This is a genomic window from Desulfomicrobium norvegicum (genome assembly GCF_900114595.1).
Lineage (GTDB): Bacteria > Desulfobacterota > Desulfovibrionia > Desulfovibrionales > Desulfomicrobiaceae > Desulfomicrobium > Desulfomicrobium macestii.
The window spans coordinates 57,672-111,546 of the sequence record NZ_FOTO01000006.1; the positions used below are offsets into that span (position 1 = coordinate 57,672).

Genomic DNA, 53,875 nt, shown 5'->3' on the forward strand with positions numbered 1-53,875 from the left:
GCCCGTGGTCCGTCGGCACAGCAGATAACCCGGAGGAACGTCGTCCCATGAGCGATTACAAGAAAACCCTGAACCTTCCCGCCACCACCTTTCCCATGAAGGGCAGCCTGACCCAGAACGAGCCCAAAATTCTGGACGGCTGGTACCAGACTGACGCCTACGGGGCCATGATCGGCGCCAATGAGGGCTGCACGCCCTACGTCCTCCACGACGGACCTCCGTACGCCAACGGCCATATCCATATCGGCCACGCCATGAACAAGATTTTAAAGGACGTCATCGTCAAGCACCGCAACCTGACCGGCCGCCAGGCCCAGTACGTGCCCGGCTGGGACTGTCACGGCCTGCCCATCGAGCTTAAAGTCGAGCAGGAGCTGGGCGGCAAGAACAAGTTCTCCATCCTCGAGATCCGCAAGAAATGCCGCGAGTACGCCCTCAAGTACTTGGACATCCAGCGCGAGGAATTCAAGCGGCTTGGCGTGCTCGGAACCTGGGACAAGCCCTATCTGACCATGACCCCGGATTACGAGACGGCCACGGCCCGCGAACTGGCTAATTTCTACAAGCTCGGCTCGGTGCAGCGCAACAAGAAGCCCATCTATTGGTGCGGCTCCTGCGAGACGGCCCTGGCCGAGGCCGAGGTCGAGTACGACGACCACTCCTCGCCTTCCATCTATGTACGCTTCCCCCTGCAGGCCGAGGAGCTGGCCCGGGTCTTCCCCCAGGCCCCGGCAGACGACAGTTTCATCGTCATCTGGACGACCACTCCCTGGACCATTCCGGACAACCTGGCCGTGGCCGTGCATCCGGATTTCGAATACGACCTCGTCCAGGTCGGCGGAACTTTCTACATCCTGGCCAAGGAACTGGTGGCCGGATGCGCCGAACGCTTCGGCTGGGGCGAGTGGTCCGTGCGGGCCACGGTTCCTGGCAGCGCGCTGGAAGGGCTCATCGCCCGCCATCCCTTCTATGACCGCCCCTCTCCCGTGGTCACCGCCGACTACGTGACCCTCGACGCGGGCACGGGCTGCGTTCACACCGCCCCCGGCCACGGCCGCGAAGACTACGAGACCGGCCTGCGTCATGGCCTTGAGATCCTCTCGCCCCTTGACGACGAGGCCAGATTTCTGCCCAGCGTGGAATTTTTCGGCGGCAAGAACGTGTTCGAGGCCAACCCCCTGGTCATCGCCAAGCTGACCGAGGTCGGGCACCTGCTGGGCAGCGAGAAGATCAGGCACTCCTACCCGCATTGCTGGCGCTGCAAGAAGCCTGTCATCTTCCGGGCCACGACCCAATGGTTCATCGACATGGAGCACGACAACCTGCGTGGCAAGACGCTTGGCGCCATCGACAACGACGTTCGCTGGATCCCGTCCTGGGGCAAGGAGCGCATCCACAGCATGATCAAATTCCGCCCCGACTGGTGCATCTCGCGCCAGCGCATGTGGGGAGTGCCGATCATCGCCCTCCTCTGCAAGGACTGCGGGGACGCCTATTTCGACGGCGACTGGGCCCACGGCATCGTGGACCGCTTCGCCACGCATCCCACCGGCGCGGACTACTGGTTCGAGGCCCCGCTGACCGAGGTCGTGCCCGAGGGGCTGACCTGCCCCAAATGCGGCGGCACGCACTGGGAAAAAGAGGACGACATCCTGGACGTCTGGTTCGACTCCGGCACCAGCTTCGCCGCCGTGGTCGAAGGGCGGCCCGAGTGTTCCTTTCCGGCGGACCTGTACCTTGAAGGCACCGACCAGCATCGCGGCTGGTTCCACTCCTCGCTCCTGGCCTCCATGGGCACGCGCGGCGTGCCCCCCTACAAGACCGTGCTGACCCACGGCTTCGTGCTCGACGGACAGGGCCGCAAGATGTCCAAGTCCATCGGCAACGTGGTCGCCCCGCAGGAGATCATCGAAAAGCACGGCGCCGAAGTGCTGCGCCTTTGGGTGGCCTCGGAGAACTACCAGGAAGACCTGCGCATCTCCGACGAGATCCTGCGCCGCCTGGTCGACGCCTATCGCAAGATCCGCAACACCTGCCGCTTCATCCTCGGCAACCTGAGCGACTTCAACCCGGCCACGGACCTGATCGGCACGGCCGACATGCTGGCCCTCGACCGCTACGCCCTGAACATGGTCCGCGCCAAGCACCAGACCATCCAGGCGGCCTACGAAAACTTCGAATTCCACAAGGTCTACCACACCCTGCACAACCTGTGCACCACGGACCTCAGCTCCTACTATCTCGACATCATAAAGGACCGCGTCTACGTCAACGGCGCCACCAGCCTTGAGCGCCGCTCGGCCCAGACCGCCCTCTACCACATGCTGCTCATGATCGTGGGCGACATGGCTCCGATCCTGAGCTTCACCTCCGAGGAGATCTTCCAGCACCTGCCCGAGGCCATGCGTCCGGCAGGCAGCACGGTCTTCGCCATGCGCGTGCCCGAGATCGAAGGAGCGCTCCTGACCGAAGAGGAAGCAGCCATCTGGAACCTGGTCTTTGCCGTGCGCGGCGACGTGACCCGGGCCATCGAGCCCCTGCGCCAGTCCAAGGAGCTCGGACATTCCCTTGATGCCAAGGTGATCATCCACGCCTCGGGTGAGGCTTTTGCCGCGCTGTCCGGCGTAGCCTCCGACCTGCGCGACGTGTTCATCGTCAGCCAGGCGCAGGTCACGGACCAGCCCGCACCGGCCGAAGCCATCCAGGGAGAGGTCGAGGGCGTGGCCGTGGTCATCGCCAGGGCCCTGGGTGAAAAATGCGCCCGCTGCTGGATCCACGACGAAAACCTGGGCACTGATCCCGAGCATCCCTCGGCCTGCCCGCGCTGCACGAAAGTGCTCAAGGAATACCATGCCTAAGGTCGGTCGCGTTCCCTGCAAGCCCGACATGGGGCGACGCTACCGGACCATCGGTCTGATGGCGGTCGTCATCCTTGTCCTGGACCAGCTGAGCAAGCTCTGGATTCAGCAGACCATTCCGGTCTGGGAAAAAGGCTTCACGGTCATCCCCGGTTTTTTCGACATCGTGCACATCCTGAACCGGGGAGCGGCCTTTGGTTTCCTGAACCGTCACGACATCGACTGGCAGCGGCCCTTCTTCATCGTGGTCTCGATCCTGGCCTTGGGACTCATCTGGGTCCTGGCCAGGAGCCAGGAGGACGACGGCCCTTTCTATGTCTATGGACTGGGCCTGATCCTGGGCGGGGCCCTGGGCAACCTGCTGGACCGCGCACGGCTCGGAGTGGTGGTGGATTTTCTGGATTTCTACGTGGGCGACATGCACTGGCCGGCCTTCAACGTGGCCGACATGGGCATCTGCGTCGGCGCGGCCGCGCTGCTCGTTTCCTTTTACCAGCAGAGGCGACGCTGTGTTCCCGACAATAATTGAGATTGCGCCCTTCATGCTCTTCGGGTTCAAGCTTGGCCCTTTCGCGCTGCACACCTACGGCCTCTTTGTCGCGGCGGGATTCTTGCTCGGCATCGCCTGGTCCATGCGCGAAGCACGGGCGCGAGGCCTGAACCCCGACACCGTCTCCGACCTTGGCTTCTACATCATCCTTGGCGCCATCCTCGGTGCGCGCCTCCTGTACGTGCTCATCAACCCGGTCTATTTCTGGAACAATCCACTTGAAATACTGATGTTCTGGAAGGGAGGCCTGGTCTTTTCCGGCGGGGCCATCCTGGCCACCGTTTTTGCCCTGGCCTTCATGCGGGCCAGAAAAGAGGACCCCTGGCTGTGGATGGATGTCCTGGCTCCGGGCATAGGCCTTGGCGAGGCCGTGGGCCGCATCGGCTGTCTGGCCGCCGGATGCTGCTACGGGGCGGTCTGCGATCTGCCCTGGGCCATCACCTTCTTCGACCCCGAATCCCTGGCTCCCCTGCACGTGCCGCTGCATCCAACCCAGCTCTACCACAGCCTGGCGGGGCTGATCTGTTTTGCCGTGACCCTGGCGCTCAAATCCAGGACACGGAACACGGGCCAGCTCATGGGCATCTTTCTGGCTCTTTTCGGATCGTTCCGGTTCGTCATCGAGCTTTTCCGCGCAGACTATCGCGGAGATTTTGGACCCGTCAGCGTGACCCAGGTCATCGCCCTTGGGGCGGTGTGCCTTGGGCTTTTCATCATCCAGTACAGGAGACGCAATGTTTAACATTCCCCCTGACAAACTTGTTTACGCGATACCGCTCCTCATCTTGCCCATACTGCCCAACTTCTGGTCCATCTGGCATCTGTACACGAACGAGTTTCCGACGCATCAGGAACGGGCGGCCTGGATTGTGGCCCAAGTCGTATTGCCGGTCGTCGGCGGAGTGGGTTATATCCTCTTCGGCAGAAAGCGGGCCATAAAAAAACAATGACAACCCGGCCTCATCCGCTCGCGGTCGAGGCCAATCAGACGAAAACAGCACCCACAGAGAGGTTCGCATGTCTTCTTTTCCCCTTGGCAGGAAAATCCTGGTCACCGGAGCCCTGGCCGCTCTGCTGGGCACAATTCCGGCCTGTGTCACCACCTCGGATTTCGACCGCCTGCGCAGTCAGGTCTATTCGCAGGAACAGGAGCGCATCAAGCAGCAGGACCGCATCGCCCAGCTTGAAGCGGAACTGGCGCGCAGCCAGCCCGCCCAGGCCAACAACTGGGCGGAAGTGAACGCCCTGCGCAGCCAGCTCGCGGCCCTGACCGGCCAGGTCGACGACTTGCACCGGACCCAGCAAATGCAGCAGGAGGCAGCCGGTGGACTGGTGACCGTTGATTCGCTCAACTCCAGGGTCGTCGATCTTGAACGCAAGACGCTCTTCATGGCCACCCAGCTTGGCATCGTCTTCGACGAGATGCCCCCCCTGCCCCCGGCCCAGTCCACGCCCGCAGGCAGTTTTCCTGGCACCATGACGCCCGTCGATCCCGGTACGCCCGAAGTTCCCGGCAACGCTTCCCAACCCGTGACGCAGCCTGCGACACAACCTGCGGCCCCGGTCATCGGAACCCCGGAGACCAGGCCCGAAACGCAACCCGAAACCCAGCCGCAGGCCGAGGTCCCGGGACAGGAGCTTTACCAGCAGGCCCTGGAGAGCTTTTATGCAATGAAGTACAAGCAGGCCCAGACCACATGGGCCGAGTTCGTCAAGGGATTCCCCAAGGACCCCCTCGTACCCAACGCCATCTTCTGGCAGGGAGAATGTTTCTTCCAGATGCAGGACTACGCCAACGCGGTCCTAACTTACCAGAAGGTCATCGAGGATCACAGCAAGTCCAACAAGTACACGGCCGCCCTCCTCAAGCAGGGCATCTCCTTCTTCAAGCTCAAAAAGGACCAGGCCGGCAAACTGGTGCTTGAAGACCTGATCAAGAAACATCCCCAGTCCGCCGAGGCCAAGCGCGCCCAGGCATATCTGAAGGGCAGCAACTAGGTCCGCGCAAGGAAACCCATGTCCACTCAAGAATACAGCCGCATCGTCAGCCTGCGTTTCCCCCCGGAGTCCTCGGGCCAGCCCATGATGTACAATCTGGCCAAACACTTCGACCTGACCTTCAACATTCTGCAGGCGAACATCAACCCACGCCGCGAAGGGCACATGATCCTGGAGCTTTCCGGTACCCGGGAACACTACCGCCAGGGCGTGACCTATCTGCAGGAACAGGGCATCAAGGTCACGCCGGTGGCCCATGAAATCTCGCGCAACGAGGAGTCGTGCATGCACTGCGGTCTGTGCACGGCCCTGTGCCCTTCAAAGGCGCTGCACCTCAATCTTGAAACCCGACTGGTTGATTTCGACCAGGACAAGTGCACCGCCTGCAACATGTGCGTCACCGTGTGTCCCGTTCGGGCCATGATCATGGAGGTCGACCCGGATACGTGGTAAAGGAGGAGTCATGAACGTTCCAGAGCGCACTTACGCCCGAGTCGACACGGCCCTGAAAGGATATCTGCGCATCCTGCCCACGGGCCGACTCACCTCCCTTTTCGCCTGCACCCAGTCGGAAGCCATGCCGCGACTCTCCGAGACCGCGCAGTCCGCCCTGCCCGACGGCCTGGCGCACTACCTGCGTGCCATGAACGAAAAACTGAGCGCCATCCTCTCCATCCTGACCCAGCAGACGCTGCAGGAAGACTTCCCCGTGCCCGTGCTCATCCATGACATCAGCGGCGCGGGCATCAGATTCTCCGCCGATCAGGAGTTTGAACTGGGACAAGGCGTGGAAGTGGTCATCGCGCTCAACAACCAGCCCCAGAACCTGGCCGGTACCATAGGCACAATCCTCAGGGCCGAAGAGAACAAGGGAGAGCGGGTCTGGGCCATGGAATTCAAGAACATGCGCGACTGTGAGCGCGAAAAGATCATTCAATACGTAGTGGCCAAGCAACGCGAACAACTGCTGGAGCGTCACCTCGCCCCCTCATCCTAACCCGGGAAAAAAGGCATGCACAAAGAACAGCTGAGTCAGGAACTGCTGGACAGGATCACGACCAAGGCCGAAAGCACCATCCGGGAGGTCATCTCGGCGGCTCTGACTGAAGAGATCAACCGCGCCCTGACCATGGCCCTGACCGAAGGCGAATTCTACCGTTCCATAAGCACGGACCTGCAGGAAGGACTCAAATCCATCTATCTGGAGATCAATTCCGCGGCGACCGGCACGGCCGAATTGCCGATGGCCGCCCAGGCGGCCGCCTCCCCGGTGGCCGACGAAATGTTTTCCGAAGCATCGACCCAGCTTGGCGCCATCCTGCAGACCACGGAAAAAGCCACCGACAGCATCATGGAGCTGGTGGAAAAACATCTGGACATGAACGACCGCGCCATGCAGCTCCTCGCTTCCCTTGAGAACGGAACCGCCAGGCCGGAAATCGCGGAACTGCGCGCCGGCAACGAGGCCCTGGGCGCGGACCTGATGGAAATCATGACCACGCTCAGCTTTCAGGATCTGACCGGCCAGCGCATCAAGCGCATCGTCGCCGCCCTGCAGCAGATCGAGAAGGTGGTCTTTGAACTCTACATGGCCACGGGTCTGTCCATGAAAGCCATGGAACAAAACCCGGAGCAATCCGTCGAGGAGATCCGCCAGATGTCCAAGGCCCGGGCCACGGAGCTCAAGGGCCCCCAGGACGCCAGTACCCAGACGGATGTGGACGATCTTTTGAGTCAGCTCGGTTTGTAATTCATTTTCACCACAACATTACAAGCCGGTTACGGAATTCTCCGCGACCGGCTCTTTTCATGGAGACACAACATGCCTCAGCTTGCCGACATCACCCTTTTCTCCCTGACCCGCACCATGAGCGTGCTCGACCAGCTCTTTCAGGAAGAACCCGACCTCTACGAGGATTTCGTGCGCGAGATCTGCGCCGAATTCACCCTCGCCAAGGAATACATGCTTGCCATCCAGGAGATGGCAAGCCGCGAAGCGGACCGGGAAGCCATCGCCCAGGCCGACCTGACCCTGCGCCATATGCTGGCGCTGTGGGTTCTGAGCAACGATTTGACCGTGCCCGTGACCGGGCTTGAGCAGATGCAATAAATCGGAGCAGGAAATGGAACCCTCAGTTTTTCATGAAGTGCGCACATCCGCCGAGGAGGCCTTCGCCTCGGGCTATTACTGCGCGGAAAGCGTTGTCCTGGCCGTTGCAAGGTTTCAGGGCGTCGAATCCGACCTTCCGGCCAAGATGGCTACCGCCTTGTGCAGCGGTCTGTCACGGACATGCGGGCCGTGCGGCGCGCTGACCGGGGCCATTCTGGCCGTAAGCCTTGTACTCGGACGGACCTCGAAGACCGACTCGGTCGAGCCTGCCTACGCGGCAACCCGTCGTCTTGTGGACGAATTCGAGAAGGAGTTCGGCGGCCGGGACTGCAGAACCCTTCTGGATGGCTGCGACCTGGGCACGCCTGAGGGACAGGCCATGTTCACGAAGCAGGGCTTCGTCCTGCGCTGCACCCGATTCACCGGAAAAGCGGCGGAGATGGCGGCGAGAATCATCGCGCAGTCCCGAGGCTGAAGTTCTTCCGGGACACGATGGCCGCCGTCCGCTCCATCCGCGAGAAGCCGTCACGAATCGGGGATTTCGTCCTTCTTCGCGGCCAGGGGGTGGGAAGCGTCGTAGACGCGCATGACCTGGGCAAGATCGAGGTGAGTGTAGCGCTGGGTGGTGGAGATGCGGGAATGGCCGAGGAGTTCCTGCACGCTGCGCAGATCGGCTCCGGCCTGGAGCATGTGCGAAGCGAAGCTGTGGCGCAGGGTGTGGGGGCTTATCGAGCAGGGGGCCCCGCTGCGCACGGCCATCGCCTTGACGATGCGATCCGCCTGCTTGCGCGTCAGCCGCCCGCCCCGCTTGCCCAGAAAGATGGCCTGCTCCCGGGGCGCCGGGCCAAAGGCCCCGCGCTGCTCGATGTATCGCCCCAGCCGCTCCGCCGCCGGGCCGGTCAGAGGCACGATGCGCTCCTTCCTGCCCTTGCCCAGCACCCGCACCAGCTTCTGATCCAGATCCACATGGGCGAAATCAAGTCCGAGAGCCTCGCTGACGCGCAGCCCCGAACCGTAGAGCACCTCAAGCAGGGCGAGATCGCGCAGGCTTTCGGGATCAAGGGTGGTTTCGGTCTCGACCAGATGAATGGCCTGATCGACATTGAGGACCTTGGGGTGGACCTTGGGCAGCTTGGGATTGGCCAGGGCGGCGCAGGGATCTTCCACGACCATCTTGCGCTGGCGCAAAAAACGGTAAAAGGCCCGCAGGGCCGAGAGCTTGCGACAGACGCTCGACTTGGCGAGACCACGCCGGTGCAGATCGGCCAGATATGCGGTGATGTCCGCCTTGGTCACCGCTGCCGGGGCATCGAAGCCCTTGCTCCGGCGCGCCAGGAAGAGGTGCGCGCCCTCAAGATCGGTCCCGTAGGCGGCCACGGTGGCCTGGGAGTATCCGCGCTGGGCGTCCAGATGCAGCAGAAAAAGGGCGACAGGATCAGGCGCTGGCCCGTTTGTCCATGACATAGCAACTCTTGGGGTTCTTTTTGGCTTCCTTCTTCAGGTTCATGGCGATCTGGGAAGCCTCGCCAAAGTGCTTGAGCTTGCCGCCGCGATTCAGGACCACGGCGATGGAGATGGCCATAAGCGGGAAAACCTGTTCCTTGCCCTTGCGGTCGAGAGAATGGATGGCCCCGCGCGCGCGGTCCTCCTGGTCGTAGAAATGGGGCACGATGGAATCGAAATTGTCGATAACCTGCTGGCAGGCACTCTCGGCCTTTTCCCGCGGCACGATGAAGACGAAGTCATCCCCGCCCACATGACCCACGAACGTGTTCGCCCCCATGAAGCCCCGGATGGAATTGACGATGACCCGCGCGGTCATGAGCAGGACCTCGTCGCCCCGTGAAAAGCCGTACTTGTCGTTGAAGGACTTGAAGTGATCCAGGTCGATGTAGGCCAGGGCGAAGTCCTCCTGCCGGTCGATGAGATCCTGGATTCTGTGGATTATGGACGTGTTTCCGGGCAGCTTGGTCAGCGGGCTGGCGTCGAGTTCCCGGGTGGAGCGGTGGTAGGCCAGGATGAGACGGCCCTTGGCGATGGGCGGCGAAAACGGCTTGACCAGAAAATCGTCGATCTCCAGCGTACTGAAATCCTGAAGTTCGGCCAGATCCTCGCTGGCCAGGCAAAGCACCACCGGCAGCTGACGATAGACGTTCTCGCCCTTGATCAGCCGGACCAGATCCACTCCGGCAAGGTCCGGCAACTGCTCGTCCACGACCAAAAGATCCGGCGGCTCGCTGAAAAGAAATTCCAGCGCCGACGAGCCCCGGGCAAAACAGGTCCACTTGACCTCCTCCTCGGGCCAAAGGGCTCGCAGGCTGCCTTCGAGCTTGGCGTCGGAGGTGACCAGAAAAAAATGCTTGCCGTCCTTCATGATGCGGGACTCCTACGCCAAATCCACGAATTCGCGTTCCAGGCCGTCCATGATCTTGAAAAGCACCTCCGGAGTGATCTCAAGAGCCTCAAGCACCCCCTCGTCGAGGGCGCTGACCTGATTGTCGCCCCCGTTGCCAACACCAAAGAGCCGCGCCAGAAAATTCCCCACATGCACCACCTGCGCAATCTTCGGGTAGAGCGTGGCCGACATGGGCCGGTGATGATAGGAGAGCCCCTCCTTCAGGTTCGCGGGCAGATTCCAGTAGTTGCACAGCCACAGATTGATGCGGTCGTGGGCGAACCCCAGCACCTCGCTCTCGGCCTGGCGATAGGAGATGTCCTTCTCAAGGACAAGCGCGTCGATGGCCGCCCGGCTTTCCGGGAGCTGCACCGCGGCCACGACCTTGCCGATGTCGTGCAGCAGGCCGGCCACCGCGTATTCCTCCGGGTCCTTGCAGCCGATGGCGCGGGCGATGGCCGAACTTGCCAGGGCGCAGCCGAGGCTGTGCTCCCAGAGGCCCTTCATGTTCTCGTTCATGACGTCGAAGACCGAGGTCGAGATGATGATGCCCTTGATGACATTGAAACCGAGCAGGACCAGGGCGTGCTGGATGGAACCGATGCGTCCGGGGAAGCCGTAGATGGGCGAATTGACCATTTTCAGAACCTTGGCCGAGAGGACCTGGTCCTTGGAAATGGCCTTGCTTATCTGGTCCGTGGACGAATTGGGGTTCTCGACCAGGACCGCCACCTCCTGCAGCACTCCGGGCAGGGTCGGCAGATCCTTGACGGCCAGAATGGCGCCCTTTTGTTTGGTACGCAGATCTTCTTCCATATTATTGTCCCTCTTCCCTTGCCGCCTGGGCCGCCGCGGCCAGGGCGCACTGACGTGCATAATAGTCGGAAATGACCTGCTTGACCTGCTGCATGTACTTGTCGTCCGTAAACTTCCGAAAAAGATGGTCAAGCCTTTCGCGCTTTTTGGCGAGCACTTCCTCGCTGCACCCGCCGCCCATTTCCAGGGTCTCGCCCTCGACCACGAGCAGTTCCACGCCCATGTTGTCCAGCTTGGTGATCAGCCCCGCCGTCAAAACCGTACCTGCGGCGATGAGCACCATCCCGTTTTCCCGGGTCACGGGCTTGGCCAGAACCATTTCCGGTTTGGCCAGCTGCAGGGGTATTTTTTGCATATTCTTCTCCAGATGATCTTTGCGGTCACGTTGCAAGGGCATAGTACATGCCCGGAAGCTGCTTCACAATCCCTTGAAGTTCCATGAAAAGGAGCGTGGAACTGACCTTGCCGGCCGCCCAGCCCGTCCGGCGAACCAGTGTGTCGACATGCAGGGGTTCGCCACCTTCAAGAAGACGATGCACGACTCGCTGCTCCGGATCTTCCGGTACACGAGGCCGGGGCCCGGGGACAGGTGCATCCGGCACTGCAAGAGCTCCCAGCCGAGGCTGCAATTCCCGCAGGATGTCCTCCCCGCTCTGCACGAGGCAGGCGCCCTGGCGGATGAGCTGATGGCAGCCCTGATGGGTTTTCAGGTTGGCCGGACCTGGCAGGGCGAAAACATCGCGATTCTGGGCCACGGCCAGTTCGGCGGTGATCAGGCTGCCACTGCCAAGCGCGCCTTCGACCACCAATACACCCAGGGAAAGGCCGCTGACAATGCGATTGCGGTGCGGAAAATTCATGCCCTCGGGTCTGGTCCCCGGTGCGAACTCGCTGACGATGAGCCCGTGAGCGGAGACCTGTTTCCACAAATCGGTGTTGGAGGCCGGATACACGAGATCAAGCCCCGTGCCCAATACGGCGATGGTCCCGCCCACTCCGCGCAGCGCGCCCTGATGTGCGGCGCGGTCGATGCCCTGGGCAAAGCCCGATACCACGCAAATCCCGGCCGCGCTCAAGGATGCCGAAATGCTCTCGGCCATGTCCAGGCCATAACGCGAGGCGGCCCGGGAACCGACCACGGCCACGCAAGGGCGGTTCAGCAGGGTCGGGTCGCCGAGATAATACAGAAAAAGAGGCGGATCGGGGATCTCGCGGAGCAGCTCGGGATAGGCACCGTGGCCAAGGAAAACAGTTGAAAAACCGAAGCTTTCCACCCTGCGTCGCTCGGCCTCGGCCTTCTCGCGCCAGCTGCCCCGGGCAAACTCGGCCTGCACCCGGGCCGAAACCAGACCGCGCGCCGTCCAGGATGAAAAATCCGAAACGGCGGCGAGGGCGTCGCCGTAATGCACCAAAAGGCGTTTCCAGGTGCGCGGCCCAAGACCGCTGGTGTGGCGCAGGGCCAGGCTGGCGCCGAATTCATCCACGGGCCAGCGCCACCGCGTTGGGCTCGTTGCAGCCCTGAATCCTGCCCCGCGCCTGCCTGCCAAGGCGGGATGCCGGGGAATCGGGATAACGGGACTCCAGCTGCTGCAGATAAGCTCCGGCCTGTGCGGGACGGCCTTGGCGCAGCTCCGAATAGGCCAGTTTGAGCAGCGCGTCCGCGCTTTTGGCATGACGGGGGTGGTCCCGCACGACCCGCGCGAAGAATTCCATGGCGCGATCGTAGCGGCCTTGAGCGTACCACGTCTCACCGGTCCAGTAGAGGGCGTTGGGAATAAGCCTGTGGCTGGGGAACTTCCGCATGAACGCGGCAAACAGCTCCCGCGCCGGGGCATGACGGCCGTTCTGGTAGCTCTTTAAGGCCCGGGCGTAATCCTCGTCGGGCGAAGTTTCCGGCGCGGTCTTCTTTTTCAGGACACTAGGCGAAACGCCAGGTGCCTGCCCGGGGGCGGAGGCACCCGGGTCCGAAACCTTCGCAGGGGAAACATCCGCTGCGGGAACCTCCGGTCCGGAAGCGCCCAGTCCGGAAGCGCCCGGTCCGGGTTGAAAAATGTCCGGCCCTGATACCGATGATTCGTGCGCGCCCCTGGCGACATGAACGGGTCCGGGTCCGGATGCGGCGGAAGAATTTGAATCGCTGTCGGCGGAAGCGTTGATGGCGACTGTAGAGGAGGCCGGGTAAGCGTGCGGCACGACTGAAAATCGCGCGACGGTCGCATTCGAGGGGATGGCGACCTCCCGTCCCAAGATCACGCCTGATCTTGCCATGCGCAGCTTGCGCGTCACCGGTACGCGCAGGACGGATGCGGAAGGCCTGCCGACGGGTGCGCGCCCGTCCTGCATGGTCTTGAGACCGGCGACAATGCTGGCGGGCATATCCGCAAGGTTAAAGCCCGGCCAGTCACGGGCAAAATGCATGAGCACGGGACCGCTTGCCCAGGAAAGCAGAATGCCGACAAGCATTCCGATCACAAAGGCCAGCGTCGATCTCATGGATTAGTCACCGTTGTCTCCCTCATTTCTTCATTGGCATAGGAGAGAACCCGCCAATTTTCAAGGGTGGCGCCGCCTTGCCTCTTGCGCTCTTTTGGGGCAGAAAGCCCCCATTCGACCAGTCCGGTCGGCCCTCAGTCGTACCCATTCCGACGCTTGAACCCGGGGCTCTTGCCCCCATCAACCTGTCGTCTTGCGGCCGAACCCGAGAAAATGACCGGACAACTGCATAAAAAAAACGACACCGCGCACGAGGTCCCCATGGCGCTCATACTCCCCCTGTGGGCATTTGCCCTGCTTCCCTTGCCCCTGCTCCTGGCCGCCCTTTTCTGGGGCGCTCCGCCCATCGCCCTGGTCAGCGAACTCATCGGGCTCGTTTCCGGCAAACCTTTTCCCGCCCGCGCGGCCAGGCAAATGTCGAGACTGGCCCTTGGCGGACATGCACTTTTCTGGGTTGTCGTAGCAGCCTGCTTGGCGCTTCTGTCCTCTCACCCGCTTCGACAATCCGAATTCGTGACAGGCAACAGCCTGCTGCTGATCGCCGCATTGGCCCTGCCTTTCTTCGGAAGCTTGGCCCTGGTCGGCTACGATCTGGGCTGGAAGTTCGCCAGGGAACGCAAGCTCATCCACTTTCTGCTTGGGTGCGTGGCCAATATTCCCATCAAATATGGTTACTGGGCGCTGGCGGGATTGGGACTGCTTTACTTCCGGGGTGTCAACCTTGAATCTCCGGCGTTTCTGCCACCGTGGGGATCGGCGCTGTGGCCGTTGATGGCGCTGTGGCTACCGCTGTCGCTATGCCTGGCGGCGGCCGTTGGCCTGTGCTACCTGCTGCTGCGCCGGGACGCCGACGACTGGGGCCGGGATTATTACCGTTTTGCCGCGCCCTTTCTGGCCAAATGGCATCTGGTCTGCGGCCTCATTGTCCTTGCGGTGATGGTCTGGCTCTATGCAAGCCTCAAAGGGGTCTTCAATCTGCACCTGCCCCAGATCTTCAACGCCGGTCTGGCCAGCGCGGCCTGCCTGGGACTGGCCATGCTCCTCTCGCTCCTTGTCACCGTCAGTGAAAACCCCATGCGCTTCAAGGTTTCGATGGTCGGAGCGGCCGTTCTCTCGCTTGCGCACGCGAGCATGCTGCTGGTCGCGATCCTTGAAACCCTGAACCGCTATGTCCCGGGATGGTCCGTGCCCACGTTCATGCCGGACCTGCTGCGCCTGTTCCGATAACCCGCATTATCACATGACCGATCCTGCCACGAGGCCGGATCGGTCATGCTTCATGCCCGGTCTGCGGCCGCCACCCGGGAACAGATCCGGTTCTTGCCGGTGCGCTTGGCTTCGTAAAGAGCCTCGTCGCTGCGTTTCAAAAGCTCATCCAGACTCTCGCCCGCCGAATATTCCGCCAGCCCGATGCTGACCGTAAGCCGCAGGCGCAGACCCTCATGTTCGAGAACCGAATCGGCAAGGCCTCTGCGCACGCGCTCCGCCGCTACGGCTCCAGCCTCAAGCCCCGCCTCGGGAAACATGATGCAAAATTCCTCTCCCCCGAGGCGCCCGGCCACGTCCACGGCCCTGCGCAGGCCATTGATGGTTTGGGCCACGTGCTTCAAGGCCAGATCCCCGACGCCATGCCCGTGGGTGTCGTTGACCTTCTTGAAATCGTCGATGTCGATCATGGCCACGCACAGGCTTTTCCCAAAACGCCTGGAGCGGATCATCTCTGCACGCACGCACTCCAGGAAGTGCCTGCGATTGGGCAGGCCGGTCAGTTCGTCCGTGTTGGCCAGATGCTCCAGGCGCAGCTCCGCCAGCCGGCGATCGGTCACGTCGGCCATGGCTCCGTGCAAGCGGAACATGCTGCCGTCCTCCAGCAGATCGAAACCGCAGACCAGACTGACGTGCCGTTCCTCGCCCTGAACGGTGCGGATGCGCAGCTCGGTCGTGAATTCATGCCCCGTGGCCTGGGCCTCTTCAAAATTTTCCCGGAAATCGGGTTCGTCGTCGGGATGGAGATGATGCATGAACAGGTTGAAATCCGGATCGACCGCCTCCGGCGAATACCCGAGGATGCGGCAGAACTCATCGGACCAGTTCTTCTTCCCGTGCAGGTAGTCCTTTTCAAAACTGCCGACCTTGGCCAGCCGCTGCGCTTCCGAAAGGCGGCGGGCGCTGTTTGCGATTTCGTCCTGCATCTGCTTGGCTTCGGTGATATCCGTGGCCGTGACCACGGCCCCGGATATGCTTTCGTCTCTTTCGCGGTAGGGATAATATGTCACCGCGTAGCAGCGCCTGTCCGCCCGGTTCGTATCGAACCAGGCCTCGTACTCCACGGTTTCCCCGGCAAAACAGCGCGCGAGCTTCGGTCCGACATACTTGTCGAAAACGTCCTGCCCCACTATTTCGGCAACCTTGCGTCCCTCGATCTCATCGCGCTTTTTCCCATGCACCCTGAGATAGCTGTCGTTGACCAGCCGGTAGACGAAATCAAGATCGATGATGCTTACCAGGGACGAGGAGGATGCAATGGCGCGCTCGTATCGGATCAGCGCGGCTTCGGCCAGCTTGCGGGCCGTGATCTGGATGTGGGAGACAACGGCTCCGTCGATGGAGCCATGGCTGACAAGAGGCGTGACCGTCATCAGAAACCAGCGCTTTTCCGCAGGCGCGTGGCATGGATATTCAAGGCTGAATTCGGGGATTTCCCCGGAAAGCACGCCCCTGATCCCGTCCGCGGCCTGCCGTGCCTCTCTGGCGGCCGCACCCATGGAGGAGTCGCAGACTTCTATGTAATTCTCGCCTTGCAGGCGGCATTTGTCCGGCGTGCTGTTCTCGACCGCGAAACGTTGCCAGCTGCGGTTTGTGTCGACAATGCAGCCGTCACGGTCAAGCACTGCCACGTGTTCGCTCAGGCTGTCGAAAATCTCACGCAAAATTTCGAAACGGCGTGTCTGATCAAAACAAACATCACCCTCATCGGACAGAAATTCCGTACTCATGGCGGCTCCATTTGTGGTCATGACGGATGAACGGGGCGCATGATTCCGCTTCGCGTCCGTCCCGACTGAAAGCGGGATGAATCCCGAGGCAAACGACAACAGCGTGAAGGTACGCAAAAAAACCTGTTCAGGGAAGCACGCCGAATCCGAGCACGCAGGCGCGTGACCGGTCAAGATCGGGGCATATCCAGTTGGTGGGCGTGATTTTTCCAGAGGTTCCACAAAGTGCCCTTGGACCACTGTCCCTGACCGGACAGCGTCGGCTGGCCCTCGGCCTGGAAAATGTCGCAAATCCGGGAAAAAGAGTGGTCCTGCTCGCGCAACTCGCGGATGCGTTCCAAAGCCGCGCGTTTACGGGCGGAAAGAGGACGAGGCAGAGATGGATTGGCGCGGCCCTGCGCATCCGGGTGGGCAAGGACGGCGGTCAGTTCGGAGATCATGCCGGTCAGCCGGGCAAGCTGTTCCTGCTGCCCGGCGACCATGGCCTTGAGTTCGACAAGTTCGGCGCGCACGGCCATGAGCGAAGCCCGGTCACGTTCGGCATGCTTGGCCAGGGCTTCGTCCCGGATATCGCGCGCACGCTTTCTGGCGTCTTCGGCAGCCCGGCTCATCGCGGCCGTCCCGGAACCGACCAGTTCTGCCGCCAATGCGCAGCGGCACTGCAAAAACCTGCTGCACGACTGACCGAAAAGATCACGATGCTCGGCATGGGGGCTCCCGCAAGCCCGCTCGCGTGAGCGGGCACGTCAAAACGCCACGCGCCTCAAGGCTGCGGCGTCCAATGCTGTCCGACCTGGGCAACCCGAATGAGGCTCTCCCGGCCAAGACGCTGTTTCAGAAATTCCTTCAGCAGAACCTTGACCAGCTCCTGCCGGTTCATGTTCTGCAAATACTGACCCGAGGCCAGCAGCTTCTTGAATGACGAGGACAAGGTTCCGGAATCCTCGATGGCGGTCAGATACGGAGCCACCATCTGGCGGAGTGCCTCGACACTGTCGGACTTGAGCTCCCGGTACATGGCGGCCAGCTCCTGCGCGGCGGGCAGCCGGGTGGATTCGAGCACACCTTTGAAATCCGCCGTGAACCGTTTGATGCCGTTGATGATGTGGCTCTGCTTGACCATGTTCATCTTGGCCCAGCCGGCGTTGAGCCATTTGAAAGACCCGACGCGAATGGTTCCGGTGGATGTGTCCGACACGAACACAATGATGGAATGGGCATTGTACATGTAGGAATCGACCCAGCCAAGGCCGGTCTTGTTCAGACCCTTCTCGTTGGAATACAGATAGTTCCAGTCGGAGTCCTCGCCGACCACGCAGCCCTTGCGACCGATCTCGGAAGGTTCGGTCTGGCAGCCCACGGAAATCAGCACGGGCCCGGTGGGGCCTTGAAACACCGCCACGGCGCGGTCCTGATTATAGGAATAATATCCGCCCGTGTTGGCGTCGGGGGTGATGATCTCCCGCTCGGTGCCACGCACAAGCAATGTCTCCCCACGATCGAGCGCCTTGGGAAGCAGCCTCAGGGCATCCTTGGTGGCCGGGTCCAGCCACTCCTGGTCGCGGACGGAAGAAGGCATGGTCACGTAAACAGGAATGTCCGGATTGTAGACATAGTCCACCACGCGGGACAGATCCCCCCGCAGGCTGAAGGCATAAAAGGCCCCCGAGGCCTTTTCCCGGTCCTGCATGGACATGCTGCTCTCCGCCGCGCTGGAGGCGACAAAGGAAATGATCTCGGTCAGCTGATCGGCCTCGATGTCCGAGTTCGATTTGGGGATGGTCAACAAATATTCAAGCCCGGGATACAAAGAATCCGGGATGGATTTCAGGTCGGCGGCCTGAGTCGGAACGGCTGTTCCAAAGACAAGCAGAGCAAGCAGACAAATATAACGCGTAATCATGTACATCTTCCGGTTGTATGTTCACCGCCACGGCGGCTCGGTCAGGACGGGCTTTCCATAATGCCGGAACACCCGCCTGTGAAGCCCTTTGTCACACACCCGTCATCAATTCAAGATCGGGAATTGCGTCACAATGGGCGGCTCGCGCGAGCGCCGTACGGTAGACGCGCCCCCCGGCCATGAGCTAAGAGGCTTGAGATAGCTCATGCACAACGACCACGACACGACACCATCGCCCACGCTCATTGTGGACTCAAAGCCGGAACTTCTGACCCTGGGCCTGCGCGGTATCCTCGACCTGCGCACGACTCCGGGAATCATGGAGAGCCTGGCGCATATCCCCAAACCCCTGCCACGGCTCATCCACGCCGATCTGAGCGGGATCACGCGCATGGACGACTGTGGCGCGCTGGTGATTCTGCAATTGCGGCGCATGGCTGAAAAACATGGCTGCACGCTTGAGATGCTTGGCACCCCGGGCCATGTGCAGGAACTTCTGGATTTCTTGCGGCTGGACGACCCGCCACGATCGGGCGGCGTAAAAAGAGCCAAACCCGGCACCATGGCGCGATTTGGCATCAAGACCATCGAGGTCGCGAGCCAGGCCATGACCCACGTGTCCTTCGTGGGCGAGGTCACCGTGACGCTCCTGTCCCTGCTGCGCCATCCGGGCAGGCTGCGCCTTGGCGACGTGGTCCTCTACATGCAGCGGGTCGGCGTGGACGCGCTGCCCATTGTAGGGCTGATCAGCTTTCTTCTGGGACTTATCATGGCCTTCATGTCCGCGGTGCAGCTCCAGCAGTTCGGGGCCAACATCTACGTGGCGTCTCTGGTGGCATTGGCCATGGTCCGCGAGCTTGGCCCCATCATGACGGCCATCCTCGTCGCGGGGCGCTCGGGCTCGGCATTCGCCGCCGAAATCGGGACCATGAAGGTTTCCGAAGAGGTGGACGCGCTCATAACCATGGGCTTCAAGCCGGCCATGTTCCTGGTGGCGCCCAAGATCATCGCCTCGCTCCTGGTGGTGCCGCTGCTGGCCATGTACTCCAACCTGTTCGCCATCGCCGGCGGCCTACTCATCGGCGTGACCACGCTGGACCTGACGGTGAACGCCTACATGGCCCAGACCATGAACACGCTGACCATCTTCGACATCAACTGGGGCCTCTTCAAGAGCGCCATTTTCGCCGTGCTCATCGCCACGGTGGGCTGCTTCAAGGGCTACCAGGTGCGCGGGGGAGCAGCCAGCGTTGGCCAGGCCACTACCTCGGCCGTGGTCACGGGCATCTTTCTGGTCATCCTGGTCGATTCGGTCCTGGCCGTGATCCTGAGGTACTGGCGGCCATGACCCGAAAACCAGTCATCAGCGTGCGCGGCCTGACCATGGGCTTCGGGGAGTTGGTCATCATGCGCGACCTGGACTTCGACATAGAGGCCGGGGAAATTTTCGTCATTCTGGGCGGCAGCGGTTGCGGAAAATCCACCCTGCTCAAGCATCTGGTCGGGCTCTACAAGCCCATGAGCGGCGCGATCACCATTGCCGGGATGTCGCTTGATCCGGACAACGAGGACAGTTTCAAGAAAATCCTGGCCCGCATCGGGGTCATGTATCAGGGCGGCGCCCTTTTTTCCTCCATGACCCTCGGTGAAAACGTGGCCCTGCCCATCACGGAATATTCGAATCTCAAGGAAGGCGCGGTGGAAGAACTGGTTCGCCTCAAGCTGCGTCAGGTCGGACTTGAAGGCTTCGAGCATCATCTGCCGGAGGAGCTCTCCGGGGGCATGAAAAAACGTGCGGCCATCGCACGGGCGCTGGCTCTCAATCCTGAAATTCTTTTCCTGGACGAACCCTCGGCGGGTCTGGACCCCATCAGCTCGGCCGAACTCGACGCGCTCATCCTGCGCCTGAACCGCACCCTGGGCACGACCTTTGTCGTCGTCACCCACGAGCTTTCCTCCATCTTCACCATTGCGAAAAGGGTCGTCATGCTCGACAAGGAAAGCAAATCCATCATCGCCGATGGCAATCCGCACGAACTCAAAGAAGCAAGCAGGCATCCCTTCGTGCGCCAGTTCTTCAACAGACAGCCGGAAATGGAGAAATAATGGCTTCCGCTCGTGTCAATTTTTCCGTGGGCCTGTTCATGACCGCCGGCCTTGCCCTGGCCACACTGGCCATCATCTGGCTGGGCATGACCTCGTTTCTGCGCCAGGGCGAACTTTTCGTGACCTATTTCGACGAGTCCGTGCAAGGCCTCGGAGTGGACTCTCCGGTCAAGTACCGGGGCGTGCCCGTGGGCCGCGTCCAGGCCATCCGCATCGCTCCCGACTATCATCTCATCGAGGTCGTCATCCTCATCGACGACGAGCACGCGGACGACGAAAACCGTTTTGAGGACAGCGTGGCGGCCATCTCCAACGTCGGCATCACCGGAGCCATGTTCGTGGAGATCGACAAGCGCCAGCCCGCCACGGACGGCCCGTCTCCCAAGCTCGGCTTCACCCCGGAGCATCCCGTCATCGCGTCGAGGCCCTCGGACATCAAAAAACTGTTCCGGGAAATCGACGGAATCGCCATGAAGATCCAATCCATCGACTTCAAGGGCATCTCGGACCAGGCCATGGCCGCCTTTACCACCGTCAACACGGTCATGAACGAGGCTCAGCTCGGAGCCATCTCGGCCGACATACGCACCCTGCTGGCCAGCATCAATGCGGCGGCCAATCCGAAACGGCTTGAATCCATGGCAAAAAACATGGAGCAAACCATCCTCGCGTCGCGTTCGCTGATGAACAAGGCGGCCGAGGAACTGACTCGCATGGACACCATCCTCGTTCAATTCCAGTCCATGCTCGAAGCCAACCGGCCGCATGTCGACACGGCCATGAACGCCCTGGCCTCGACGGCCCTCAAGGCCGATGTGGTCATGACCCAGAGCCACGCCACGGTGTTCCAGATGCAGGCCACCATCAAGGATCTGGAAGAGCGGCTGGCCGTCACCGCCGAGAATCTGGAACAGACGTCCAGCAACCTGAACACCCTGATCGGCAACGTCAAAGATCAGCCGGCGCAGCTCATTTTCGGACAACCAAAGGCCCCCCGCAAGGTGGAGGAGTAGGAAGCCCATGCCCATCCGTTATTTTCTTCCGTTCATCCTGATGCTCGCCCTGGCCGGATGCGGGGCGACCCGGACCACGGCGCCGGACGTGCGCTACTACACCCTGGAATACGAAAGCCCGGCGCTTCCCGGAACACAGGCCAAGGCCATCATCGTGCTGAACCGTTTCGGAGTGGCCCCGGAGTTCAACACCGGCAAGATCGTCTATCGGGATCTGTCCTTTGGTCGGCAGGAATACGCCTATCACCAGTGGCGCGCGACACCGCAGGCCCTGGTGGCCGACTATCTGCGCCGCGACATGCAGCAAAGCGGCCTCTTTCTGGCCGTGAGCCGACCCGGCTCATCCCTGTCCGCCACGCACCAACTCGAAGGAATGATCGAGGAATGGTTGGAGGTGGACGCAGAAGACCACTGGCTGGCCACCGCCAGCCTGACCGTGACCCTGCTCGACCTGCGCGCCCGCGCAATATCGGACCAGGTTCTCTTCCAGCGCACCTACCGCGAGTCCGAGCCCGCCGCCAAAAAAAATCCCGGCTCGGTGGTCGAAGCCATGAGCCGGGTCATGCGCAGACTGTCGGAGAGAGTCATCGCCGACGTGCATGCTGCAGTGAAGTAAAGGAAGATAGACGGTTCAAAAAGGTTCGAGGGCAAGGAGCAAGAAAAAGCCGGGGCCGATGCGTATTCTTCAATACGTGAGGGTCCGGCTTTTTCGCAGCGACGCAGCCATCGGGCCTTTTTCAAAGATAGACGGTTCAAAAAGGTTCGAGGGCAAGGAGCAAGGAAAAGCCGGGGCCGATGCGTATTCTTCAATACGTGAGGGTCCGGATTTTTCGCAGCGACGCAGCCATCGGGCCTTTTTCAAAGGTAGACGGTTCAAAAAGGTTCGAGGGCAAGAAGCAAGAAAAAGCCGGGGCCGATGCGTATTCTTCAATACGTGAGGGTCCGGATTTTTCGCAGCGACGCAGCCATCGGGCCTTTTTCAACCGTCTAGGGTTTGCCGTCCGTGGTCAGGCCATTGCTGGCCTTGATGATATCCCAGGCCTCATCCGCCGTACTGACATACTGAAAGAGGTTCAGATCTTCGGGGTTGATGGTGCCTTCTTCGACCAGGGCCTCGAAGTTGATGACCTTGTGCCAGAAGCGGCGGCCGAAAAGCAGCACCGGGATGGGTTTGACCTTGCGGGTCTGGATCAGGGTCAGGGCCTCGAAGAGTTCGTCCATGGTGCCGAAGCCGCCGGGAAAGGCCACCAGGGCCTTGGCCCGCATGAGCAGGTGCATCTTGCGGATGGCGAAGTAGTGGAACTGAAAGCTCAGTTCCGGGGTGATGTAGGGGTTGGGCTCCTGCTCGAAGGGGAGCACGATGTTCATGCCGATGCTCTTGGCGCCGACGTCGTGCGCGCCCCGGTTGGCCGCGCCCATGATCCCGAAGCCGCCGCCGGTGATGACCACGTGCTTGTACTGCGCCACGTTCTCGGAAATGAGGCGCCCGAGCTTTCGCGCCTCCTCGTAGTAGCGGCTGTTGGCCACGGCCGTGCGGGCCTTGGCCAGTTCGCTGCGCAGCAGGACGTCCTCGGGGTTTTTCTTGAGCCCCTCCAGCACCTTTTCCAGACGGACGGCGGCCGTCTCCGCATCCATGGTACGGGCGCTGCCATAAATGACGACGGTGGATTCGATCTGCTGCTCCTGCAGGGTCAGCTCGGGCTTCAAGAGCTCCAGCTGCAGGCGCACGGGCCGAAGCTCTTCGCGCAGCAGAAAATCCTGATCCTGAAAGGCCAGGCGATAGGACGCGGACTGGCACTGGGGAGTGTCGACATGACGCTTGGCGGCCTGGGCGTCTTCATTGGCCGAGGGAAAAACACCGAAACGGCGGGTTCGCTTGTTGGTCATGAAAATTCCTTATTGGCGGGCAAGGGCCACGCACTTTACTTCAACAACTCCGCCCAGCGGCAGACCCGAGACCTGCACGGCGGCGCGGGCAGGCCGGTGTCCGGCCATGAATCCGTCGTAGATGCCGTTGAAGAGTTTGAAATTGGCAAGATCGGTCACGAACACGTCCACACTGACGATATCCGTCACGGCGCATCCGGCCTCGGCCAGGATGGCGCCCATGTTGGCCAGGGCCTGCCGGGCCTGGGCCTCGAAGTCCGCACCGGCAAACTGGCCGGTGGCCGGAACCAGCCCAAGCTGTCCGCTGACGTACAAAAAGCCCCCGGCGCGCACGGCCTGGGAATAAGGGCCGACGGCGGCCGGAGCCTTTTCCGTGGCGATGAAATCAAGTTTCTGCATACACCCTCCATAAAAAGAACGGCCCTCGCGGGCCGTTCCATCATACCGCATTGTGATTGAAAATCCCTAATCCAGAACCTTTTCAAGCCAATCCAGAGCCGCCGCGACCGTAGGAAATCCGATGGTGCTGGTCAAGAGAATGACGGCATGCCTGATTTCCTCGGGTGTGGCTCCGGCCTGAAGCGCCCGACGGCCATGGCTGCGCACCGCGCCTTCCGAGCGCAGGGCCGCCGAAGCGCCGAGCTGCACAAGGTGCATTTCCTTTTCGCTCAAAGGTCCGGCCCCCTGCGCTGCCTTGCCCAAGGCTTCGGCCGAGGCAATGAGATCCGGATACATTTCCTGCAATTTCTGGTAGTGTTTCGGCTTGCCAGTGCTCATGATTCATCTCCTTCGCGTAAGAGTGTGCCGGGTCCTTTGTTGACGCGGACATGATTCGATCATAGGGGCAACTGGACCTGAAAAACAAGGAGTTTTCCCATGAAAGTCGCCATACCCACTATCGGAACGCGCGTTGATGAGCATTTCGGCCATGCCCGCACCTTCACCATCCTCACTCTGGACGATTCCGGCCAAATCGTCGAAAATGAGTCCTTTCTTCCGCCTTCGGGCTGCGGATGCAAGTCCACCGTGGGCGTGACCATGCAGGCCAAGGGCGTATCCGTCATGCTTGTGGGCAACATCGGCCAGGGCGCCATCAACAAGATGGCCGAACATGGCATAAAGGTGATCCGCGGCTGCGAAGGCGAAATCCTCGATGTGCTCAAAAGCTGGACCGACGGAGACATTGAGGACAAGAACATTCTCTGCAATCACGAAGGCTGCACGCACTAGCTGCCTGTTGAAAAACTCGAAATTCGCAGGCCGTTCAAAAATGGTGAGATGCAATGAAGCGAAAAAAGCCAGGGCGCGCAGTGTATAGCGCATACATAAGCGGTCTGGCTTTTTTCGCTGACGCAGCAGATCGCCGTTTTTCAACGGCCTGCTAGGAGATAATCATGGAATGCCCCTGCCACTCGGGACGTGAATTCGAAGAATGCTGCGGTCCGATCATTGCCGGCGAAGTCCCGGCGTCCAGCCCCGAAGCCTTGATGCGCTCGCGCTACACCGCCTTTTGCCGGGACGAGATGGATTATCTTCAGGGCTCCTTGGTCGAGGAGCACCGCTCGGAGTTCAATGCCGACGACGTGAGGCGCTGGAACAAGGAAACGGACTGGCTGAATCTGGAAATCCTGGAAACCGACACGGACGGGGACACGGGCATGGTCCTTTTCCGGGTGAGTTTTCGGCACAAGGGCGGCACACAGAGCCTGACCGAGCGCAGCCGCTTTGTGCGCCGCGATGGGCGCTGGCACTACCTCGAAGGCGAATATGAGACCGAGACGGTCCGCCATGAAAGCCCCAAGGTCGGCCGTAACGACCCCTGCCCTTGCGGCAGCGGCAAGAAATTCAAGAAGTGCTGCGGTTAGCAGGCTGCTTAAAAACGGCGATCTGCTTCGTCAGCGAAAAAAACCAGACCGCTTATGTATGCGCATGACTGAGCGTCCTGTTTTTTTCGCTTCCTTGCATCTCACCATTTTTGAAAAGCCTTAGAATTCTTGATTTTTTTACAGTCAGCTAGGACCCAATGAGCGCAATTCTATCCATCGTCTTCGTCTTCGCCGTCATGCTGACGGGAATCCGCCTCAAGCTGGGCCTTGGCCTCTCCATCCTGGCGGGCAGCTTCGTGCTGGCCCTGCTGTTCGGCCTCACGCCCCTGGCCTGGCTTGGCGCCATTCCTGATGCGCTGCTGACCGAAGAGACCTTTGTGCTCTGCGCCATCATCGCCGTCATCCTGGCCTTCAGCGCCCTGTATTCGGCTTCCGGCCAATCGGAGCGGTTCATGCGCGCCATCCGCGCCCAAATCCGCTCCCGCTCGCTGCTGCTGGTTTTTTTTCCGGCGCTGATCGGCCTCTTGCCTATGCCCGGCGGGGCCATCTTTTCCGCGCCCATGGTCGAAAAGGCGGCCTCGGAGCTGGCCATTCCCCAAAAGGACCAGGCCCTCATCAACTACTGGTTCCGGCACATCTGGGAGCTGGCATGGCCCCTGTATCCGGGCCTGATCCTGGCCTCCTCCCTGGCGCACATCCCGGTGACAGGGATCGTCGCGCTGTTGTGGGCAGGCCCTCTGGTGGCCATCGGTTTGGGCTGGCTCCTGATCCTGCGCCCGGCCCTGAAGAACGCGCCCCGGCTGCCGGCCATCGCGGCCAAGTCCCGCAATGGCCGGGACTGGCTCGGGGGCCTGCCGCTCTTCACGGCCATAGTCGGATCCATCGGCGGCGAATGGCTTTGCGCCGTGCTCTGGCCGGGCAGACCCATGGAATACGGGGTCATCGCGGCCCTGATCCTGGCCTCCGGGGTCAGCCTGTTCATGGCCCAGGCCAAATGGACGGCGGTGCTGCGGGAGGCGGGCAAGGACAACACCCTGGCTCTTCTGGCCGTGGTCGGCGCCATCTTCATCTTCAAGGAAATCCTGCACCAGGGCCACGTCGTCGATGTCCTGGCGCAGACCCTCGGCGGAGGCGGCGCGATCTACGTCATGGCCATCGTCCTGCCCTTTCTGGTGGGCTTTGTGGCCGGTCTGACCATCGCCTTCGTGGGCGCGACCTTCCCGCTGCTCTTCGGACTGGCCCATTCCTCAGGCCAGCCCCATCTCATCCCGGTGATCCTGAGCCTCGGGATGTACGCCGGATACGCGGGCATCATGTCCTCGCCCATGCACATCTGCTACCTGATGACCTGCAACTACTTCCATCAGGATCCGGGCAAGCTCCTGCCGCGCATCCTCGTGCCCGGCCTGCTGCTCATTCCGGCGGGCGTGGTCGTGACCTTCCTCATGGTTCCGCGCTAGCGAGAGCCCAAAACTTCTGGAGCATCCGAAATACGAAGGCGCCACGTCTTGACTTCCGGTCCGAATATGGCACTCTTTACAGACCGGAGGAAACCAGCATGAACATCACCAGCGACATCAAGCCCGTGACCTATCTGAAGTCTCGGGCGGCCGAGCTTCTCAATCAGATCAATGAGACGCATCGGCCCGTGATCATAACCCAAAATGGCGAACCGCGAGCCGTATTGCAGGACCCGAAGAGTTACGAGAACATGCGCAACGCCATCGGCCTGCTCAAACTCATCTCAGCCGGTGAAACCGACGTCAGGGAAGGACGCGTGGTGGGGCACGACGATGTTTTCGACACGCTTGAAGACGACTTGAAGGCAGCCATGAAATGAACAAGACGCATCACGTCGTCTGGGCCGCCGTTGCCCGCAACGATCTCAAGCAGATCATCGACCATATCGCCCAGGGCAGCCCAGACGATGCGCTGCACATTCTTCACAAGATCAGACAGCGGGCAGCGGAACTTGAAGCCATGCCGGATCAAGGCAGGATCGTTCCGGAATTGAAAGAACAGGGCATACAGACGTACCGCGAACTCATCGTCGCCCCGTGGAGAATCGTCTACAGGGTCTCGGACACAACGGTTTTTATTTTGTCAGTCATCGATTCGAGGCGTAATGTCGAAGACATTCTGCTCGACAGGCTCATCAAATAGCACAGCACGACACCAGCTTGTCCTGAGCGCTCCGCCCCTCAAGCACTGCCCGTGCAAACTGCCTGTGCGCACTCCCCTGCCGCCATATCCGGCCGTTCGTACCCTTCCTCCTGAAAAATCACGTCCGCACCCAGAAACTTCTCATAATCCACGCCCCAGGCCCGCATCTGCAGGAGCAGCGGGATGAGGCTTCGGCCCATTTCCGTCAGGGAATACTCGACGCGGGGCGGCACCTCCCGGAAGACCTCACGGTGCACCAGCCCGTCGGACTCCAGTTCGCGCAGTTGCCGGGTCAGCATGCGCTCGGTCACATCGGGCATGCCCCGCCTGAGGACCCCGAAGCGCACTGCGTCGGTCAGCGACAGATGATAAAGTATGATGGGCTTCCATTTTCCTCCGATTACCGCCAAGGTAAGCTCAAAATAGCAGCGGTAGCGCTTGCCGGAGATTTCCTTGACCTTGCAGGGCCGAACTTCGGTTTCATCCATTACTATACTCCATGTGTGTACCGAACATTATAGACAGTACTTTTCTTAATTGCCGACATGTGCTCTATCCGTGTCCGGAACACGCAGTCAATCCCAACAAAGGAGAAAAAATATGTACGCAATCGCAGTCAACGGCAGTCCGCGCAAGGGCGGCAACACGGAAATCCTCTTGAACAGGGTCCTGGAACCCCTCACGGCCGCCGGGTGGGAAACCGAGCTGGTCCAGGTCGGAGGCCAAAACATCCGGGGCTGTCAGGCCTGTTACAAATGTTTTGCGCGTCAGGACGGACAGTGCGCCATGAAAAAGGATGTCTTCAACGAGATCATGGAGAAACTCCTGCGCGCCGACGCCCTGATCTTCGGCTCCCCCACCTATTTCACCGACGTCTCGGCCGAGATGAAGGCACTTCTGGACCGCGCGGGGCTCGTCGCCCTGGCCAATGGCCGCGCCTTCAAGGGCAAGATCGGGGCGGCCGTGGTGGCCGTGCGGCGCGGCGGGGCGACCCACGTCTATGACACCATCAACCACATGTTCCTCATGAACCAGATGCTCATTCCCGGCTCGGTCTATTGGAACATGGGCTACGGCCGGGACAAGGGCGAGGTCGAGGGTGACGCCGAAGGGCTTGGCAACATGAAGAATCTGGGGCAGACCATCGCCTGGCTGGGCGGAGCGATAAAGCCGCATCTGGACAGTTTCCCGGCTCTTGAAACCGTGAGCGAATAGCTGACTGTTGAAAATTCAAAATTCGCAGGCCGTTCAAAAATGGTGAGATGCAAGGAAGCGGAAAAAGCCAGGACGCGCAGTCATGCGCATACATAAGCGGTCTGGCTTTTTCCGCTGACGCAGCAGATCGCCGTTTTGGGGCGGCCTGATAAGAGGGACACCGATGATCGACTTTCAGATCGACAAGGACAAATGCATCCAGTGCGGCGAATGCGCGGCCGACTGTCCGGCCGGCATCATCGCCATGAATGACTTCCCCGAGATCACCGACGAGGGCCGCTGCTACCGCTGCCAGCACTGCTACTCCGTCTGCCCGACGGGGGCCGTGTCCATCCTGGGGCTTACGGCCGATGACGCGGAGCCGAAGAAGAACCCGCCGTCGCCGGAGCAGATGGCCAGCCTCGTCACATGGCGGCGCTCCATTCGGCGTTACAAGGACGAAAACCTCTCCCCGGCGCTGATCGACGAACTCATCAATACCACCAGCCACGCGCCGACGGGGGTCAACGCCCAGGGCGTCGTGTTCACCGTGGTCCGGGACAAGGCCTTCATGGACCGGCTGCGCCGTGAAACGCTGGACCGCCTCGGAGCGCTGGTCGACGCCGGGAAGCTGCCGGAAGGGATCATCTCCCAGTACCTGGGCTTCGCCGTCAACGCATGGCGGACAAACGGCCGGGACGCCATATTCCGGGGAGCCCCGCACATGCTGCTGACGAGCACCCCTCCCGGCGTGCCCTGCCCGGTGCAGGACGCGCACATCGCCCTGGCCACCTTCGAACTTCTGGCCAGCGCCCACGAGCTTGGCACCCTGTGGGACGGCATGTTCATGATGGCCCTGGCCGTCTGCCCGGAGCTGAAGGAAAAGCTGCGCATCCCGGCCGATCACTCCATCGGCTACGCCCTGCTCTTCGGCAGGCCCGAAGTCCAGTACCACCGCCCCGTCAAACGGGGACCGGCCAAAGTCAACATCCTCGAATAGTAAAAGGACCGGAGCTCATGCCTGTGCTCCGGTCCTTTCCTTTTGCGCAACGGAGAAATTTCCCTTTGGACACCACCGGCATCACCCTGGCCATCCTCTCGGCCCTGTTCATGGGCACCATCGGCGTCTTCTCCAGAATCACCGGCCTGCCCGCCGAAACCATCACCTTTTTTCGCCTCCTGCTTGGAGCCGGATTCCTGGCCATTTTTCTCCTGGCCACCCGTCAGGCCGGGACGCTCAGGCGCTGGCCGACCTGGCCCGTGATCGTCAACGGCGCGCTTTTGGCCGGTTTCATCATTTTCTACGTACAGGCCATGAACCTGACCTCCATGGCCAACGCCATCATGCTCGTCTATCTGGCCCCGGTAGCGGCTTCGATCTTCGCGCATTGTTTCATGAGGGAGCGGCTCAATCTCGCGGGCTGGATTCTCATCGGCCTGGCCATGCTCGGCTTCGCGGCCATGATGGAATTCAGGCTCGATTTCGCGGACGGCTCGAACCATGCGGCGGGCCTGGGCCTGGCAGCGCTGGCCATGCTCTGCTACGCGAGTTTCATCCTCATGAACCGCCGCATCCGGCCCCACGTCCCGGTCATGACCCGCGCCTTTTATCAACTCCTGATCGGGGCCCTGGTCATGCTGCCCTTCTTCCTGCACTCCCGGCCCGAAATCACCCCCGTGAACGGACTCTGGCTCCTGACCACAGGCCTGATCCCGGGCTTTCTGGCCATCACCTTCGCCGTGGCGGCCCTGAGCCGCCTGCCCGCCGCAACCTTCGGCACCCTCGCCTATTTCGAACCCCTGGCCGTGGTCTTCTTCGGCTGGTCCCTGTTCGGAGAAAACCTGTCCGGCCTGCAACTGACAGGCTGCGCCACAATCATGGCCAGCGGCTGCGCCAAGGCCTTGATCGCGACCCGCACAACCTCATCCTGACCAATCTCCCCACACTTCCGCTGCACGTCACGCAGACAAAACGCCCGAAGTTAGTCGACAAGCCCGTACCTACGTAATCCAAATCAGGCATACACTTAACTACGTATGACAAAAGAAGAACTTGCCGTTGCCGCAACTTTTCTTGTAGCGGGAGTGGGAAAAGAAATGGTGGGGTCGGAGCAAGGTGAGATTTACGCTGACTAGGCTTCCCTGTGCCTACCGCTGGAAGATGTGAAGTTAAATAGCAAGGCGGACAATTTCGCAAGCATTGCCAAGAAAAACCAAAGCGAGACTTGATTCCTTTTCGCTCCATTCCCGCCGGTGATGGCAAGCGTTAGGAACACAATAATCGAAGGCCGAATCATGATTGAAACGATCTTCCAGTATATATACGAATTCAAGATTGAAAACGCCTATAAACTGCTCAATTCACAATTCATGTCTTCGGTCATTGGCGCCTTAGCTGGTGCTTTCGCTGGTGCGTATGTAGCTCATAAGATCGCTTCAAACGCAAAAAGAAGAGAGCTACTTGAAGCGCAGATGCGATCAACCAATGTCGCCATATCTTCAGCATTCTTGACCTGTAATTCTTTACTTGCATTAAAAGGGCAGCACGTAAAGTCATTATATGATAACTATATTTATCAAAAAGAAAAGTTTGAAGCTGCGCTAAAGAATCCTCCTGCAAATGGTATAATTTTATTCGAAATGGATCTCAAAACTTTACGTATGCCATTCGTCCCATTTGACGATGTGTCGCGCAGAGTTCAAGAGCAAATCAATGTAAGAGGACGACCGCTAGCCTTAGTTTCTACCATTCAAAACTCACTCGACTCTCTCAAACACAGCTTTGAGCAAAGAAATACGATAATTAAAAGATTCAAAACAGATTTTAATGGAGTGTCAGAAGAAATTAAGCTCAAGATATATTTCGGAGTTCGGCTTCAAGATGGAAGCATTCATCAGGAATATGACGATATCATCCAGATAATATCCAAATATACAGACGACGTTATATTCTTTAGCTCCTTGTTATGTTCTGATTTAGTAGCACATGGAGACAACATCCGGACTTATTATAAAAAGAGGTTTGGTAAGCATCTGGAAAAGACCGCATCCCCTGATTTCAAGACCGAGAAAGCAGAAAATTTGATGCCGGATGTGAAAGACTACGAAGACTGGTTAATGATGTTCAAAGTGCATCCGCAGAAGCAATCATGGTTCAAGCGGCTATGGATCCTAATAAGCCGCTCAAAACCGACGCCCAAAAGCGACGTTGTTTAGCGGAGCGTTAGGCCTATGAGACACACCGCCGTCCAACGCCCGATCCTCGAACTCTCCGCTGACGGATCGCTCAAGCCGGCTGGACGCACATCGGTGTTCTCTGCCGAGAGGACGAACAGCTTCGAGATCGTTGCCTGCAGCGCAGCCCGGCTCCGCGGTCTTTATGCGGAGCATGGACTCGCTCTAAGTAGGAGCCCCACGCTCCTCGCGCTCATTGAAAAGGCGAAGATCCTGGCATCCGCCTCCCAAGATGAGCGCACGTTCAGTCAACTCTTATCGGCGCTACAGATTCAGCGCATCGCCGAAGCCGTTCTTCCGCTCGCTGGCAAGCCTCAGGCTCACGAAAAGCTTGTTGAGACCCTTGATGGCGGCATCAGTCTGCTCTCCAGAAAGCGATCTAAAGCCAAGGACACGCTCTGGGAACTTGAGCTACATCGAATTCTATCCGACTGCGGCATCGAAACAACCTTCGCCGAGCCCGACTTAATGCTCGCCTTGGCGGGCTCAAGTGCAGGTGTTGCTTGCAAGAAGTTGTATTCCGAGGCAAACGTCGAGAAGGTCCTGTCGCAGGCGATTGCACAGATCGAGCGCAACTGCAGTTCCGGCATCGTCGCGCTTGACATCGAAGACCTCCTGCCTGAGGACGCAATTCTTCAGGTTCAAAACTCGCACGGGATGAACGTCCACCTAAACGCGCACAATGACGGGTTCATGCAGCGCCACGAAAGGCACTTGCGCAGATATCTTGAGCAAGGTCGAGCCATTTCGGTCGTCGTATCGTGCGGAGCCATAGTCGACATCCTCGATCGATCGCCCCGTTTCCACACGGCAAGGCAAACGACAGTGTGGAACATTCCGAACCACTCTCCGTCACAGTCGAGCCAGGTCGAAGCAATACTGAAAGCACTGCTATCGTCGCATGCGGCATAGGCCTAACCCACATGCGAGAAGCGGGATCGCATCTTGAGTCTTGTCTTGAATTACCACCCTCTGCACACATGAAAATGGCCGCAAACAAACGGATGCGGCCATTTTCATTCAACCACGCTGAGTCATGGCGGCGTCAGCCGAGCTGTCAGGGCCGCACTGCCCAGCACGCGCAACAGAGTTGCGCCAACGCTACCATATATTCCATCCTGGGTTGCGGCATCGCCCCGCAGGGCTCGCCTATTCCCTCCTGAATTCAAAATTTCTTCAGTGCTGCCGGGGATTGCAGCATATTCGTGCGGTAACGCCGCGATGGCATCAGTGTTGCTGTACTTCCAATAGCCGATAGCTCAGGCGGCTCTGTTCGCCGCGGAATATCGTGTATGATGGATCACTCATCGCGGCTGCGTCCGCCCAATCATCACCGGAGGAACAATGTCCAAAATAGGCATCATCCGTTGCGAAAAGAATGAAACCAAATGTCCTCTGACCTCCTGTTTCAAGGCGCTCTCCTCCGCTGCGGAAGGTTTCGCGGGCTGCGAGGAGCCGGAAATCGCGGGCGTTTTCACCTGTCGATGTCCGGGAGAAAACGTGGCAGAGATGGCCAAGATACTAAAAAGCAAGGGAGCCGAGCGCATTCATTTCTGCACCTGCCTGTTCTCGCACAAGGAAAAGGAAGGATGGGCTCTGGGCACCGGCTTTTGCGCGGATGTGGACCGGCTCGTCCGCCTGGCCGCCGATGAGGCGGGAATCCCCTGCGTCAAAGGGACGGCGCACCTGCCGAGCGGATACGTTCCGGAAGTCTTCAAATAAACACAGAAGGGGTTTTTGCTCATGGGCGACGATCTGGACCGCATCATTGCGGCCATGCAGAACACGATAAACGAGGACACCCGGGAGGCCTGGGGCGAGGAAGCCTACGCGCGCTGGGTCAACCCGCCCAACATGGGACCCATGCCCGACGCCGACGGCACGGCGGAACTCAAGGGCACCTGCGGGGACAGCATGGCCATCTCGCTCAAATTCGACGGGGACCGGGTCTGCGCTGCATCCTTTGAAACGGATGGCTGCGGCCCGAGCGTGGTCTGCGGTTCACTGGCGGCGGAGATGGCCGTGGGCAAGACGGCCGAAGAGCTTTTCGACATCACTGGCGAAATGGTCCTGGCCCGGGCCGGACAGATCCCGGAAGACCATCATCACTGCGCTTTTCTGGCCGTCTCCACGCTGCACGAGGCGTTGAACAGATACATGCGTCTGGCCCTTGAGAAACAGTGACGGAAAATTTTCATACAACTGCTCCCGCCAAAGGCGGGAAGGAGGTATTATGCCAGCTGGTAACGGAACAGGACCCATGGGCATGGGCTCCATGACAGGACGCGGCGCCGGATATTGCTCCGGTTCCGGGACGCCGGGTTACGCGAACGGCGGAGGATTCGGCGGCGGTGGATTCGGGTTTGGCGGCGGCAGGGGCCGCGGACGTCGCTTTTTCGCGGCAGGGCCGCAGGGACGCTTCGCACGGCAGGAAGCCTTTGATCCGGCCACCGAACAACAAGCGCTGAAAGATCAGGTCAAAGCCCTGCAGTCGCAACTGGAAGCCATTCAGCAACGTCTGGCGGAAATGAAATAGCCGGATAATCGGCGCACAAAAATGAAAGGCCGCTCCCCTCGGGGTCGCGGCCATTCATTTTTGCTCACTGGTCCCAAGCGGCCGTCACTGCTTCACGGCCCACACCGCATGCACGGGGTCGGAATGCTGGATCATGGGATAATAGCGATCCCGGGCGTCCATGGGCCGGGGCCAGCCACGATCCGAGAGGGTCGACACGTCCTTGAATCCGCCACCGAGGCGAAAATACTCCGAGACCAGGGAGACGCGCTCGAACTCATGCAGCTCGGTCCAGATGCGCACGGCCTGGTCCGGAAACCAGCGATGCGAAAAGACCACGACGCACAGCCCGCCCGGTTCCAGCACCCGGGCGATCTCGGGGAAAACCTCCAGGGGCCTCGTCAGGTATTCCACGGACAGGCTGCAGATCACGGCGTCGAAGGCGCCATCCGCGAAAGGCAGGGCCGGGTCGGCGTTCAGGTCATGGACCACGTGGGACGACAGGGCCGGATTTTCGTTCATCTCCTCCCCGTTCATGCCCAGGCCCGTGGCCGTGACATTGCCGGGCAGATGCGACTGCCAACCGGCCATGAGATCAAGAATCCTCTCCCGACCGGGCAAAAGACGCGAGTACACCTTGGTGATGTTCTCGCGCGCCTGACTGTCCACGTGCGCGACCTTGCGCGGCGTGGCGTAGAATTCCGCGTCGCCGGCACCGAGCGGCTTTTCCAGGGGCGCCCCGAGGCCGAAATCCGTCCCTCTGTCCGTCCTGCGCTTGAGCCCCGGCCCGTCGGTCAGGGCGCAAAGCCAATCCTTGCACTGCCCGCCGAACTCCGCCTGCTTGGGCCACACCGCAAGGGGGGTGATCTCAAGCCGCGCCTCCACATCCGCCAGAGGATGATTGAGATCGACGGTCAGCGTGTCCGCGCCGGTGTTGATGACACGAAAGGGCTGGATATTCTGCGGGTAGATGCCGGGCAGTCCGCGCAGAACGCCCTGAGGGTAAAAGCGGCCCTGCAGCGGCTCGATGGCGGTATCCCCGACGGGGGCCTTGAACGCCTTGCGGGGCACGGTCATGACCTTCCTCATGTCCCTCACCGGCACATGCACGCCGGGCTGAAGATCGACAAGGCGGGATTCCCCTTCCTGCATTCCCAGGATCTGTTTTTCAAGCCCGCCAGGGAAAACATCCCTCCACAGGTTCACGTTCTGGGCGTAAAAACTGTCTTCATGGCGAACTCCGTTCTCCTCCCAGTGCAGGCGGAACTGGATGTTGGCCAGGGTATCGGTCGAAATGGCGGTCATGGCTGCCTCCTGTTGAATCCATACGTAAATGACAAGATGTATCGATAAGAAACATAGGCCGGCAGTCAAGCGGAGTTGCCAATATGAACGCCAGGCGTTATTAGTGTTTCATGATTGTCTCATTTACCTGCAAGGAAACCGAGAAACTCTTCCGCGAGCGAACATCGCGAAAAATCCCACCGGACATTCACCGGGTCTCCTTGCGCAAACTGCTGCAACTGCATGCGGCGGTCGACCTGAACTTTCTTCGCGTGCCTCCGGGCAATCGGCTCGAAAGCCTGTCGGGGGACCGGGCCGGACAACACAGCATACGCATCAACGATCAATGGCGCATCTGTTTCACATGGCGTGACGGCAATGTGCATGATGTGGAAATCGTGGATTATCATTAATGGAGCAAAGCACCATGAAAAACCTGATTCCTGGCCCCATTCATCCCGGGGAAATCCTGTTGGAGGATTTCATGAAACCCATGGCCATCACCCAATATGCCCTGGCCAAGGCCATCAGCGTTCCTCCTCGCCGCATCAATGAGATCGTGCACGGGAAAAGAGCCATCAGCGCGGACACGGCTCTCCGGCTCGGTCGCTATTTTGGAGTTGATCCGCAGTCGTGGATGAACCTGCAATCACACTATGAGCTTGAAGTCGCGGCGCAAAATCTTGGAGAAAAACTGGAACGCGAAGTCAACCCGCGAAGCGCCGCCTGAACGCGACATGCCTGAAAAAAATGAGGGCGCCCCGAACGGAGCGCCCTTTTTCACTTCTTTCCCAATGCCATCTATTCAATAATCTCGATGCAGTCGTCCGGACAGTAGGACACGACCTTGCGGGCCAGGTCCTCTTCGCAGGGGTTCTTAAGAATCACGGCCACGTGGGCGTCCTCGTCATAGGCGAAAATCTCCGGCGCAAGCTCCACGCAGGCCAGGCATCCGGAACAGCAGGGCCCGTTCAGGGCCACTTCGACCATGTTCATTTCAGGCCTCCCAGATATTTTTCAAGACGGCGCATGCCCTCTTCGATGTTCTCGATGGAGTTGGCGTAGGAAAAGCGGATGTAGCCCTCGCCGCCGGGTCCGAAGTCCACGCCCGGGGCCACCCCCACACCGGCCCTTTCCAGCAGGTCGAAGGTGAACTGCATGGAATCGTTCGTGAATTTCTTGGCGTTGGCGAACACGTAAAACGCGCCCGTGGGCTCGACCCGAATGCCGAAGCCAAGTTCGCGCAGTCTGGCGATCATGTACGTGCGGCGCTGGTCGTAGATGGCCTTCATACGCTCCACGTCCGGGCCCGCCTGGGTCAGGGCGGCCACGCCCGCCCACTGGGCGATGGAGCTGGTGCACAGGAAGAAGTTCTGCTGCATGGTCTGCAGACGCTTCATGTAGCCCTTGGGGGCGATGACGTACCCGAGCCGCCAGCCGGTCATGGCGTAGAGCTTGGAAAAGCCGTTGAACACGAAGCAGTTGTCCGTGAATTCAAGGGCGGTGTGCTCCTGGCCCTCATAGACAAGCCCGTGGTAGATCTCGTCGGAAAAAAGCGGCACGCCGAGTTCGGCCAGGCCGCAATAGACCTCGGGGCTGACCAGGGTCCCGGTCGGGTTGGACGGAGAGTTGACCAGGATGCCACGCACGTCGTCGTCCATGCGGGCCTTGACCTGATCGACGCGGAACTGGAACCCGTCCTCCTCGCGCACGGGCACGAAATCGGCCACCGCGCCGGTGAAGCGGATGAAATTGGGATAGCAGGCATAGCTCGGGTCCGAGAGCAGGACCCGGTCGCCGGGCTGCAGCAGGAGTGAAAAGGCCAGCAGCATGGACGGCGAGGTGCCCGAGGTGACAAGCACCTGGTCGGGATGGACCTCGACGCCGTATTTGGCATGGTAGTTGGCGCAGATGGCCTCGCGCAGCTCGATGATGCCCAGGGAATGGGTATATTGGCAGCGGCCGTCGCGGATGGCCTTGCAGGCGGCATCCTTGACGCACTCGGGCGTGTCGAAGTCGGGTTCGCCGATCTGCAGGTGCACGATGTCCCGGCCCTCTTTCTCCAACGCGCAGGCCCGTTCCAGCACATCCATGACCTTGAAGGAGCTCAGGTCCTGACAGCATGGGTTGATGCGGCATTCGTTCATAAGTTTCCCCCCTCGCGATTCGTGATACGGGCGGCTTATACTCCTTCGCGGCAAAGCTCAAATCCTTCGGAAACGCGGATCATGGACAACGAATCCAGGTCACAGAAACAAATCCAATCAAGTTTGTTGTTTAATAATGCCGCTCAATAATTCGAGATTCAAGAAAACAGGCGAAGAACTTCTCAAACCGAAAATTTCCCTTGCCGGTTAAAGCACAAACTGGATATATATTTTTCCAGTTTAGCATCGATCCAGTCATAAAAAATACCGGAAACAGAACAATGATTGAAACTATTAAAGAAATAATCCTGGATTTTCAGCAGAGTAAACTCAAAACAGGCATTCCAAGACGCACAGCGATCAGGCCGGTACTTGGCAAAGCAACCGTGTGCATCGGAGTCAGGCGTTGTGGCAAGTCCACCTATATGCTGCAACTTATGCAGAAGTTGCTCGATTCCGGAATCAGGAGTGAAAACATCCTCTGTCTGAACTTTTTCGACGATCGTCTGCACGCCCTGCGGCACGACAGCCTCGGCGTCATTCTCGAAGCCTATTTCTCCATCTATCCGGAAAAGAAAAACAAGGAGAAAATCTACTTTTTTTTCGATGAGATACAAGTCATCCCGGGATGGGAACCGTTTGTTGACCGCCTGCTGCGCACGGAAGAATGCGAGGTGCACATCACCGGATCTTCCGCCCAGATGCTCTCCAAGGAAATCGCCACCCAGATGCGCGGCCGCGCCCTCTCCTGGGAAATGTTCCCGTTCTCGTTCAAAGAGTTCCTCGATTTCAAGGGCATCGACAGTGACGAAACCCTTTCCACCAAGAAGCGCCTGATGGTCCAGAAAGCCTTCGAGGAATACCGTGAGACAGGGGGATTTCCGGAAGTGGCCGGACTGGAACGCATGCTCCGAATCAAGACTCATCAGGAATATTGGAGCGCCATGCTTTTTCGCGACCTGATTGAGCGCCACGGCATCGCACATCCCAAGGCTTTGACGGACCTGGCCCATTGGCTGGTGGACAACACTGCGTCACTTTACTCCGTCAACAGCCTGACGGGTTACCTCAAATCGCTGGGGCACAAGGCGCCCAAATCCGCAGTATCTGATTATCTGACATGGTTCGAAGACGCCTATATCCTCTTTACGGTGCGCATCTTCGATGCCTCACTGGCCCGCTCAAACACCAACCCAAAAAAAATCTACTGCATTGACCATGCGTTGGTGACCTCGGTCAGTTCAGGCATTCTGGTCAATTCGGGGCATCTTCTGGAAAATTTGGTCTTCACCGCACTGAGAAGGATTTCTCCAGACATCTTCTACTATAAGACCAAAACGGGTAAGGAATTGGATTTCATCGCAAAGCTCAGGGACGGCTCCCGCATGCTGATCCAGGTCTGTGAATCCATGGCCGATCCGCAGACCAAAAAAAGGGAGGTCACAGCCCTCGCCGAAGCCATGGCCGAATTGAAACTGTCGACGGGAACGATCGTCACTCGAGGAGAAAGCGAAAAGATTTCCCTTGGAGGTGGCACGATAGAAGTGGTGCCGGCATGGCGATTTATGCTCAGTTTTACGGAAAACTTCCAACCAACGTCCCGTTGTCATGGAGTTCTTTGACAAAGCTGGGGAAGCTTGAGCAAATCCCAAAAAAATTCCCGTCAGGCGACACGCAGCGGCTTGATGTTGCGTATTTCATCCGTAAGTGCCAGCTTCGCCTGATGAAGATCGACAGCCCGCTGCAGGTTCAACCAGAAATCAGCCGAGCTGTCATTGGGAATGCTCATGTGTCACACCTCCTTAGTTGTAGTCGCAAATTTCGACATCAAAGGCATCACCATCGGCAAACAGGAAGCAGATGCGCCACTGATCGTTGACCGAGACCGAATGTTGCCCGCTTCGATCACCTTCAAGCAGATGCAACCGGTTTCCGGAAGAAGCGCGCAGGTCTTCGATCTGACATGCGGCATCGATGGCGGAAAGCTTGCGCAATGCGCTCCTGGCGATGTCGGAAGGCAGCCGTCCCGCCTATCCGGTCACCCGGAACTGCTCGGTCTGCTTGTCCGCGAACGACTTGATCGTGCGGAACCATGCAATGCGTAACGTGACAAAAATCAACATGAGCACCAAACCAAGGTGCAAAATGATCCCAAGGCGCGCCTTGCGTCCCGTCGCCTATCATATTATGGCTTCGCCACCTCGCACCCGGCCGCTGGGCGCTTGAGCAAATCACAACCATTCCATTTACATTTCCCGACAACGTTCGCGCACGCATGCAAAACGACGAGTTCCGGCTTGTCCGCGCCGCTGCCGGCGCGGTGTGTCAAGAGCGGCAACGGGAATGAAATGAAGGAGATATCATGGGACTGAGCATAGGCATCGTGGGCCTGCCCAACGTGGGCAAATCCACCCTCTTCAACGCGCTGACCAAGGCTCAAAACGCCGAAAGCGCCAATTACCCCTTCTGCACCATCGAGCCCAACAAGGCCGTGGTTCCGGTGCCGGATCCGCGTCTGGCCAAGCTGCTGGAACTGGTGGGTTCCCAGAAGATCATCCAGGCCACGGTGGATTTCATCGACATCGCCGGACTGGTCAAGGGCGCGAGCCAGGGTGAAGGCCTTGGCAACCAGTTTCTGGCCAACATCCGCGAATGCGACGCCATCCTGCACGTGGTGCGCTGCTTCGAGAATGACGACGTCATCCACGTGGACGGATCCGTGGACCCCATCCGCGACATCGAGGTCATCGACACGGAGCTGATCCTGGCCGACCTCCAGGCCGTAGAGCGCAAGGCCGAGCGTCTGTCCAAGCAGATCAGGGCCGACAAGCGCCTCGCTCCGCAGCTGGACCTGTTGCAGAGACTCACCGCCCACCTGAACACGGGCAAGCCCGCCTCGGAAATGGAAGAACTCAGGAGCGACCTGGGCGCGGAACTGCGCAAGGACCTGCTGCTGATCACCTTCAAACCTGTCATCTTCGGCATGAACGTAGATGAAGCCGCCCTGGCCGAAGACAACCATTTCGTGACCAAGGTCCGGGAGCTGGCCGCGACTCGCGGCGCCTGCGCCGTGAAGATTTCGGCCCGCATCGAGGAAGAACTGGTCGGCCTGACTCCCGAGGAAGCGCAGGAATTCCTGGCCTCGTACGGAGTCAACGAATCGGGCCTGGATCTGGTCATTCGCACGGGCTACGAGATGCTCGGACTTTGTTCCTACTTCACGGCCGGCCCCAAGGAAGTGCGCGCCTGGACCATCCACCAGGGCTGCAAGGCTCCCCAGGGCGCAGGCGTGATCCACACGGACTTCGAGCGCGGTTTCATCCGGGCCGAGGTCATCGCCTATGACGACTACGTCAAGCACGGCTCCGAGGCCAAATGCCGCGCCGCCGGAGTGCTGCGGGTCGAAGGCAAGGAATACGTCCTCAAAGACGGCGACGTGGTGCATTTTCTCTTCAACGTCTAGAGAGTCCGGATGCTTGAGAACATTGACGTCATCCTCTGCAGGCCCAAGTTTCCGGAGAATATCGGCTCGGTGGCCCGGGCCTGCCTGAACATGGGCTGCGGCCAGATCGTGCTGGTGGCCCCACTGAACTGGGATCTGGACAAAGCCCTGCCCCTGGCCACCCACCATGCCGGGCACCTGCTGAAAAGCGTCCGCATCCATCAGACCCTGGCCGAGGCGCTGGCGCCCTATTCCTTTTCCTACGGCACAACGGCCAGAACAGGCGGATGGCGCCAGGCCATCCAGACGCCGGAGGAGGCGGCCCCACGCATTGTCGAGCAACGCAACGCAGGGGGCAGGATCGCCATCGTCTTCGGTCCCGAGGACAAGGGCCTGACCAACGGGGAGACCGACCTCTGCAACCAGCTCCTGACCATCCCCACCACCGACAACCTGACCTCGTTGAACCTGAGCCAGGCGGTCATGGTCATGCTCTACGAATGCTTCAAGAAATCCCTGACCAAGCCCTTCAAGGTGGCGGGAGCCCCCAAGGATCGCTACATCAACAACGAAGAGCGGGAAGTCCTCTTCAACCAGCTGCGCGAGACCCTGATCGAGATCGATTTCCTGAACAAGGACAACCCCGAATATTTCATGCTACCCCTGAAGCGCTTCTTCAACCGCATCAACCCGCGCCTGAACGAATACAACCTGCTGATGGGCCTGTGTCGCCAGATGCGAAGAATCGTGGCCGTCGCCAAGGACCGGAAGGCGTAGGGGCGAACCTGCGTGTTCGCCCCTACGGCGTCATTGTATGGCCGTACATGGCTGATCATGATTTCATTCGGGCTAAAAAATTTTCGCCTCCCCCTTGCCATCTCCGCACAAGTTCTGTACAGAATATCGTACATATGGAGACAACTAATGGACGCCATCACCTATACCAACGCCCGCGCTAATCTGGCCCAGACCATGACCCAGGTCTGTGAGGACCACGCACCGATCATCATCACCCGGGGCAATGACCAGTCGGTGGTCATGATGTCGCTGGAGGATTACACGGCCCTGGAAGAAACAGCCTACCTCCTGCGCAGCCCCAAAAACGCGGTGCGCCTGCTCAAGGCCATTTCCGAACTCGAATCCGGTCAGGGCCTGGAAAGAGCATTGGCGGAATGAAACTCATCTTCTCCGAAACCGCCTGGGAGGATTACCTCTACTGGCAGAAGACGGACGCAAAGACCCTGGCCCGGATCAACCAGCTCATCCGCGAAGCCTCCCGCCAGCCGTTCACCGGTATCGGCAAGCCCGAGCCCCTCAAACACGCCCTCAAAGGGTACTGGTCCCGCAGGATCAACGACGAGCACCGCTTCGTCTACAAGGCTACGGATGAAGCACTGCTCATCGCCCAGCTTCGCTACCATTATTAGGGGCCAATCATACACGCATCGCCTATGATCCGCTTTTTTGTACGGGTGAAAATTTTTCGCCCACGATCCACCGCCATGGCATCCACGCGTCATCCGTGATTCGAATTATCCCCCCCCATCGCCACACCCAACCGCCGGACACCCTCTTCGATCACGGCCTCAGTGTTGGAGGCAAAATTCAGACGCATGCCGCCCTCGCCCTCTGCCGGATCCAGAAAGAAATTTCCCCCCGGCGCGAAGATCACGCCTTCCCCGCAGGCCTTGGGCAGCAGGTCCGAGGCCTTCATTCCTTCCGGCAATCGCAGCCAGACGAACAGCCCCCCCTTGGGCCGTGTCCAGCTCGTGCCTTCCGGCATGTGCCTCGCAAGGGCCGCGAGCATGGCGTCCCGGCGACGTCGGTAGAGGGTGCAGGAACGTTGCAGGTGGGCGTGATAACGGCCCACGGACACGTAATCCTTGAGCGCCCGCTGGATCAGGTTGCAGGTGGCCAGGTCGTGGCAGCGTTTGGCGCGCAGCAGATGGGCGTAGACCGGGCCGTCGGCCACCACGAAGCCCACGCGCAGGCCAGGGATGAGCATCTTGGAGAATGTGCTCATGTAGATGACGCGGCCGTCGGGATCGAGGGACTTGAGGGTGGGCTGGGCGCGGCCCTCGTAGCGGATGTCCCCGACATAGTCGTCTTCGAGGATGGGCACGTCGAAACGCCCGGCCAGGCTGATGAGCTGCCTGCGGCGCTGGCCGTCCAGACAGGCGCCGGTGGGATTGTGGAAATTGGGGATGGTGTAGATGAGGCCCGGCCGATGGCTGGACAGGACCGCCTCCAGCTCCCGCATGTCCATGCCTTCCTCGTCCACGCCGACAGTCAGGATGCGCAGGCCCCGGGCGCGGAACACGTCCAGGGCCCCGGCATAGGTCGGGCCTTCGACCACGACGGCGTCGCCGGGCGACAGGATGAGCCCCGTGACCAGGGACAGGGCCTGCTGCGAACCGGCCGTGATGAGGATGCTCTCGGCGTCCGTCTGGATGCCCTGGCTGGCCAACACCTGGGCCAGGGTGGCGCGCAGGGGTCGGTATCCGGCGATCTCTCCGTACTCCACGGCGGCCACTCCGTCCCGGCGCATGACCTGACCCAGGAGCTTGCGAAACTCGTCCATGGGAAAAAGGCGTGGGTCGCACGCCCCGCCGTCCAGCGCGATCCAGTCCGTTTTTCGGCTGACCTCCGGCAGATAGGCGCTCATGGCCTCGCAGCCACCGTAAGAGAGACGTCCCTGCCATGCGGGCCAGCCGCCGGACTGGGGAGGATTCCTGGCCTCGCCGGGAGCATGGGGAAGCACGTAGAAGCCGCTGCCCTGCCGGGAAGTGATGAGCCCCTCGGCCATGAGCTCGGCGTAGGCGCTCTCCACCGTGCCGCGACTGACCCCCAGATTCGCGGCCAGGGTCCGGACCGCCGGCAGGCGGATGCCCGGGCGCAGATTCTCGGTCAGGATGCTGTTTCGAAAATGTCCGCTGATCTGCACGTAGACGGGTTCCAGGGATTCAAAATCAAGAGCCAGGCGCATGTCTTCCCTCCTGCCAAATTGGACTAGTCGGTTTTATTCAAAATTGCCCCTTACGGCGGGGCCAATTTGCAACTAGACCAGCTTCACATTCAGCACAAGAAGGAGCATTCCATGGCCATGTCCCGTTCCGCCCAAGGCTTCAGCGCCGCCCTCGCCAGCGCCGTGTTCCTGTCCACGACCTCCATCTTCATCCGCCATCTGGTCATGAATTTCGACATGCCGCCGCTCGTCCTGGCCTGCTGGCGCAACATCATCGTGGTCGCGACCCTTGTGCCCCTCATGCTTCTCTTCGATCGCGGACTGCTGCGCGTCGACAAGGCCCACATCCCCTTCCTGGCCATTTTTGGGGTCATGCTGGCCGGCTTCAACGGCCTGTGGGCCATCTCGGTGGCGCAAAACGGGGCGGCCGTGGCCACGGTCATGGTTTACTGCTCCGTGGCCTACACCGCCATCCTGGGCTGGAAATTCATGGGCGAGAGTCTTGGAGCGCTCAAATTCACGGCCATCGCCCTGTGCCTTGGCGGATGCGCGCTCATCAGCGGAGCGCTGAGCGCCTCGGCCTGGCAGAGCAATCTGGCGGGCGTCATCGCGGGGCTGCTGACAGGACTGTGCTACACAGCCTACAGCCTGATGGGCCGGGTGACCTCTACGCGGGGCATCTCGCCCTGGACCACCCTACTCTACATCTTCGCGTTCGCAGGGGTGTTCCTCTTCCTGGCCAATCTTACCGGCGGATGGGTTCCCGGTTCGGCGACCACCCCTGGAGACATGTTCTGGCTCGGCGACAGCGTGGAAGGCTGGACCGTGATGATCCTGCTGGGGGCCATCCCCACGGTGGGCGGTTACGGGTTCTACAACGTCAGCCTGTCCCTGCTGGATGCCAGCGTGGCCAACATCATCGTCTCCCTGGAACCCCTCTTCACCGCCGTCTTCGCCTTCCTCCTGCTGGGCGAAACCCTGACCCCGGTCCAGCTTCTGGGCAGCGCCCTGCTGCTCTCGGGCATGGCGGCCATCAAGCTCGGCGACCTGCGCCGCCCCCTGCCCGTGCCCCAGGAAGCATGAAGCCCCGGGAACAGACGGGGCTTCATGCGGATTCAGATGTCATGATCCGGGGAACGTAACGCCTGGGAAAGGCTAGCGTTCCTCGGCTTCCTTGCGCACCCTGCGGATCAGATCGGCCATGTTTTTCACATCCGTGACCTTCCAGTATCCTTCGGGCTGAAGCCTCAGATCCAGTTGCACCGGATAGCTGCGCTCGCTGCCGTGATCGTACACCGTCGCCTGGGCCGTGGCCGTGTCACCCTTGGCCGGAGTCACGCGCACCCCGCGCAGCTCCTTGCGGGCAGTGGAAGCGTCGGCGAAGAGGACCGCCAGCAGACCGCCGTCGGGCAACACCGCCGCCTTCGAAGGTCTTCCGGAGAAATCTCCCGAGGCCACGCCCCGGATCACGAATTTCCTGGTCTCTTCCACGAGCATCATCTTCATGGGTCCGGCCGCCGCCGAACCGGATTCCCGCGACAGCCCCCCCGAAAGCATCTCCATGAGCGGATCCCCCTCGCCTCCCGGAGGGTTGGCTGCGTAGTCGGCCACAAAACGGTCCACTCCGCGCGTTATGATGCCGCGCAGGTCGACATATTTTTCAAGCAGCACGTGATCGTTGGTGTCGATGGCGCGCTGAACGTTGGCCAGGCTCATGGCCAGGGGTTCCGCCGCCAAGGCGCCGCCCGCCCAAAAGAAAAGAATCATTACAATATAGCATCTGCATCGAACCATGGGTTTTCTCCTTGTGTTGTGTGGCATCTATGCCAAGCACAACCCGGCCGTCCACAACCAAGCACGTCTGAAAACCGGAAAGTCGCCACGTGACCCAAGGCCGGCTTGCGGCCATCGCATCCAAAGTTCCGGGCCTTGCCGGCAACGCAAAGCCATGTAAAAAGCCCCCACACGAAAACCCTTGGCGCAGAGGCTTTGATCACTGCTCTCAAGCAAGGCGCGTGATCGCGCCATGACGGGAGCAAATCAATGAAATCCGGTCATCCCGGCGATACGCGGAATATCAGACCTTCTTGACCTCCAGGGCATCCTCGAAAAATGCGGTCAGGGCGAAATTCCTGCCGCCGATGTTCACCGTCTCGGTCTGGTTGGGAAAAAGTTCGAATGTCGGCTCGAAGCTGCTGCCTATGAAAATTGCCTTGGCTTCACCGTTGCTTTCCCAGCGCACCTCGTTGCCGTCATCCAAAACAAGCAGTTCACCATCGTGCACCCGAACGGGCAGATCTTTTTCTGAATACTGCATTGAACACCTCCATAACTGGTTGAATGGTCGAACACTATTTTGGTTCAACATACCAGAGCGGGGGGCAGGGTCAAGGGTGCATCCGCATTTTCGCCAATTTGAAAGCCATGGCGGGTTCCTTGACTGTTCCCATGATCGCGCCTACTGCCTCCTAGGCCCTGAAGGCAGGGTTACACAGCATTTGGAGAGTTTATGAGCGCACTGGCAAGAGAAATACGACAGAATGTGGAAAAACGCCGCACGTTCGGCATCATCAGTCACCCCGACGCGGGCAAGACGACCCTGACCGAGAAGCTGCTTCTCTTTGGCGGAGCCATCACCCTGGCCGGCACGGTCAAGTCGCGCAAGGCTTCCCGCCACGCGACATCGGACTGGATGAAGATGGAGCAGGAACGCGGCATCTCCGTGACCACCTCGGTCATGAAGTTCGAATACGGCGGGTACGACATCAACCTGCTCGACACCCCCGGCCACGAAGATTTTTCCGAGGACACCTATCGCGTCCTGACCGCCGTGGATTCCGCCCTGCTGGTCATCGACAGCGCCAAGGGCGTCGAGGCCCAGACCAAGAAGCTGATGGACGTCTGCCGCATGCGCAACACGCCCATCATGACCTTCATCAACAAGCTCGACCGCGACGGTCTTGAGCCGCTGGACCTTTTGGCCGACATCGAGGACCATCTGGGCATCGAGTGCGCCCCCTTGAGCTGGCCCATCGGCATGGGCAAGGGATTCAAGGGCACCTACTCCATCCACAAGAAGCAGATCCATCTCTTTTCGGCCACCCACGGGGGGCGCATCCAGCAGGGCGTGGTCATCGACGACGTGAACGATCCCAAACTCGATGAACTGCTCGGCCTGCAGGCGCAGGATCTGCGCCGGGATCTTGAACTGCTCGAAGGCGCGGGCAACCCCTTCTCCGTCGAGCGCTATCTGGAAGGCAGCCAGACTCCGGTCTTCTTCGGCAGCGCCATCAACAATTTCGGCGTGCAGGAAATGCTCGACACCTTTGTCGAGCTGGCCCCCTGTCCGCGCCCCCGGGCGACCCTGACCCGCGAAGTCTCGCCCTTCGAGGAGGAATTCTCGGGCGTGGTCTTCAAGATCCAGGCGAACATGGACAAGGCCCACCGTGACCGCATCGCCTTCATGCGCATCTGCTCGGGCAAATACGAAAAAGGCATGAAGATCCGCCACCACCGCATCGGCAAGGACGTGCAGATCTCAAACGCCACCATCTTCATGGCCCAGGACCGGACCGGCGTTGAGGAAGCCTTCGCCGGGGACATCATCGGCCTGCACAACCATGGGACCATCAAGATCGGCGACACCTTCAGCCTGAAGGAAGAGCTCAAGTTCACGGGCATCCCGAGCTTTGCGCCCGAGCATTTCCGCAAGGTCATCCTGAAAAGTCCGCTCAAGACCAAGCAGCTGCAAAAAGGCCTCCAGCAGCTCGCAGAAGAGGGCGCCGTGCAGGTGTTCCGCCCCACGCTCGGCAACGAGTACATTCTGGGCGCGGTGGGCGTCCTGCAGTTTGACGTGATCATTTCACGCCTTAAAGATGAGTATGCCGTCGACGCCATCTACACCCCGGTCAACCTGTCCGCGGCACGGTGGGTGCAAGCCGACGACAAGGCCCTTCTCGAACGATTCCAAAAGGATCTTCACTCGTCCCTGGCCACGGATTCCGAAGGCAACCTGGCCTTGCTGGCGGACAGCACCTGGCGACTTGAATACATCATGGAGCAGTGGCCGGACATCACCTTTCACACCACCAGGGAAAAGAACTAAACTCGGCTGGCGACCCATGGCTTTATTATTTGCTTTTCTTCTTCTGATTCTGCTTCCCGGCGAGGCGCTGGCCTGGGGGCCGGGGGTGCACATGGCCATCGGCAACCATGTCCTGACCCATCTGCACCTTCTCGCCCCGGCGGTAGCCGCCGTGCTGACGGCCCACCCCGAGCAGTTCCTGTACGGATGCCTGTCGGCCGACATTTTCATCGGCAAGGGCAGCAAATTCACGCCCTCCCATTCCCACAACTGGGACACGGGCAAGGCCCTCTTGCGCCAGGCCGAAGACGGAAAGGCCCAGGCCTACGCCTATGGCTACCTGTCCCATCTGGCCGCCGACGTCATCGCGCACAACTATCTGGTCCCGAACATGCTCGGCTTCTCCGCCGGACGTGGCAAATTCGCCCACACCTATGTGGAGATGCTGGCCGACCTGCAGGTCGAATGGCCCCGCAAACAGGCCTCGCGCATCTTTCGCATCCCGCATCCCGAGGCCGACGATTCCCTGGTCCTGACCATGGGACAGAAAAAATTGCCCTTCAGCATCAAAAAACGCATCTTCCGCCAAAGCCTGCATCTGGTGGAGGAAAAATCCTACAAACGCTCCCTGCGCATGTTCCGGGGTTTTCTGCCCTTTGCCCGCAAGAAGGCGTTCATCGCCGAAGCCATCGCCCATGCCCAGAATCTGGTCATGGATCTGCTCAGAAATCCGCAACGCTCGCCGGTGCTTGAGTGCGACCCCATCGGCAGCCAAAACCTGGACCAGGTGCGCAGATTCCAGCGCAAGCAACGCTCCTATTACACCGCGCGCGGTGAAGGCATCATTTTTCCCATGGACACCCGTCTTGAACCCTGTCTGCAAGTTTTCGGAGGCACCGATGACCGATTTTCTCAATTTTCTGAGTGATCAGATCCGGCAAGTGCGGAACATCGAAAGCACCGCGCACGACCTGCTGCACAATGCGGGCGACGATGCCGGATATCGCGATGCCATGCATCGCAAGGCGGAACTGCTGGCCAACCTGTCCGCGAACGCGGCCCCTTTTCTTGATGCGCTGAGCCTTGAACGGCGTCCCATGATCGAACACAAGCTGGACATGTTTTCCCAAAGCGCGCGGCGCAGCCTGGACATAGGCAGCGTCTTCTACATGTCCGCGCTGCTCTACCCGGACGACCACAAACCAGGAGAGCCCAACACCCTCGAACTCTGGCTTGCGGAACTCGAGCGGTCCAAATAAAACCAGTAACCTTAAATCCACAGGAAACATCATGACACTTGAAGCTGGAACCAAAGTACTGGTTCATTACACGGGCACGCTCGACGACGGCACCCAGTTCGATTCCTCCCGGGAGCGCGAACCCCTGGAGATCATCCTCGGCCAGGACATGGTCATCCCCGGCTTTGAAAAAGCCATCGTCGATCTCGAGCCCGGCCAGAGCGTCACCGTGACCATCCCGGAGGAAGAGGCCTACGGCCCGCACAACGAGGAAATGGTCATCCGCGTCCCCAAGACGTCCTTTCCCCCGGAGATCGTTCCCACCGTCGGCGAACAGCTGGTGCTGCGCTCCCCCGACGGCAACGAGCTCCCGGCCCTCATCGTCGACGTCGATGACGACGAAGCCACCCTGGACGCCAACCACCCCTTGGCCGGATTCGCCCTGACCTTTGAGATCGAACTGGTCAGCATAGGCTAAGCACAGGCATTTTAAGACAAAAGGCATGGATTCCCGTCTTCACGGGAATGACAACGGCATTGCTGGACCGTTTGAAGGAGTTTTCCGACGTACTGTCTCGACGTCATTCCCGCGCAGGCGGGAATCCATGCCTTTTGTCAGCATTCTCCCGCCCCACCCGATTCAGACTCCGTCAAAACCCCCAAAAAAAAGGGATTCCGAGCTTTCCCCGAAATCCCCCGTCCCAGCCGGACAGCCCGGCTTCAACCAGGCCTCAACCCGCCGAAGTCCGCGTAACCTCCTGCACTGCCTCAAGATTCCGCAATTTTTCGATGATGGCGTAAAGCTGGGTCGTGGTCTTGACCTCGATGACGAAATCGAGCTCCGACATCCCGTCCACGGCGGACGTGAACTTGCCTGAATCGATGTTGATGCCTTCCTTGGCCAGAAGCCCACTGACCAGACCCAGAACGCCGCGCTCGTTCTTGCAGACGACCTTGATCTTGGCCGGCAGGGGCTTGGTTTCCTCCTGGCCGCCCCAGCTCACGTCAAGCAGGCGTTCGGGCTCCATGTTGGCCACGTTGGGACAGTCCTGGGTGTGAACCGTCACCCCGAGGCCACGGCTGATATAGCCCACAATGGGGTCCCCGGGCAGCGGATTGCAGCACTGGGCATAGCGGATGAGCACCCCGTCGACGCCCTGGATGCTGATGGAATCGGGATCCTGGGGCTTGGTCTGGGGCGCGGCCGGACCCGTGGACTTGCGCTCCTCGGTTTTTTGCTCATCCTTGGGCAGAAGCTTTCTGAGCACCTGCCGGGCGGTGATGCGTCCATGCCCCACGGCGGAAAAAAGATCGTCGAGCTGGCGAAAGGAAAACTCCTTGACCACGGGATCGAAATCGCCGCTCTTGATGGCCTTGGCCACGTTGATGCCCATGCGGCGGCCCTCCTTTTCCAGGAGTTCCTTGGCCAGAGACAGGCTGCGCGCCCGCTCCTCGGTGCCGATCCAGTGCTTGATGCGCGACCGGGCCTTGCCGGACTTGACGAACTGCAGCCAGTCCCGGCTCGGATTGCGGGAGGCGTCGGTGATGATCTCCACCGTGTCGCCATTCTTGAGCGGCGTGTTCAGCGGGACGATGCGTCCGTTGACCTTGGCCCCGGCGCAGTGGTTACCGACCTCGGTGTGGATCAGATAGGCGAAATCCACGGGCGTCCCGCCTTCGGGCAGCTCCTTGACCTGGCCGCGCGGCGTGAAGACGTAAACCTCGTCCTGGAACAGATCGAGGCTGAGCGTCGACATGAAATCCCGGGAATCCTTCAGGTCTCCCTGCCAGTCCAGAATCTGGCGCAGCCAGCTGAAGCGGTCCGCGTCCTGGGCCTTCTTGCTGCCCCGCTCCTTGTAGGACCAGTGCGCGGCCACGCCGTTCTCGGCCAGCTGGTGCATCTCCTCGGTGCGGATCTGGATCTCGATGCGTTCGCCCTCCGGGCCGATGACCGTCGAGTGCAGACTCTGGTACATGTTGGCCTTGGGCATGGAGATGTAGTCCTTGAACTTGCCCGGCACCGGCCGCCACAGGGAATGCACGAGCCCAAGCACCGTGTAGCACTCCCGCAGATTGTTCACGATAACCCGAAACGCGATCATGTCGAAGATCTGATCCAGGGTCAGCCCGCGCTGCTTCATCTTGTGATAGATGGAATAGATGTGCTTGATGCGGCCCTTGACCCGACCGTTGATCTCGTTTTCGAGCAGGACGTCCTGGATCATGGCGCTGACCTTGTCGATATAGGCCTGGCCCTGATCCTGGTAACGATTGATGCCCTCGGAAATCTGGGCATACACGTCGGGCTTCATGTACCGCAGGCCATAATTCTCGAGCTGCACCTTGATGCGGTAGAGACCAAGCCGGTTGGCCAGCGGCGCGTAGATGCCGAGGGTTTCCTGGGCAATGGCGCGCTGCTTGTATTCCTTCTGGAACTCAAGGGTGGATATGTTGTGCAGACGGTCGGCAAGCTTGACCAGGATGACCCGGATATCGTCGGCCATGGCCAGGATCATCTTGCGGATGTTTTCGGCCTGGGCCTGCTCCTTGGACTCGAAGTTCATCTTGCTGATCTTGGTCACGCCCTCGACGATGGCGCCGACCTCGGGTCCGAAAAGCTCGACGATCTGCGGGATGGAGGCATCGGTGTCCTCCACCGTGTCGTGCAGCAATCCGGCCACGATGGTTGCCGCATCCAGTCGCAAATCCACAAGAATGTTGCTTACTTCCAGAGGATGGGACAGATAGGGTTCGCCGGAAAGCCGGATCTGGCCGGCATGGGCGGCGGCGGAAAAGACATAGGCCTTCTGGATGAGCGCCACGTCCAGCGGGGAGAGATATGTGGACGCCTGGTCCAGAATGTCGGTAATACGAATCATGTTTTTTCCTGTAGGCCCGGGGATATGGAACTAAATCCAGCTTGAAATTGGCCTTCAGACCTCAAAATGTCAACTTCTCTTTGGCGCGCCTCCCCGGAGACGGCCGCAAAGGGCAAAAAAAACAGGGAGCCCGGGCAGGGCAAGCGCGACGCCGCCCGAGGGGTCACTGGCCGAATCCCTGAAAAAAACTTCAGCCACATTTTTGCCAACTTGGGGAGACATACACATGGATAATCAGTTTAAAATATGTCATACGGTTTCATCCAAAGAAGATGTCAATTCCACCTTTTCCGGTCCGAATTTTCGCTAAAACTTGGCACGTTAGCGCTCTGCGGATTATCTTCAAAAAGATCTTTCCCAAATTGTCACAGCTCTTGATAAAGAATTGTGATTTGTTTAAATGGTTCAATTGTGCCGTGCCGTGCTTCGCATCCAACGCTCCGGAAGTGACGACAGGCCCTGACATATCACCGCCAATAGCGGTTTTACGGAGATAAACCCAAAACATGTCCCATTCCGACGAAGCACGCATTCAACGCATCGTGCACAACTTTTTGTCTGACAATATTCCCGAACACATCCGCGACGGGGCCCAATATCTCATCGCCGACGGTGGCATACAAAAAATCGACATCCGCCGCGAAGAGGAATCCTGGGATGTGGAAGGCCAGATCCAGGGCGATGATTTCCAGACCTATTCCTCGGAACTGGGCATCAACCTCGACCAGGGCACCGTCCATTCCTATTGCAACTGCCAGGATTCGTTCTCCGGCATCTGTCGCCATGTGGCGGCCACGGCCCTGGGCCTTCTCTCCAAGCTCGACGTCAAGCGCGAGGTGGAATCCCAGCCCATCAAGTCCGAATGGAAACAGAGCTTCCGCTATTTCTTTTCCACCGCCCTTGAGCCGGAACCGGGCCATCATTATTTCATTTACCGCTTCTTTGCCGAGACCGGACGGTTGCAGGTCGAATTCTTCCGCGCCCGACAGAACAAGTCGGGGCTGTCCACGGTCCAGAACCCCGTGACGCTGGAACAGATCATCCGCAACCCGGACTGGTGCGAGATCTCGCCGGAACTGCCCAAGGTGGCCGAACAGATCGGCCAGTATCTCGACTATTACGGCCACAGGGTCGAGATTCCCTTCGGGCTCATGACCTGGTTCTTCTGGGCCATCAAGAACGAATACTATCTGCTGTGGGAAGAATCCGAGCAGCCGGTGCGCATCGAAAGCACGCCCATGCGCCTGCAGCTGCGGCCGAAGTTCACCGACGAGGGCCTGTCGTTCGACATCATGCTCGGACGCGAGGGCAAGGTGCCCTTCTCCATCCTGAACCAGAACGTGTCCTTCTACGGCCACCTGCCCCTGTGGGTCTGCCTCAAGCACAGCTTCTACCCGGTGCAGACGGGCCTGCGCCCGAGCCTCATCCAGGAGCTGGTGATCTCCCCCCCGATCATCCCGCATGCGGACATTTCCGAATTCCTGGACCGCGTCTGGACCCAGATTCCGGCCTCGGACCTGCACGGCCAGGAAGAGTTCCTGGAACGCATGCAGCCCATTTTCGTGCCCGCGAACTACAATCCGAAGCTCTTCCTGAACGAGGAAGGCAGCCTGCTCACCCTCGAAATACAGAACATCTACGAGACCGAGCACGGCGACATCTCCCTGCCCGGCCCGAACCAGGACCTGCAGACCGGCAGCTACCAGTTTGAGGGCAAATCCTTCCTCATCCGCCGCGATCAGGAAGAGGAAGAGGCGCTCCTGACCACGCTCATGGACA

Annotated in this window: 63 protein-coding genes (1 of these 63 running past the window's edge); 41 read left to right on the forward strand and 22 right to left on the reverse strand. The window is 60.0% G+C overall.

Features of this window, described 5'->3' with window-relative positions; all coding sequences use genetic code 11:
- The first annotated feature begins 47 nt into the window (after positions 1–47).
- The 10 genes from ileS (at position 48) to BMZ24_RS10480 (ending at position 7,991) form a co-directional block, all read left to right on the forward strand.
- Positions 48–2,858 (forward strand): isoleucine--tRNA ligase, encoded by a 2,811-nt coding sequence (gene ileS, locus BMZ24_RS10435; RefSeq protein WP_092192003.1) that lies wholly within the window; start codon positions 48–50, stop codon positions 2,856–2,858.
- The gene (gene lspA / locus BMZ24_RS10440; protein WP_092192005.1) at positions 2,851–3,387 is read left to right on the forward strand and encodes a signal peptidase II; all 537 of its coding nucleotides are present in this window, start codon (positions 2,851–2,853) and stop codon (positions 3,385–3,387) included. The genes ileS and lspA overlap by 8 nt, the downstream gene beginning before the upstream one ends.
- Positions 3,368–4,150 (forward strand): prolipoprotein diacylglyceryl transferase, encoded by a 783-nt coding sequence (gene lgt, locus BMZ24_RS10445; RefSeq protein ID WP_092192007.1) that lies wholly within the window; start codon positions 3,368–3,370, stop codon positions 4,148–4,150. The genes lspA and lgt overlap by 20 nt, the downstream gene beginning before the upstream one ends.
- Positions 4,143–4,358, forward strand: coding sequence for a PLDc N-terminal domain-containing protein (locus tag BMZ24_RS10450; protein WP_092192009.1), 216 nt, complete (start codon positions 4,143–4,145; stop codon positions 4,356–4,358). The genes lgt and BMZ24_RS10450 overlap by 8 nt, the downstream gene beginning before the upstream one ends.
- A gap of 67 nt (positions 4,359–4,425) precedes the next feature.
- A complete protein-coding gene (gene ybgF, locus BMZ24_RS10455; protein WP_092192011.1) occupies positions 4,426–5,406 on the forward strand; it encodes a tol-pal system protein YbgF in 981 nt (326 codons plus the stop codon).
- An 18-nt stretch (positions 5,407–5,424) separates the two neighbouring features.
- Entirely contained in the window at positions 5,425–5,859 is a 435-nt protein-coding gene (locus BMZ24_RS10460) for an NIL domain-containing protein (protein WP_092192013.1), read from the forward strand.
- Between the two features lie 10 nt (positions 5,860–5,869).
- Positions 5,870–6,403: a PilZ domain-containing protein gene (locus tag BMZ24_RS10465; protein WP_092192015.1), complete on the forward strand. Its 534-nt coding sequence runs from the start codon at positions 5,870–5,872 to the stop codon at positions 6,401–6,403.
- A gap of 15 nt (positions 6,404–6,418) precedes the next feature.
- Positions 6,419–7,156 carry a protein phosphatase CheZ gene (locus BMZ24_RS10470; RefSeq protein WP_092192017.1) on the forward strand — a complete coding sequence of 246 codons (738 nt, stop codon included), beginning with the start codon at positions 6,419–6,421 and terminating at the stop codon, positions 7,154–7,156.
- Positions 7,157–7,228: 72 nt separating this feature from the next.
- Positions 7,229–7,516 (forward strand): hypothetical protein, encoded by a 288-nt coding sequence (locus tag BMZ24_RS10475; protein ID WP_092192019.1) that lies wholly within the window; start codon positions 7,229–7,231, stop codon positions 7,514–7,516.
- A 13-nt stretch (positions 7,517–7,529) separates the two neighbouring features.
- Positions 7,530–7,991 (forward strand): C-GCAxxG-C-C family protein, encoded by a 462-nt coding sequence (locus BMZ24_RS10480; RefSeq protein WP_092192021.1) that lies wholly within the window; start codon positions 7,530–7,532, stop codon positions 7,989–7,991.
- 50 nt (positions 7,992–8,041) lie between these two features.
- Here BMZ24_RS10480 and BMZ24_RS10485 read toward each other — a convergent pair whose 3' ends face one another.
- The 6 genes from BMZ24_RS10485 to ybgF (BMZ24_RS10510) are packed head-to-tail and all read right to left on the reverse strand — an operon-like array spanning position 8,042 to position 13,220.
- A complete protein-coding gene (locus BMZ24_RS10485) occupies positions 8,042–8,980 on the reverse strand; it encodes a tyrosine recombinase XerC (protein WP_092192023.1) in 939 nt (312 codons plus the stop codon).
- Positions 8,952–9,890, reverse strand: coding sequence for a GGDEF domain-containing response regulator (locus BMZ24_RS10490; RefSeq protein ID WP_092192025.1), 939 nt, complete (start codon positions 9,888–9,890; stop codon positions 8,952–8,954). Before BMZ24_RS10490 ends, BMZ24_RS10485 begins: the two co-directional genes overlap by 29 nt.
- 12 nt (positions 9,891–9,902) lie before the next feature.
- The gene (locus BMZ24_RS10495) at positions 9,903–10,727 is read right to left on the reverse strand and encodes an HDOD domain-containing protein (protein ID WP_092192027.1); all 825 of its coding nucleotides are present in this window, start codon (positions 10,725–10,727) and stop codon (positions 9,903–9,905) included.
- 1 nt (position 10,728) lies between these two features.
- The gene (locus BMZ24_RS10500; RefSeq protein ID WP_092192029.1) at positions 10,729–11,082 is read right to left on the reverse strand and encodes a hypothetical protein; all 354 of its coding nucleotides are present in this window, start codon (positions 11,080–11,082) and stop codon (positions 10,729–10,731) included.
- A gap of 25 nt (positions 11,083–11,107) precedes the next feature.
- Positions 11,108–12,211 (reverse strand): DNA-processing protein DprA, encoded by a 1,104-nt coding sequence (dprA, locus tag BMZ24_RS10505; protein ID WP_092192031.1) that lies wholly within the window; start codon positions 12,209–12,211, stop codon positions 11,108–11,110.
- Entirely contained in the window at positions 12,204–13,220 is a 1,017-nt protein-coding gene (ybgF, locus tag BMZ24_RS10510; RefSeq protein ID WP_092192033.1) for a tol-pal system protein YbgF, read from the reverse strand. Before ybgF (BMZ24_RS10510) ends, dprA begins: the two co-directional genes overlap by 8 nt.
- Positions 13,221–13,481: 261 nt before the next feature.
- On the opposite strand from ybgF (BMZ24_RS10510), the gene BMZ24_RS10515 reads away from it, so the two are divergent.
- A complete protein-coding gene (locus BMZ24_RS10515) occupies positions 13,482–14,447 on the forward strand; it encodes a hypothetical protein (protein ID WP_143077880.1) in 966 nt (321 codons plus the stop codon).
- Between the two features lie 50 nt (positions 14,448–14,497).
- On the opposite strand, the gene BMZ24_RS10520 is transcribed toward BMZ24_RS10515, so the two are convergent.
- The 3 genes from BMZ24_RS10520 to BMZ24_RS10530 all read right to left on the reverse strand — a co-directional run bounded on the left by BMZ24_RS10520 (position 14,498) and on the right by BMZ24_RS10530 (position 18,119).
- Positions 14,498–16,216, reverse strand: coding sequence for a sensor domain-containing diguanylate cyclase (locus BMZ24_RS10520; RefSeq protein WP_161949118.1), 1,719 nt, complete (start codon positions 16,214–16,216; stop codon positions 14,498–14,500).
- Positions 16,217–16,386: 170 nt separating this feature from the next.
- The gene (locus BMZ24_RS10525) at positions 16,387–16,881 is read right to left on the reverse strand and encodes a magnesium transporter CorA family protein (RefSeq protein WP_143077881.1); all 495 of its coding nucleotides are present in this window, start codon (positions 16,879–16,881) and stop codon (positions 16,387–16,389) included.
- A 98-nt stretch (positions 16,882–16,979) separates the two neighbouring features.
- Entirely contained in the window at positions 16,980–18,119 is a 1,140-nt protein-coding gene (locus BMZ24_RS10530; protein ID WP_092192041.1) for a hypothetical protein, read from the reverse strand.
- 205 nt (positions 18,120–18,324) lie between these two features.
- On the opposite strand from BMZ24_RS10530, the gene BMZ24_RS10535 reads away from it, so the two are divergent.
- From BMZ24_RS10535 to BMZ24_RS10550, 4 genes are read left to right on the forward strand one after another with little or no spacing between them, the layout of a single operon-like run.
- The gene (locus BMZ24_RS10535) at positions 18,325–19,467 is read left to right on the forward strand and encodes an ABC transporter permease (RefSeq protein ID WP_092192043.1); all 1,143 of its coding nucleotides are present in this window, start codon (positions 18,325–18,327) and stop codon (positions 19,465–19,467) included.
- Complete coding sequence (locus BMZ24_RS10540; protein WP_092192045.1) at positions 19,464–20,225, forward strand: ABC transporter ATP-binding protein; 762 nt, start codon at positions 19,464–19,466, stop codon at positions 20,223–20,225. The genes BMZ24_RS10535 and BMZ24_RS10540 overlap by 4 nt, the downstream gene beginning before the upstream one ends.
- Positions 20,225–21,238, forward strand: a complete 1,014-nt coding sequence (locus BMZ24_RS10545) for an MlaD family protein (RefSeq protein WP_092192047.1) — start codon at positions 20,225–20,227, stop codon at positions 21,236–21,238. The genes BMZ24_RS10540 and BMZ24_RS10545 overlap by 1 nt, the downstream gene beginning before the upstream one ends.
- A 7-nt stretch (positions 21,239–21,245) precedes the next feature.
- Positions 21,246–21,854, forward strand: coding sequence for an ABC-type transport auxiliary lipoprotein family protein (locus tag BMZ24_RS10550; protein WP_092192049.1), 609 nt, complete (start codon positions 21,246–21,248; stop codon positions 21,852–21,854).
- Between the two features lie 371 nt (positions 21,855–22,225).
- On the opposite strand, the gene BMZ24_RS10555 is transcribed toward BMZ24_RS10550, so the two are convergent.
- The 3 genes from BMZ24_RS10555 to BMZ24_RS10565 all read right to left on the reverse strand — a co-directional run bounded on the left by BMZ24_RS10555 (position 22,226) and on the right by BMZ24_RS10565 (position 23,902).
- The gene (locus BMZ24_RS10555; protein WP_092192051.1) at positions 22,226–23,125 is read right to left on the reverse strand and encodes an LOG family protein; all 900 of its coding nucleotides are present in this window, start codon (positions 23,123–23,125) and stop codon (positions 22,226–22,228) included.
- A gap of 9 nt (positions 23,126–23,134) precedes the next feature.
- Positions 23,135–23,524, reverse strand: a complete 390-nt coding sequence (locus BMZ24_RS10560; RefSeq protein ID WP_092192053.1) for a Rid family detoxifying hydrolase — start codon at positions 23,522–23,524, stop codon at positions 23,135–23,137.
- 66 nt (positions 23,525–23,590) lie between these two features.
- Complete coding sequence (locus BMZ24_RS10565; protein WP_092192055.1) at positions 23,591–23,902, reverse strand: carboxymuconolactone decarboxylase family protein; 312 nt, start codon at positions 23,900–23,902, stop codon at positions 23,591–23,593.
- 99 nt (positions 23,903–24,001) lie between these two features.
- Here BMZ24_RS10565 and BMZ24_RS10570 point away from each other — a divergent pair, with 99 nt between their 5' ends.
- The 5 genes from BMZ24_RS10570 (at position 24,002) to BMZ24_RS10590 (ending at position 27,114) form a co-directional block, all read left to right on the forward strand.
- Positions 24,002–24,355: a NifB/NifX family molybdenum-iron cluster-binding protein gene (locus tag BMZ24_RS10570; protein WP_092192057.1), complete on the forward strand. Its 354-nt coding sequence runs from the start codon at positions 24,002–24,004 to the stop codon at positions 24,353–24,355.
- A 164-nt stretch (positions 24,356–24,519) separates the two neighbouring features.
- Positions 24,520–24,990, forward strand: coding sequence for a YchJ family protein (locus BMZ24_RS10575; RefSeq protein ID WP_092192059.1), 471 nt, complete (start codon positions 24,520–24,522; stop codon positions 24,988–24,990).
- 158 nt (positions 24,991–25,148) lie between these two features.
- The gene (locus tag BMZ24_RS10580; RefSeq protein WP_092192061.1) at positions 25,149–26,411 is read left to right on the forward strand and encodes a DUF401 family protein; all 1,263 of its coding nucleotides are present in this window, start codon (positions 25,149–25,151) and stop codon (positions 26,409–26,411) included.
- Positions 26,412–26,509: 98 nt separating this feature from the next.
- Positions 26,510–26,791, forward strand: coding sequence for a type II toxin-antitoxin system Phd/YefM family antitoxin (locus BMZ24_RS10585; protein ID WP_012805666.1), 282 nt, complete (start codon positions 26,510–26,512; stop codon positions 26,789–26,791).
- The gene (locus tag BMZ24_RS10590) at positions 26,788–27,114 is read left to right on the forward strand and encodes a type II toxin-antitoxin system RelE/ParE family toxin (protein WP_092192063.1); all 327 of its coding nucleotides are present in this window, start codon (positions 26,788–26,790) and stop codon (positions 27,112–27,114) included. Before BMZ24_RS10585 ends, BMZ24_RS10590 begins: the two co-directional genes overlap by 4 nt.
- 38 nt (positions 27,115–27,152) lie before the next feature.
- On the opposite strand, the gene BMZ24_RS10595 is transcribed toward BMZ24_RS10590, so the two are convergent.
- Positions 27,153–27,602, reverse strand: coding sequence for a winged helix-turn-helix transcriptional regulator (locus tag BMZ24_RS10595; RefSeq protein ID WP_092192065.1), 450 nt, complete (start codon positions 27,600–27,602; stop codon positions 27,153–27,155).
- A gap of 112 nt (positions 27,603–27,714) precedes the next feature.
- Here BMZ24_RS10595 and BMZ24_RS10600 point away from each other — a divergent pair, with 112 nt between their 5' ends.
- The 8 genes from BMZ24_RS10600 (at position 27,715) to BMZ24_RS10635 (ending at position 34,078) form a co-directional block, all read left to right on the forward strand.
- Positions 27,715–28,329 carry a flavodoxin family protein gene (locus tag BMZ24_RS10600; protein WP_092192067.1) on the forward strand — a complete coding sequence of 205 codons (615 nt, stop codon included), beginning with the start codon at positions 27,715–27,717 and terminating at the stop codon, positions 28,327–28,329.
- A gap of 163 nt (positions 28,330–28,492) precedes the next feature.
- Positions 28,493–29,308 carry a nitroreductase family protein gene (locus BMZ24_RS10605; RefSeq protein ID WP_092192069.1) on the forward strand — a complete coding sequence of 272 codons (816 nt, stop codon included), beginning with the start codon at positions 28,493–28,495 and terminating at the stop codon, positions 29,306–29,308.
- Between the two features lie 65 nt (positions 29,309–29,373).
- Complete coding sequence (locus tag BMZ24_RS10610) at positions 29,374–30,240, forward strand: DMT family transporter (protein WP_092192328.1); 867 nt, start codon at positions 29,374–29,376, stop codon at positions 30,238–30,240.
- A gap of 363 nt (positions 30,241–30,603) precedes the next feature.
- On the forward strand, positions 30,604–31,524 hold the full coding sequence (locus BMZ24_RS10615) for a hypothetical protein (protein WP_092192071.1): 921 nt from the start codon (positions 30,604–30,606) through the stop codon (positions 31,522–31,524).
- A gap of 15 nt (positions 31,525–31,539) precedes the next feature.
- Positions 31,540–32,454: a hypothetical protein gene (locus BMZ24_RS10620; RefSeq protein WP_092192073.1), complete on the forward strand. Its 915-nt coding sequence runs from the start codon at positions 31,540–31,542 to the stop codon at positions 32,452–32,454.
- A 432-nt stretch (positions 32,455–32,886) separates the two neighbouring features.
- On the forward strand, positions 32,887–33,264 hold the full coding sequence (locus BMZ24_RS10625; RefSeq protein ID WP_092192075.1) for a CGGC domain-containing protein: 378 nt from the start codon (positions 32,887–32,889) through the stop codon (positions 33,262–33,264).
- Positions 33,265–33,285: 21 nt separating this feature from the next.
- Entirely contained in the window at positions 33,286–33,726 is a 441-nt protein-coding gene (locus BMZ24_RS10630) for an iron-sulfur cluster assembly scaffold protein (protein WP_092192078.1), read from the forward strand.
- A gap of 49 nt (positions 33,727–33,775) precedes the next feature.
- Positions 33,776–34,078 carry a DUF5320 domain-containing protein gene (locus BMZ24_RS10635; protein ID WP_143077882.1) on the forward strand — a complete coding sequence of 101 codons (303 nt, stop codon included), beginning with the start codon at positions 33,776–33,778 and terminating at the stop codon, positions 34,076–34,078.
- 84 nt (positions 34,079–34,162) lie between these two features.
- Here BMZ24_RS10635 and BMZ24_RS10640 read toward each other — a convergent pair whose 3' ends face one another.
- Positions 34,163–35,362, reverse strand: coding sequence for a methyltransferase domain-containing protein (locus BMZ24_RS10640; protein WP_092192082.1), 1,200 nt, complete (start codon positions 35,360–35,362; stop codon positions 34,163–34,165).
- 110 nt (positions 35,363–35,472) lie between these two features.
- Between BMZ24_RS10640 and BMZ24_RS10645 the strand changes: the two genes are divergently transcribed.
- Positions 35,473–35,754 (forward strand): type II toxin-antitoxin system RelE/ParE family toxin, encoded by a 282-nt coding sequence (locus tag BMZ24_RS10645; protein ID WP_092192084.1) that lies wholly within the window; start codon positions 35,473–35,475, stop codon positions 35,752–35,754.
- A 14-nt stretch (positions 35,755–35,768) separates the two neighbouring features.
- Complete coding sequence (locus tag BMZ24_RS10650) at positions 35,769–36,071, forward strand: HigA family addiction module antitoxin (RefSeq protein WP_208599836.1); 303 nt, start codon at positions 35,769–35,771, stop codon at positions 36,069–36,071.
- A gap of 71 nt (positions 36,072–36,142) precedes the next feature.
- Here BMZ24_RS10650 and BMZ24_RS10655 read toward each other — a convergent pair whose 3' ends face one another.
- Positions 36,143–36,337, reverse strand: a complete 195-nt coding sequence (locus tag BMZ24_RS10655; protein WP_092192088.1) for a ferredoxin — start codon at positions 36,335–36,337, stop codon at positions 36,143–36,145.
- Positions 36,334–37,488 carry a pyridoxal phosphate-dependent aminotransferase gene (locus BMZ24_RS10660; RefSeq protein WP_092192090.1) on the reverse strand — a complete coding sequence of 385 codons (1,155 nt, stop codon included), beginning with the start codon at positions 37,486–37,488 and terminating at the stop codon, positions 36,334–36,336. Before BMZ24_RS10660 ends, BMZ24_RS10655 begins: the two co-directional genes overlap by 4 nt.
- Positions 37,489–37,688: 200 nt before the next feature.
- On the opposite strand from BMZ24_RS10660, the gene BMZ24_RS10665 reads away from it, so the two are divergent.
- The gene (locus BMZ24_RS10665; RefSeq protein WP_244150337.1) at positions 37,689–39,110 is read left to right on the forward strand and encodes an ATP-binding protein; all 1,422 of its coding nucleotides are present in this window, start codon (positions 37,689–37,691) and stop codon (positions 39,108–39,110) included.
- 41 nt (positions 39,111–39,151) lie between these two features.
- On the opposite strand, the gene BMZ24_RS20365 is transcribed toward BMZ24_RS10665, so the two are convergent.
- Together BMZ24_RS20365 and BMZ24_RS10670 are read right to left on the reverse strand one after the other, a co-directional pair.
- On the reverse strand, positions 39,152–39,277 hold the full coding sequence (locus tag BMZ24_RS20365; RefSeq protein WP_279625523.1) for a hypothetical protein: 126 nt from the start codon (positions 39,275–39,277) through the stop codon (positions 39,152–39,154).
- A gap of 13 nt (positions 39,278–39,290) precedes the next feature.
- Positions 39,291–39,509, reverse strand: coding sequence for a type II toxin-antitoxin system RelE/ParE family toxin (locus tag BMZ24_RS10670; protein WP_161949130.1), 219 nt, complete (start codon positions 39,507–39,509; stop codon positions 39,291–39,293).
- Positions 39,510–39,850: 341 nt separating this feature from the next.
- Between BMZ24_RS10670 and ychF the strand changes: the two genes are divergently transcribed.
- The 4 genes from ychF to BMZ24_RS10690 all read left to right on the forward strand — a co-directional run bounded on the left by ychF (position 39,851) and on the right by BMZ24_RS10690 (position 42,357).
- Positions 39,851–40,951: a redox-regulated ATPase YchF gene (gene ychF, locus BMZ24_RS10675; RefSeq protein ID WP_092192094.1), complete on the forward strand. Its 1,101-nt coding sequence runs from the start codon at positions 39,851–39,853 to the stop codon at positions 40,949–40,951.
- Between the two features lie 9 nt (positions 40,952–40,960).
- A complete protein-coding gene (locus BMZ24_RS10680) occupies positions 40,961–41,707 on the forward strand; it encodes an RNA methyltransferase (protein ID WP_092192096.1) in 747 nt (248 codons plus the stop codon).
- Positions 41,708–41,854: 147 nt separating this feature from the next.
- Positions 41,855–42,106, forward strand: coding sequence for a type II toxin-antitoxin system prevent-host-death family antitoxin (locus BMZ24_RS10685; RefSeq protein WP_092192098.1), 252 nt, complete (start codon positions 41,855–41,857; stop codon positions 42,104–42,106).
- Positions 42,103–42,357 (forward strand): Txe/YoeB family addiction module toxin, encoded by a 255-nt coding sequence (locus BMZ24_RS10690; RefSeq protein WP_092192100.1) that lies wholly within the window; start codon positions 42,103–42,105, stop codon positions 42,355–42,357. The genes BMZ24_RS10685 and BMZ24_RS10690 overlap by 4 nt, the downstream gene beginning before the upstream one ends.
- 89 nt (positions 42,358–42,446) lie before the next feature.
- Here the strand turns inward: BMZ24_RS10690 and pdxR are convergent, their stop codons facing one another.
- The gene (gene pdxR, locus BMZ24_RS10695; protein ID WP_092192102.1) at positions 42,447–43,916 is read right to left on the reverse strand and encodes a MocR-like pyridoxine biosynthesis transcription factor PdxR; all 1,470 of its coding nucleotides are present in this window, start codon (positions 43,914–43,916) and stop codon (positions 42,447–42,449) included.
- A 111-nt stretch (positions 43,917–44,027) separates the two neighbouring features.
- Here pdxR and BMZ24_RS10700 point away from each other — a divergent pair, with 111 nt between their 5' ends.
- A complete protein-coding gene (locus BMZ24_RS10700; RefSeq protein ID WP_092192104.1) occupies positions 44,028–44,978 on the forward strand; it encodes a DMT family transporter in 951 nt (316 codons plus the stop codon).
- Positions 44,979–45,050: 72 nt separating this feature from the next.
- Here BMZ24_RS10700 and BMZ24_RS10705 read toward each other — a convergent pair whose 3' ends face one another.
- Both BMZ24_RS10705 and BMZ24_RS10710 read right to left on the reverse strand, forming a co-directional pair.
- Positions 45,051–45,689, reverse strand: coding sequence for a hypothetical protein (locus BMZ24_RS10705; protein WP_092192106.1), 639 nt, complete (start codon positions 45,687–45,689; stop codon positions 45,051–45,053).
- 283 nt (positions 45,690–45,972) lie between these two features.
- On the reverse strand, positions 45,973–46,212 hold the full coding sequence (locus BMZ24_RS10710) for a hypothetical protein (RefSeq protein ID WP_092192108.1): 240 nt from the start codon (positions 46,210–46,212) through the stop codon (positions 45,973–45,975).
- 192 nt (positions 46,213–46,404) lie between these two features.
- Here BMZ24_RS10710 and BMZ24_RS10715 point away from each other — a divergent pair, with 192 nt between their 5' ends.
- Genes BMZ24_RS10715 through BMZ24_RS10730 form a run of 4 tightly spaced genes read left to right on the forward strand, consistent with a single transcriptional unit; the run spans position 46,405 to position 49,695 of the window.
- Positions 46,405–48,000 (forward strand): peptide chain release factor 3, encoded by a 1,596-nt coding sequence (locus BMZ24_RS10715; RefSeq protein WP_092192110.1) that lies wholly within the window; start codon positions 46,405–46,407, stop codon positions 47,998–48,000.
- A 16-nt stretch (positions 48,001–48,016) separates the two neighbouring features.
- Positions 48,017–48,907: a zinc dependent phospholipase C family protein gene (locus tag BMZ24_RS10720; protein ID WP_092192112.1), complete on the forward strand. Its 891-nt coding sequence runs from the start codon at positions 48,017–48,019 to the stop codon at positions 48,905–48,907.
- Positions 48,879–49,238, forward strand: coding sequence for a hypothetical protein (locus BMZ24_RS10725; protein ID WP_092192114.1), 360 nt, complete (start codon positions 48,879–48,881; stop codon positions 49,236–49,238). Before BMZ24_RS10720 ends, BMZ24_RS10725 begins: the two co-directional genes overlap by 29 nt.
- Before the next feature lie 31 nt (positions 49,239–49,269).
- Positions 49,270–49,695 carry an FKBP-type peptidyl-prolyl cis-trans isomerase gene (locus tag BMZ24_RS10730; RefSeq protein WP_092192116.1) on the forward strand — a complete coding sequence of 142 codons (426 nt, stop codon included), beginning with the start codon at positions 49,270–49,272 and terminating at the stop codon, positions 49,693–49,695.
- A 253-nt stretch (positions 49,696–49,948) separates the two neighbouring features.
- On the opposite strand, the gene BMZ24_RS10735 is transcribed toward BMZ24_RS10730, so the two are convergent.
- A complete protein-coding gene (locus BMZ24_RS10735) occupies positions 49,949–52,096 on the reverse strand; it encodes a RelA/SpoT family protein (protein ID WP_092192118.1) in 2,148 nt (715 codons plus the stop codon).
- Between the two features lie 506 nt (positions 52,097–52,602).
- Here BMZ24_RS10735 and BMZ24_RS10745 point away from each other — a divergent pair.
- On the forward strand, positions 52,603–53,875 hold the 5' portion of the coding sequence (locus tag BMZ24_RS10745) for a DEAD/DEAH box helicase (RefSeq protein ID WP_092192122.1). Its footprint extends 1,934 nt past the window's final position; only the first 1,273 of its 3,207 coding nucleotides appear in the window; it begins with the start codon at positions 52,603–52,605; its stop codon lies off the right edge, out of view.

Excerpts from the sequence above, each read along its gene's own strand:
- ileS (WP_092192003.1), top strand. The coding sequence starts at position 48 with ATGAGCGATTACAAGAAAACCCTGAACCTTCCCGCCACCACCTTTCCC.
- lspA (WP_092192005.1), top strand. The coding sequence starts at position 2,851 with ATGCCTAAGGTCGGTCGCGTTCCCTGCAAGCCCGACATGGGGCGACGC.
- BMZ24_RS10450 (WP_092192009.1), top strand. The coding sequence starts at position 4,143 with ATGTTTAACATTCCCCCTGACAAACTTGTTTACGCGATACCGCTCCTC.
- ybgF (WP_092192011.1), top strand. The coding sequence starts at position 4,426 with ATGTCTTCTTTTCCCCTTGGCAGGAAAATCCTGGTCACCGGAGCCCTG.
- BMZ24_RS10460 (WP_092192013.1), top strand. The coding sequence starts at position 5,425 with ATGTCCACTCAAGAATACAGCCGCATCGTCAGCCTGCGTTTCCCCCCG.
- BMZ24_RS10465 (WP_092192015.1), top strand. The coding sequence starts at position 5,870 with ATGAACGTTCCAGAGCGCACTTACGCCCGAGTCGACACGGCCCTGAAA.
- BMZ24_RS10470 (WP_092192017.1), top strand. The coding sequence starts at position 6,419 with ATGCACAAAGAACAGCTGAGTCAGGAACTGCTGGACAGGATCACGACC.
- BMZ24_RS10475 (WP_092192019.1), top strand. The coding sequence starts at position 7,229 with ATGCCTCAGCTTGCCGACATCACCCTTTTCTCCCTGACCCGCACCATG.
- BMZ24_RS10480 (WP_092192021.1), top strand. The coding sequence starts at position 7,530 with ATGGAACCCTCAGTTTTTCATGAAGTGCGCACATCCGCCGAGGAGGCC.
- BMZ24_RS10485 (WP_092192023.1), bottom strand. The coding sequence starts at position 8,980 with ATGTCATGGACAAACGGGCCAGCGCCTGATCCTGTCGCCCTTTTTCTG.
- BMZ24_RS10490 (WP_092192025.1), bottom strand. The coding sequence starts at position 9,890 with ATGAAGGACGGCAAGCATTTTTTTCTGGTCACCTCCGACGCCAAGCTC.
- BMZ24_RS10495 (WP_092192027.1), bottom strand. The coding sequence starts at position 10,727 with ATGGAAGAAGATCTGCGTACCAAACAAAAGGGCGCCATTCTGGCCGTC.
- BMZ24_RS10500 (WP_092192029.1), bottom strand. The coding sequence starts at position 11,082 with ATGCAAAAAATACCCCTGCAGCTGGCCAAACCGGAAATGGTTCTGGCC.
- ybgF (WP_092192033.1), bottom strand. The coding sequence starts at position 13,220 with ATGAGATCGACGCTGGCCTTTGTGATCGGAATGCTTGTCGGCATTCTG.
- BMZ24_RS10515 (WP_143077880.1), top strand. The coding sequence starts at position 13,482 with ATGGCGCTCATACTCCCCCTGTGGGCATTTGCCCTGCTTCCCTTGCCC.
- BMZ24_RS10520 (WP_161949118.1), bottom strand. The coding sequence starts at position 16,216 with ATGAGTACGGAATTTCTGTCCGATGAGGGTGATGTTTGTTTTGATCAG.
- BMZ24_RS10530 (WP_092192041.1), bottom strand. The coding sequence starts at position 18,119 with ATGATTACGCGTTATATTTGTCTGCTTGCTCTGCTTGTCTTTGGAACA.
- BMZ24_RS10535 (WP_092192043.1), top strand. The coding sequence starts at position 18,325 with ATGCACAACGACCACGACACGACACCATCGCCCACGCTCATTGTGGAC.
- BMZ24_RS10540 (WP_092192045.1), top strand. The coding sequence starts at position 19,464 with ATGACCCGAAAACCAGTCATCAGCGTGCGCGGCCTGACCATGGGCTTC.
- BMZ24_RS10545 (WP_092192047.1), top strand. The coding sequence starts at position 20,225 with ATGGCTTCCGCTCGTGTCAATTTTTCCGTGGGCCTGTTCATGACCGCC.
- BMZ24_RS10550 (WP_092192049.1), top strand. The coding sequence starts at position 21,246 with ATGCCCATCCGTTATTTTCTTCCGTTCATCCTGATGCTCGCCCTGGCC.
- BMZ24_RS10555 (WP_092192051.1), bottom strand. The coding sequence starts at position 23,125 with ATGACCAACAAGCGAACCCGCCGTTTCGGTGTTTTTCCCTCGGCCAAT.
- BMZ24_RS10560 (WP_092192053.1), bottom strand. The coding sequence starts at position 23,524 with ATGCAGAAACTTGATTTCATCGCCACGGAAAAGGCTCCGGCCGCCGTC.
- BMZ24_RS10565 (WP_092192055.1), bottom strand. The coding sequence starts at position 23,902 with ATGAGCACTGGCAAGCCGAAACACTACCAGAAATTGCAGGAAATGTAT.
- BMZ24_RS10570 (WP_092192057.1), top strand. The coding sequence starts at position 24,002 with ATGAAAGTCGCCATACCCACTATCGGAACGCGCGTTGATGAGCATTTC.
- BMZ24_RS10575 (WP_092192059.1), top strand. The coding sequence starts at position 24,520 with ATGGAATGCCCCTGCCACTCGGGACGTGAATTCGAAGAATGCTGCGGT.
- BMZ24_RS10580 (WP_092192061.1), top strand. The coding sequence starts at position 25,149 with ATGAGCGCAATTCTATCCATCGTCTTCGTCTTCGCCGTCATGCTGACG.
- BMZ24_RS10585 (WP_012805666.1), top strand. The coding sequence starts at position 26,510 with ATGAACATCACCAGCGACATCAAGCCCGTGACCTATCTGAAGTCTCGG.
- BMZ24_RS10590 (WP_092192063.1), top strand. The coding sequence starts at position 26,788 with ATGAACAAGACGCATCACGTCGTCTGGGCCGCCGTTGCCCGCAACGAT.
- BMZ24_RS10595 (WP_092192065.1), bottom strand. The coding sequence starts at position 27,602 with ATGGATGAAACCGAAGTTCGGCCCTGCAAGGTCAAGGAAATCTCCGGC.
- BMZ24_RS10600 (WP_092192067.1), top strand. The coding sequence starts at position 27,715 with ATGTACGCAATCGCAGTCAACGGCAGTCCGCGCAAGGGCGGCAACACG.
- BMZ24_RS10605 (WP_092192069.1), top strand. The coding sequence starts at position 28,493 with ATGATCGACTTTCAGATCGACAAGGACAAATGCATCCAGTGCGGCGAA.
- BMZ24_RS10615 (WP_092192071.1), top strand. The coding sequence starts at position 30,604 with ATGATTGAAACGATCTTCCAGTATATATACGAATTCAAGATTGAAAAC.
- BMZ24_RS10620 (WP_092192073.1), top strand. The coding sequence starts at position 31,540 with ATGAGACACACCGCCGTCCAACGCCCGATCCTCGAACTCTCCGCTGAC.
- BMZ24_RS10625 (WP_092192075.1), top strand. The coding sequence starts at position 32,887 with ATGTCCAAAATAGGCATCATCCGTTGCGAAAAGAATGAAACCAAATGT.
- BMZ24_RS10630 (WP_092192078.1), top strand. The coding sequence starts at position 33,286 with ATGGGCGACGATCTGGACCGCATCATTGCGGCCATGCAGAACACGATA.
- BMZ24_RS10635 (WP_143077882.1), top strand. The coding sequence starts at position 33,776 with ATGCCAGCTGGTAACGGAACAGGACCCATGGGCATGGGCTCCATGACA.
- BMZ24_RS10640 (WP_092192082.1), bottom strand. The coding sequence starts at position 35,362 with ATGACCGCCATTTCGACCGATACCCTGGCCAACATCCAGTTCCGCCTG.
- BMZ24_RS10645 (WP_092192084.1), top strand. The coding sequence starts at position 35,473 with ATGATTGTCTCATTTACCTGCAAGGAAACCGAGAAACTCTTCCGCGAG.
- BMZ24_RS10650 (WP_208599836.1), top strand. The coding sequence starts at position 35,769 with ATGAAAAACCTGATTCCTGGCCCCATTCATCCCGGGGAAATCCTGTTG.
- BMZ24_RS10655 (WP_092192088.1), bottom strand. The coding sequence starts at position 36,337 with ATGAACATGGTCGAAGTGGCCCTGAACGGGCCCTGCTGTTCCGGATGC.
- BMZ24_RS10660 (WP_092192090.1), bottom strand. The coding sequence starts at position 37,488 with ATGAACGAATGCCGCATCAACCCATGCTGTCAGGACCTGAGCTCCTTC.
- BMZ24_RS20365 (WP_279625523.1), bottom strand. The coding sequence starts at position 39,277 with ATGAGCATTCCCAATGACAGCTCGGCTGATTTCTGGTTGAACCTGCAG.
- ychF (WP_092192094.1), top strand. The coding sequence starts at position 39,851 with ATGGGACTGAGCATAGGCATCGTGGGCCTGCCCAACGTGGGCAAATCC.
- BMZ24_RS10680 (WP_092192096.1), top strand. The coding sequence starts at position 40,961 with ATGCTTGAGAACATTGACGTCATCCTCTGCAGGCCCAAGTTTCCGGAG.
- BMZ24_RS10685 (WP_092192098.1), top strand. The coding sequence starts at position 41,855 with ATGGACGCCATCACCTATACCAACGCCCGCGCTAATCTGGCCCAGACC.
- BMZ24_RS10690 (WP_092192100.1), top strand. The coding sequence starts at position 42,103 with ATGAAACTCATCTTCTCCGAAACCGCCTGGGAGGATTACCTCTACTGG.
- pdxR (WP_092192102.1), bottom strand. The coding sequence starts at position 43,916 with ATGCGCCTGGCTCTTGATTTTGAATCCCTGGAACCCGTCTACGTGCAG.
- BMZ24_RS10700 (WP_092192104.1), top strand. The coding sequence starts at position 44,028 with ATGGCCATGTCCCGTTCCGCCCAAGGCTTCAGCGCCGCCCTCGCCAGC.
- BMZ24_RS10705 (WP_092192106.1), bottom strand. The coding sequence starts at position 45,689 with ATGGTTCGATGCAGATGCTATATTGTAATGATTCTTTTCTTTTGGGCG.
- BMZ24_RS10710 (WP_092192108.1), bottom strand. The coding sequence starts at position 46,212 with ATGCAGTATTCAGAAAAAGATCTGCCCGTTCGGGTGCACGATGGTGAA.
- BMZ24_RS10715 (WP_092192110.1), top strand. The coding sequence starts at position 46,405 with ATGAGCGCACTGGCAAGAGAAATACGACAGAATGTGGAAAAACGCCGC.
- BMZ24_RS10720 (WP_092192112.1), top strand. The coding sequence starts at position 48,017 with ATGGCTTTATTATTTGCTTTTCTTCTTCTGATTCTGCTTCCCGGCGAG.
- BMZ24_RS10725 (WP_092192114.1), top strand. The coding sequence starts at position 48,879 with ATGACCGATTTTCTCAATTTTCTGAGTGATCAGATCCGGCAAGTGCGG.
- BMZ24_RS10730 (WP_092192116.1), top strand. The coding sequence starts at position 49,270 with ATGACACTTGAAGCTGGAACCAAAGTACTGGTTCATTACACGGGCACG.
- BMZ24_RS10735 (WP_092192118.1), bottom strand. The coding sequence starts at position 52,096 with ATGATTCGTATTACCGACATTCTGGACCAGGCGTCCACATATCTCTCC.